This is a genomic window from Alicyclobacillus contaminans DSM 17975 (assembly GCF_000429525.1).
GTDB classification, from domain to species: domain Bacteria; phylum Bacillota; class Bacilli; order Alicyclobacillales; family Alicyclobacillaceae; genus Alicyclobacillus_A; species Alicyclobacillus_A contaminans.
On the sequence record NZ_AUCA01000004.1, the window covers coordinates 1 to 57,671 of the forward strand.

Annotated in this window: 53 protein-coding genes (1 of these 53 running past the window's edge); 38 read left to right on the forward strand and 15 right to left on the reverse strand. The window is 59.6% G+C overall.

Annotation, left to right across the window (positions count from 1 at the left end):
* The 8 genes from G463_RS18320 to G463_RS0102645 all read left to right on the forward strand — a co-directional run.
* On the forward strand, nucleotides 1-1,410 hold a 1,410-nt coding region (locus G463_RS18320), incomplete at its 5' end, for an ISLre2 family transposase (RefSeq protein WP_084171154.1).
* 138 nt (nucleotides 1,411-1,548) lie between these two features.
* Nucleotides 1,549-1,782 carry a heavy-metal-associated domain-containing protein gene (locus tag G463_RS0102615; RefSeq protein ID WP_026973950.1) on the forward strand — a complete coding sequence of 78 codons (234 nt, stop codon included), beginning with the start codon at nucleotides 1,549-1,551 and terminating at the stop codon, nucleotides 1,780-1,782.
* Between the two features lie 63 nt (nucleotides 1,783-1,845).
* Nucleotides 1,846-2,187, forward strand: a complete 342-nt coding sequence (locus G463_RS0102620) for a hypothetical protein (RefSeq protein ID WP_026973951.1) — start codon at nucleotides 1,846-1,848, stop codon at nucleotides 2,185-2,187.
* 91 nt (nucleotides 2,188-2,278) lie between these two features.
* Complete coding sequence (locus G463_RS18325; RefSeq protein WP_051321860.1) at nucleotides 2,279-3,172, forward strand: inositol monophosphatase family protein; 894 nt, start codon at nucleotides 2,279-2,281, stop codon at nucleotides 3,170-3,172.
* Nucleotides 3,173-3,231: 59 nt separating this feature from the next.
* On the forward strand, nucleotides 3,232-4,710 hold the full coding sequence (locus G463_RS0102630; RefSeq protein WP_051321861.1) for a nicotinate phosphoribosyltransferase: 1,479 nt from the start codon (nucleotides 3,232-3,234) through the stop codon (nucleotides 4,708-4,710).
* Between the two features lie 56 nt (nucleotides 4,711-4,766).
* Complete coding sequence (locus tag G463_RS0102635) at nucleotides 4,767-5,726, forward strand: 4-hydroxy-3-methylbut-2-enyl diphosphate reductase (protein ID WP_026973953.1); 960 nt, start codon at nucleotides 4,767-4,769, stop codon at nucleotides 5,724-5,726.
* 113 nt (nucleotides 5,727-5,839) lie between these two features.
* Nucleotides 5,840-6,031, forward strand: coding sequence for a hypothetical protein (locus G463_RS0102640; RefSeq protein ID WP_026973954.1), 192 nt, complete (start codon nucleotides 5,840-5,842; stop codon nucleotides 6,029-6,031).
* Between the two features lie 124 nt (nucleotides 6,032-6,155).
* Nucleotides 6,156-7,070, forward strand: coding sequence for a proline dehydrogenase family protein (locus tag G463_RS0102645; protein ID WP_026973955.1), 915 nt, complete (start codon nucleotides 6,156-6,158; stop codon nucleotides 7,068-7,070).
* A 120-nt stretch (nucleotides 7,071-7,190) separates the two neighbouring features.
* Here G463_RS0102645 and G463_RS18330 read toward each other — a convergent pair whose 3' ends face one another.
* Together G463_RS18330 and G463_RS0102655 are read right to left on the reverse strand one after the other, a co-directional pair.
* Entirely contained in the window at nucleotides 7,191-7,946 is a 756-nt protein-coding gene (locus G463_RS18330; RefSeq protein ID WP_169725408.1) for a DUF2161 family putative PD-(D/E)XK-type phosphodiesterase, read from the reverse strand.
* Between the two features lie 82 nt (nucleotides 7,947-8,028).
* Complete coding sequence (locus tag G463_RS0102655; RefSeq protein WP_026973956.1) at nucleotides 8,029-9,111, reverse strand: glycosyltransferase family 4 protein; 1,083 nt, start codon at nucleotides 9,109-9,111, stop codon at nucleotides 8,029-8,031.
* Between the two features lie 88 nt (nucleotides 9,112-9,199).
* Between G463_RS0102655 and G463_RS0102660 the strand changes: the two genes are divergently transcribed.
* Nucleotides 9,200-10,423 (forward strand): YheC/YheD family protein, encoded by a 1,224-nt coding sequence (locus G463_RS0102660; protein ID WP_084171156.1) that lies wholly within the window; start codon nucleotides 9,200-9,202, stop codon nucleotides 10,421-10,423.
* Here G463_RS0102660 and G463_RS0102665 read toward each other — a convergent pair.
* Nucleotides 10,404-11,426, reverse strand: a complete 1,023-nt coding sequence (locus G463_RS0102665) for a phosphotransferase (RefSeq protein WP_169725409.1) — start codon at nucleotides 11,424-11,426, stop codon at nucleotides 10,404-10,406. The two genes, G463_RS0102660 and G463_RS0102665, sit on opposite strands and share 20 nt — an antisense overlap.
* Nucleotides 11,375-13,081, reverse strand: coding sequence for a glycosyltransferase family 2 protein (locus G463_RS0102670; protein WP_026973959.1), 1,707 nt, complete (start codon nucleotides 13,079-13,081; stop codon nucleotides 11,375-11,377). The genes G463_RS0102665 and G463_RS0102670 overlap by 52 nt, the downstream gene beginning before the upstream one ends.
* A gap of 242 nt (nucleotides 13,082-13,323) precedes the next feature.
* On the opposite strand from G463_RS0102670, the gene G463_RS0102675 reads away from it, so the two are divergent.
* From G463_RS0102675 to G463_RS0102710, 8 genes are all read left to right on the forward strand, one after another.
* Entirely contained in the window at nucleotides 13,324-14,382 is a 1,059-nt protein-coding gene (locus tag G463_RS0102675; RefSeq protein ID WP_026973960.1) for a Gfo/Idh/MocA family protein, read from the forward strand.
* Complete coding sequence (locus G463_RS0102680; protein WP_051321841.1) at nucleotides 14,369-15,337, forward strand: NAD-dependent epimerase/dehydratase family protein; 969 nt, start codon at nucleotides 14,369-14,371, stop codon at nucleotides 15,335-15,337. Before G463_RS0102675 ends, G463_RS0102680 begins: the two co-directional genes overlap by 14 nt.
* Nucleotides 15,334-16,068 (forward strand): N-acetyltransferase, encoded by a 735-nt coding sequence (locus tag G463_RS18335; protein WP_035485331.1) that lies wholly within the window; start codon nucleotides 15,334-15,336, stop codon nucleotides 16,066-16,068. Before G463_RS0102680 ends, G463_RS18335 begins: the two co-directional genes overlap by 4 nt.
* A gap of 103 nt (nucleotides 16,069-16,171) precedes the next feature.
* Entirely contained in the window at nucleotides 16,172-17,167 is a 996-nt protein-coding gene (locus G463_RS0102690) for a CgeB family protein (RefSeq protein ID WP_051321842.1), read from the forward strand.
* Entirely contained in the window at nucleotides 17,164-18,288 is a 1,125-nt protein-coding gene (locus G463_RS0102695) for a DegT/DnrJ/EryC1/StrS family aminotransferase (protein ID WP_211227377.1), read from the forward strand. The genes G463_RS0102690 and G463_RS0102695 overlap by 4 nt, the downstream gene beginning before the upstream one ends.
* Nucleotides 18,289-18,293: 5 nt before the next feature.
* Entirely contained in the window at nucleotides 18,294-19,484 is a 1,191-nt protein-coding gene (locus G463_RS18340) for a glycosyltransferase family protein (RefSeq protein ID WP_084171166.1), read from the forward strand.
* A 53-nt stretch (nucleotides 19,485-19,537) separates the two neighbouring features.
* Nucleotides 19,538-20,521: a DUF4855 domain-containing protein gene (locus tag G463_RS0102705; protein WP_026973964.1), complete on the forward strand. Its 984-nt coding sequence runs from the start codon at nucleotides 19,538-19,540 to the stop codon at nucleotides 20,519-20,521.
* Between the two features lie 13 nt (nucleotides 20,522-20,534).
* Nucleotides 20,535-21,533: a glycosyltransferase family protein gene (locus G463_RS0102710; RefSeq protein ID WP_026973965.1), complete on the forward strand. Its 999-nt coding sequence runs from the start codon at nucleotides 20,535-20,537 to the stop codon at nucleotides 21,531-21,533.
* 63 nt (nucleotides 21,534-21,596) lie between these two features.
* Here the strand turns inward: G463_RS0102710 and G463_RS0102715 are convergent, their stop codons facing one another.
* Nucleotides 21,597-22,880: a nucleotide sugar dehydrogenase gene (locus G463_RS0102715; RefSeq protein WP_245575663.1), complete on the reverse strand. Its 1,284-nt coding sequence runs from the start codon at nucleotides 22,878-22,880 to the stop codon at nucleotides 21,597-21,599.
* A 207-nt stretch (nucleotides 22,881-23,087) separates the two neighbouring features.
* Here G463_RS0102715 and G463_RS0102720 point away from each other — a divergent pair, with 207 nt between their 5' ends.
* Entirely contained in the window at nucleotides 23,088-24,194 is a 1,107-nt protein-coding gene (locus G463_RS0102720) for a M24 family metallopeptidase (protein ID WP_245575664.1), read from the forward strand.
* A gap of 63 nt (nucleotides 24,195-24,257) precedes the next feature.
* On the opposite strand, the gene G463_RS0102725 is transcribed toward G463_RS0102720, so the two are convergent.
* From G463_RS0102725 to G463_RS0102735, 3 genes are read right to left on the reverse strand one after another with little or no spacing between them, the layout of a single operon-like run.
* Complete coding sequence (locus tag G463_RS0102725) at nucleotides 24,258-24,578, reverse strand: DUF1811 family protein (RefSeq protein WP_026973968.1); 321 nt, start codon at nucleotides 24,576-24,578, stop codon at nucleotides 24,258-24,260.
* Between the two features lie 15 nt (nucleotides 24,579-24,593).
* On the reverse strand, nucleotides 24,594-25,052 hold the full coding sequence (locus tag G463_RS0102730) for a sporulation membrane protein YtrI (protein WP_026973969.1): 459 nt from the start codon (nucleotides 25,050-25,052) through the stop codon (nucleotides 24,594-24,596).
* Nucleotides 25,049-25,396 carry a YtrH family sporulation protein gene (locus G463_RS0102735; RefSeq protein ID WP_245575665.1) on the reverse strand — a complete coding sequence of 116 codons (348 nt, stop codon included), beginning with the start codon at nucleotides 25,394-25,396 and terminating at the stop codon, nucleotides 25,049-25,051. Before G463_RS0102735 ends, G463_RS0102730 begins: the two co-directional genes overlap by 4 nt.
* 175 nt (nucleotides 25,397-25,571) lie before the next feature.
* On the opposite strand from G463_RS0102735, the gene G463_RS21525 reads away from it, so the two are divergent.
* Both G463_RS21525 and G463_RS0102745 read left to right on the forward strand, forming a co-directional pair.
* Nucleotides 25,572-28,730, forward strand: a complete 3,159-nt coding sequence (locus G463_RS21525) for a DEAD/DEAH box helicase (protein ID WP_051321843.1) — start codon at nucleotides 25,572-25,574, stop codon at nucleotides 28,728-28,730.
* Nucleotides 28,712-29,440, forward strand: coding sequence for a hypothetical protein (locus G463_RS0102745; RefSeq protein ID WP_026973971.1), 729 nt, complete (start codon nucleotides 28,712-28,714; stop codon nucleotides 29,438-29,440). Before G463_RS21525 ends, G463_RS0102745 begins: the two co-directional genes overlap by 19 nt.
* Here G463_RS0102745 and G463_RS22695 read toward each other — a convergent pair.
* Entirely contained in the window at nucleotides 29,422-29,571 is a 150-nt protein-coding gene (locus tag G463_RS22695) for a hypothetical protein (protein ID WP_156900064.1), read from the reverse strand. The genes G463_RS0102745 and G463_RS22695 overlap by 19 nt on opposite strands.
* 209 nt (nucleotides 29,572-29,780) lie before the next feature.
* Between G463_RS22695 and G463_RS0102755 the strand changes: the two genes are divergently transcribed.
* The 7 genes from G463_RS0102755 to G463_RS0102785 all read left to right on the forward strand — a co-directional run bounded on the left by G463_RS0102755 (nucleotide 29,781) and on the right by G463_RS0102785 (nucleotide 37,277).
* Nucleotides 29,781-31,043, forward strand: a complete 1,263-nt coding sequence (locus tag G463_RS0102755; RefSeq protein ID WP_026973972.1) for a DNA polymerase Y subunit UmuC family protein — start codon at nucleotides 29,781-29,783, stop codon at nucleotides 31,041-31,043.
* A 12-nt stretch (nucleotides 31,044-31,055) separates the two neighbouring features.
* The gene (locus tag G463_RS0102760; RefSeq protein WP_035485339.1) at nucleotides 31,056-31,298 is read left to right on the forward strand and encodes a hypothetical protein; all 243 of its coding nucleotides are present in this window, start codon (nucleotides 31,056-31,058) and stop codon (nucleotides 31,296-31,298) included.
* 12 nt (nucleotides 31,299-31,310) lie between these two features.
* Nucleotides 31,311-34,442, forward strand: a complete 3,132-nt coding sequence (locus tag G463_RS18355; protein WP_051321864.1) for a DNA polymerase III subunit alpha — start codon at nucleotides 31,311-31,313, stop codon at nucleotides 34,440-34,442.
* A gap of 54 nt (nucleotides 34,443-34,496) precedes the next feature.
* Complete coding sequence (locus G463_RS0102770) at nucleotides 34,497-35,573, forward strand: phospholipase D-like domain-containing protein (protein ID WP_156900065.1); 1,077 nt, start codon at nucleotides 34,497-34,499, stop codon at nucleotides 35,571-35,573.
* The gene (locus tag G463_RS21530; protein WP_051321844.1) at nucleotides 35,566-36,189 is read left to right on the forward strand and encodes a phosphatase PAP2 family protein; all 624 of its coding nucleotides are present in this window, start codon (nucleotides 35,566-35,568) and stop codon (nucleotides 36,187-36,189) included. The genes G463_RS0102770 and G463_RS21530 overlap by 8 nt, the downstream gene beginning before the upstream one ends.
* A 176-nt stretch (nucleotides 36,190-36,365) precedes the next feature.
* On the forward strand, nucleotides 36,366-36,731 hold the full coding sequence (locus tag G463_RS0102780) for a cupredoxin domain-containing protein (RefSeq protein WP_035485343.1): 366 nt from the start codon (nucleotides 36,366-36,368) through the stop codon (nucleotides 36,729-36,731).
* 96 nt (nucleotides 36,732-36,827) lie between these two features.
* Nucleotides 36,828-37,277 (forward strand): OsmC family protein, encoded by a 450-nt coding sequence (locus G463_RS0102785; RefSeq protein ID WP_035485347.1) that lies wholly within the window; start codon nucleotides 36,828-36,830, stop codon nucleotides 37,275-37,277.
* A 68-nt stretch (nucleotides 37,278-37,345) separates the two neighbouring features.
* On the opposite strand, the gene G463_RS0102790 is transcribed toward G463_RS0102785, so the two are convergent.
* Entirely contained in the window at nucleotides 37,346-37,690 is a 345-nt protein-coding gene (locus G463_RS0102790) for a histidine triad nucleotide-binding protein (RefSeq protein WP_026973977.1), read from the reverse strand.
* Nucleotides 37,691-37,785: 95 nt separating this feature from the next.
* Here G463_RS0102790 and G463_RS18365 point away from each other — a divergent pair, with 95 nt between their 5' ends.
* The 5 genes from G463_RS18365 (at nucleotide 37,786) to G463_RS0102820 (ending at nucleotide 44,985) form a co-directional block, all read left to right on the forward strand.
* Nucleotides 37,786-38,760 (forward strand): aminotransferase class IV, encoded by a 975-nt coding sequence (locus tag G463_RS18365; protein WP_051321846.1) that lies wholly within the window; start codon nucleotides 37,786-37,788, stop codon nucleotides 38,758-38,760.
* A 100-nt stretch (nucleotides 38,761-38,860) separates the two neighbouring features.
* Nucleotides 38,861-41,266, forward strand: coding sequence for a 3-hydroxyacyl-CoA dehydrogenase/enoyl-CoA hydratase family protein (locus tag G463_RS0102800; RefSeq protein ID WP_026973978.1), 2,406 nt, complete (start codon nucleotides 38,861-38,863; stop codon nucleotides 41,264-41,266).
* A 28-nt stretch (nucleotides 41,267-41,294) separates the two neighbouring features.
* Nucleotides 41,295-42,476 (forward strand): acetyl-CoA C-acetyltransferase, encoded by a 1,182-nt coding sequence (locus G463_RS0102805; protein WP_026973979.1) that lies wholly within the window; start codon nucleotides 41,295-41,297, stop codon nucleotides 42,474-42,476.
* A gap of 56 nt (nucleotides 42,477-42,532) precedes the next feature.
* Nucleotides 42,533-44,305 (forward strand): acyl-CoA dehydrogenase family protein, encoded by a 1,773-nt coding sequence (locus tag G463_RS0102810; protein WP_026973980.1) that lies wholly within the window; start codon nucleotides 42,533-42,535, stop codon nucleotides 44,303-44,305.
* 413 nt (nucleotides 44,306-44,718) lie between these two features.
* Entirely contained in the window at nucleotides 44,719-44,985 is a 267-nt protein-coding gene (locus tag G463_RS0102820) for a hypothetical protein (protein ID WP_026973982.1), read from the forward strand.
* A gap of 124 nt (nucleotides 44,986-45,109) precedes the next feature.
* On the opposite strand, the gene G463_RS0102825 is transcribed toward G463_RS0102820, so the two are convergent.
* The 3 genes from G463_RS0102825 to G463_RS0102835 form a co-directional block, all read right to left on the reverse strand.
* Entirely contained in the window at nucleotides 45,110-45,820 is a 711-nt protein-coding gene (locus G463_RS0102825; RefSeq protein ID WP_245575666.1) for an iron-containing redox enzyme family protein, read from the reverse strand.
* A gap of 155 nt (nucleotides 45,821-45,975) precedes the next feature.
* Nucleotides 45,976-46,728 carry a 3D domain-containing protein gene (locus G463_RS18370; RefSeq protein WP_169725410.1) on the reverse strand — a complete coding sequence of 251 codons (753 nt, stop codon included), beginning with the start codon at nucleotides 46,726-46,728 and terminating at the stop codon, nucleotides 45,976-45,978.
* Nucleotides 46,729-46,874: 146 nt separating this feature from the next.
* Entirely contained in the window at nucleotides 46,875-47,729 is an 855-nt protein-coding gene (locus G463_RS0102835) for a deoxyribonuclease IV (protein ID WP_026973984.1), read from the reverse strand.
* Nucleotides 47,730-47,867: 138 nt separating this feature from the next.
* Between G463_RS0102835 and G463_RS18375 the strand changes: the two genes are divergently transcribed.
* The 5 genes from G463_RS18375 to G463_RS18385 all read left to right on the forward strand — a co-directional run bounded on the left by G463_RS18375 (nucleotide 47,868) and on the right by G463_RS18385 (nucleotide 55,705).
* Nucleotides 47,868-49,937, forward strand: coding sequence for a penicillin-binding transpeptidase domain-containing protein (locus G463_RS18375; protein WP_051321848.1), 2,070 nt, complete (start codon nucleotides 47,868-47,870; stop codon nucleotides 49,935-49,937).
* A 78-nt stretch (nucleotides 49,938-50,015) separates the two neighbouring features.
* On the forward strand, nucleotides 50,016-50,684 hold the full coding sequence (locus tag G463_RS18380) for a TetR/AcrR family transcriptional regulator (RefSeq protein ID WP_245575667.1): 669 nt from the start codon (nucleotides 50,016-50,018) through the stop codon (nucleotides 50,682-50,684).
* Nucleotides 50,681-54,019 carry a fused isobutyryl-CoA mutase/GTPase IcmF gene (gene icmF, locus G463_RS0102850; protein ID WP_245575668.1) on the forward strand — a complete coding sequence of 1,113 codons (3,339 nt, stop codon included), beginning with the start codon at nucleotides 50,681-50,683 and terminating at the stop codon, nucleotides 54,017-54,019. Before G463_RS18380 ends, icmF begins: the two co-directional genes overlap by 4 nt.
* A gap of 133 nt (nucleotides 54,020-54,152) precedes the next feature.
* Nucleotides 54,153-54,434 carry a hypothetical protein gene (locus G463_RS0102855; protein WP_026973986.1) on the forward strand — a complete coding sequence of 94 codons (282 nt, stop codon included), beginning with the start codon at nucleotides 54,153-54,155 and terminating at the stop codon, nucleotides 54,432-54,434.
* 2 nt (nucleotides 54,435-54,436) lie between these two features.
* On the forward strand, nucleotides 54,437-55,705 hold the full coding sequence (locus G463_RS18385) for an MFS transporter (protein WP_051321850.1): 1,269 nt from the start codon (nucleotides 54,437-54,439) through the stop codon (nucleotides 55,703-55,705).
* 94 nt (nucleotides 55,706-55,799) lie between these two features.
* On the opposite strand, the gene G463_RS0102865 is transcribed toward G463_RS18385, so the two are convergent.
* On the reverse strand, nucleotides 55,800-56,036 hold the full coding sequence (locus tag G463_RS0102865) for a ferredoxin family protein (RefSeq protein ID WP_026973987.1): 237 nt from the start codon (nucleotides 56,034-56,036) through the stop codon (nucleotides 55,800-55,802).
* A 101-nt stretch (nucleotides 56,037-56,137) separates the two neighbouring features.
* On the reverse strand, nucleotides 56,138-57,154 hold the full coding sequence (locus G463_RS0102870) for a phosphatase PAP2 family protein (RefSeq protein ID WP_026973988.1): 1,017 nt from the start codon (nucleotides 57,152-57,154) through the stop codon (nucleotides 56,138-56,140).
* Between the two features lie 367 nt (nucleotides 57,155-57,521).
* Between G463_RS0102870 and G463_RS18390 the strand changes: the two genes are divergently transcribed.
* A protein-coding gene (locus tag G463_RS18390; protein ID WP_035485353.1) for a hypothetical protein crosses the window boundary here: on the forward strand, nucleotides 57,522-57,671 show its 5' portion. It continues 96 nt past the right edge of the window; 150 of the gene's 246 nt are visible here — the first part of the coding sequence; it begins with the start codon at nucleotides 57,522-57,524; its stop codon lies beyond the right edge, outside the window.

Genomic DNA, 57,671 nt, shown 5'->3' on the forward strand with positions numbered 1-57,671 from the left:
TTCCTGCAGCTGATGGCTGACCTTCAATCGGCAATATCTAACTCCAGGAGCTTTGCAGAGTTGGAGGAGGGCGTGGAAAAGGCCGTCAAAGTGAGCGCACGCAGTCTGCTGTCACAGGCCTTGGAGGCCGTGGATGAACAGCTCATGCACTCTCGGGACAAAAAACGCCTGGAGTTGGTCAACCGGAAACAGCGTACGATTGTGACAACTGTGGGAGAAGTGACGTTTTGGAGGCGGTACTACAGGGATCGACAAACCGGCCAGGGATGTTGTTTGCTGGACGAGCACTTAGGTCTCACGCCGCGGCAGCGAGTATCCCCTCGGTTGCGGGAGAAGGCGGTTGCGTTGGCGGTGGAGATGCCCTATCACCGGGTGGAAAAAGTCCTCCAGGAGTTCGTGCCGGGTGTTAGCGCCATGACGATTTGGCAAGAGGTACAGCAGATTGGGGCTGCCGAACGTCAGTGGGCGGAATCGTGGAGAGAGGCAGTCTTTGAGCAAGGGCAGACTCCTCCCGGTCAGCGGCGTGTGGACGAACTGCATGTAGAGGCAGACGGGATGGTGGTCCGAGCCCGGGACCCACAGGGCCGACGTCGGCATATTGAGGTCAAACTGGCGGTGGCGTATGAGGGAAAACGCGAGGTGGCAAAAGGACGGCGTGAACTGATGGGACGCCGGATTGCGGCTGGTGTGTCCGAGGGCCAAGAGTTCTGGGAACAGACCGTGGCGCAGTTTGGCCACGCCTGGGACTGGAGCGGAGTGAACGGCTGCTGGCTGGGCACGGACGGGGCTGCGTGGGCAAAACAGGGACTGGACATGTTACCCGGCGCTAAGCACCGGTTGGACCCGTATCACTTACGTAAAGCGCTGCTGCAGGCCTTAAGACCAGAGGATGCGGCTTACCGCGAGGTATGCGAGGGTCTGGAAGCTGGGGAATGGGAACGGATTGACCGAGTACTGATGAATGTGGAGCGTCGCAGCCGAGGCCCGGTGAAAGAGCGCGTGCGGCAGCTGAGAGGGTACCTATATCACAACTGGGACGGAATTGTGACATCGGAGGCTGCTGCTAGCCTCGGGACGATTGAGGGACAGGTGTTCCACCACCTTGCACGGCGGATGAAACGGCACGGAGCGCGTTGGAGCGCGTCAGGGGCTGACCATCTGGTTCGGGTCATGGCGGTGCGAGCGAACCGAGAGGCGTATCACTTGGCTGATAACGGCACCAAGAAAGAGGAACAGGCCCGGGTGCCAAAACAAGCGTTCGCCAGCGGGAATATGGCTGAGCGCAAGCGCCAGGCGGCAGAGAGTTGGCTGCAGGTACATCTGCCGGCTCTGGATGGACCGCACGCGGGCCGACCGTGGGTCAAGTACGTCCTGCGGGAGTTGGTACGGTCTCCATTCACAGTTGCATAAATGCTTGACGGTGAGGTCTTACCTACCGGAACTTGACACGGACATGCGCATCGCGTATGTGGAGCCCCGGCGTGGACTGGAGTAGAATGGAGAGAGATGGATGACGGGCAGTGCGCCGAAAGGTTGTGAGGACAGCAAATGGTTACATTTCGGTTTGGCGTAGATGGCATGACCTGTGAACACTGCGGTAAAGCCGTGGAACGGGCGTTGTCCGTGCTTCCCGGAGTGCGCTCGGTGCAGGTGGATGTGGCGTCGGGAGCGGCAACGGTGGTGGCCGAGTCGGAATGCCCCAGTCAGTGGCTGAAAGCGGCCGTCGAAGAGGCGGGATATCGGCTGGTTGGAGATTCCGCGGTGGATTCGGTAAGATGTTAGCTGATTGCCTTTGCGGCCAGCCGACTCCGGCAGGCCGAAGGAAAAGTTGAGGGAGGATTTCGCGTGACAGCCATTCACGGGGTTGTAGGCATTGTGACGTTGATTGTTTCCGTGGCGCTGCTGTTGTGGAATGCATTTCGCCTGGGGCGTCGGCTGCAGACGCCGAGCTATCGGATGGTTCTCGTCGGTTTGTTGGATCTCCAGGTGTTGCTCGGCATCATCACTTGGATCATACATCCGCGGGGCGGCGCGTGGCTGTTGCACCCGCTGTTCGCGCTGGTGGCTGCCGCGGTGGCGCATACCATGCTGAAGGAGCGGCGCAAGGGCCAAATTCAGATGATTGGGTACGTCTTGGTGTTCGCATTGTTGGTGGTGACCGTTTTGCTCAGCGGGCGTCATGGATAATGAAGGAGGCACTCGGTGGCCGGAGATGGGCATCCTCGGCTGATGCGCCAGGTGGAACCCAAACGTAAAGAAAGGATTGGAAACCCGTTTGATGACATCTTCATCACCCTATCAACAACCGTTGCGGGTGGCGCTGGCAGCGGCCTTGGACGCCGGCGACTACTTCGCTTCTCGGATTGACACTATTCACGAGGTCAAAACCAAGTCGTCGCCGTCCGACTTGGTCACCGATGTCGATCCGGAATGTGAACGGCGAATTCGAGCATGCATCCAACAGTCGTTTCCGGATCATGCCGTGCTCGGCGAGGAGTCGACGGCGCCGGGGTGGCAGGCGTCCATGGCGGCCACGGCGGAGGTGGCGTCGGCATCACATCTGTGGATTGTGGATCCATTGGACGGCACCACAAACTTCGTTCAGGGTTTGCCGTTGTCCGTCGTCTCCATCGCCTATGCCGAAGCCGGCCGCCTGTGTGCCGGTGTAGTGTACGATCCGTACCGCCAGGAGGTCTTTTACGCCATGCGCGGTGCGGGTTCGTTCGTCGCGAAGGCCGAGGAGATTCGCGCGGCGCTGCGGGGGTCTGCATCCACACTGCCCGGACGGACGCTGTCGGTACAGAAGGATAAGCCGCTCAAGGGGTGCGTCGTCGGGACCGGTGTCCCCACGCGCGGTCAGGCGCGCGACTGGACGACCGCGGCGGCGCTTCGGTTGGCTGGGAACATCAAGAGCCTTCGGGCGCTCGGTGCGGCGGCGCTGCAATTGGCGTACGTGGCAGCGGGCCGACTTGACGCATTTTGGGAATACGACCTGAACGCTTGGGATTTGGCTGCTGGCGTCCTGTTGATATGGGAAGCCGGTGGATGCGTGCAGAGCATGGATGGACAGACCTACCATTTACAGGTTCGCGATGTGGTGGCGGCCGGCACAGAAGCTACGGCGACCGCGATTCAGGAGGTTGTTTCCATCCCGGGTGAACGGAGAGGATGACAGACTCCATGTTGAATGAGACCGCGTTCTTGGATATGCAGCGTGTGGCGGGGGAGCGGATGGCCGTGGTGGAACAGCTGCCGTGCTATCGCGGTCGTCCCGTTACGCTGTTCACCGACCTGTATCAATTGACGATGATGTACGGCCAATATCAGGCAGGACAACACCGGCAGCGCGTGGTGTTCGATCTCTTTTATCGCAAGAACCCCTCCCAAAACGGATATGTCATCGCGGCCGGTTTGGAGCAGGTGGTCTGGTATCTGCAAAATCTTCGCTTTGGGTCGGAGGAAATTGATTATCTGCGGCAACTGCGGATGTTTGACGAATCGTTCCTCGACGAATTGCGGCGGTTTCGCTTTACCGGAGACCTGTTCGCCGTTCCGGAAGGCACCATCGTTTTCCCACACGAGCCATTGCTTCGCGTGGAGGGGCCGATTTTCGAAGTTCAATTGGTGGAGTCTGCGTTGATGTCGTTCATCAACCACCAGAGTCTCATTGCGACCAAGGCCCAGCGGGTGGTGGACGCCGCTCAGAGCGGTGGAAAGCGCGGGCCGGTCATCGAAATGGGATTGCGCCGCGCACAGAACATGGACGCCGCAGTGTTCGGTGCGAGGGCGGCGTACATCGGCGGTTGCGTGGCCACCAGCAACGTCTTGGCCGGGCAGAGTTTTGGCATTCCGGTGGCCGGCACTCAGGGTCACGCGTGGATACAGAGCTTCCCGTCGGAATTGGAGGCGTTTCGAGCTTACTACCGCGCGTTTCCGGACAACACCGTCCTGTTGGTGGATACGTACGATGTGCTTCGCAGCGGGGTTCCGAATGCCATCACCGTCGCCAAGGAGATGGAGAAGGACGGCCGCCAACTGCGCGGTATTCGCATCGACAGCGGCGACCTCGCCTACCTGTCCAAACGCGCCCGTGCGATGCTGGATGCGGCAGGACTGACGTATGTGGAGATTGTGGCGTCGTCCGATTTGGACGAGTGGACAATCCGCGATTTGATCATGCAGGAGGCGCGGATTGACTCCTGGGGGGTTGGAACGCATCTCATCACGAGCTACGACCACCCTGCGCTGGGATGTGTCTACAAACTCGCGGCGCAGGAAGAGAACGGCCGCCTGGTGCCGCGCATCAAAGTGTCGGAGAACGCGGAGAAAGTGACGAATCCGGGAAAGAAGAAGGTGCTGCGGCTGCTCGTCGACGGGATCGCGTCGGCGGATCTGATTGCGTTGGATGATGAACAGTTCAATCCCGCGGAACCGTTGGAATTGTTCGATCCGGTCCACACCTACAAGCGCAAGGTGATCCAGAACTACGAAATTCAGGAACTGTTGGTGCCCGTGGTGGTGGGTGGCGAGCTGGTCTATGAATTGCCGTCGTTGGCCGCCATTCGCGAACACGTCGTGATGGGATTGTCGCAGTTCTCTTCGGAGGTCAAGCGCCACGTCAATCCTCATATTTATCATGTGGATCTGTCGGACAAATTGTGGAACTTGAAGCAGCACCTGCTGCGCCAATGGCGTCCGCACGCGAGGTAGAATGAAGATGGGCGCCCTGGGCGCCCAACCCTGTGAGAAATGGAGGTGTGTTACGAATGGAGGTCATCAAGATTTCCCCCCGCGGCTACTGTTATGGCGTCGTGGACGCGATGACGCTGGCGAAACAGGCGGCGGACAATCCAACGCTGCCCCGCCCGATTTACATCCTCGGGATGATTGTCCACAACCGGCATGTGGTGGAGGCGTTCGAACGCGAGGGCGTCATCACGCTGGACGGGGCCAACCGACTGGAACTGTTGGAGCAGGTTCACGAAGGCACCGTCATCTTCACGGCTCACGGCGTATCTCCGGAAGTCAAGCGGCGTGCGCGGGAACGCGGACTCCATGTGATTGACGCCACCTGCCCCGATGTGACCCGCACGCATGATCTGATTCGGGAAAAGGTGGCCGCGGGATACGATATCATCTACATCGGCCGCAAGGGACACCCGGAACCGGAAGGTGCGGTGGGTGTCGCCCCGGATCGGGTGCATTTGATTGAAGATATGGAGGACATCGCAGCGCTGCAGTTGGACAATCCGAAAATCGCCATCACCAACCAGACGACGATGAGCCAGTGGGATACTGCCGAATTGATGCAGGCGGTGCGAGCGCGGTATCCGCAGGCGGAGATTTACAATGAAATCTGCATGGCGACGCAAACCCGCCAGCAGGCGGTGGCGGAACAGGCAAGGCACGCGGATTTGTGCATTGTGGTGGGAGATCCGCGGAGCAACAACTCGAACCGGCTGGCGCAGGTGTCGGAAGAAATCGCGGGGACGAAGGCGTATCGGGTGGCAGATGTAACGGAAATTCAGCGGGAGTGGCTGCACGGGGTCAAGAAAGTGGCGGTCACGGCCGGAGCATCCACGCCGACGCCCATCACCCGGGAGGTCATCGCGTATCTGGAGCGATATGACGAAAACGATCCCAGTACGTGGGAGCCGATTCGGACCGTGAACCCGGATCGGCTGTTGCCGACGGTCCACAGATCGGATGCTTCGAAGGCGCCCTGACACGGAGGCGGGATGAAGGGAATCCTGACCAAAGACCGGTGGGCGGGTGTGCGCCGGGCGGCAGCGTCTAGCGCCCCGATGGATTCAAGTTGGTAGTGATGGGAGAGTGGAACGTGCAAGTTGTCCTCCTGCTCGTGCTCTTGGCGATGGCCATCCTGTGCCTGTGGCTGCGCAAACGCGCGGTGCGTTGGTTGTTCACGCTGCTCGCTGTGGTGTTTTGGGTGGCGTTTCTCGTGCTGTTCGGTTTCATCATCGGATACACGGCTGGTGTAAAAGGAATTCACATAGTTAAGGCACTATTTTGATCGATTTCTTCGCATATTGGCGTGTCACGGTTCAAATTCAGTGTATAATAAATGCACGTGATCGGGAGAATCATGCTCCTGGCATTGCACCATCGCTGTGTGCAGAAAACGGAGGCGAACGAGAATGGAACAGCTGATGCGTTCCCTGCTTTTGTCGATGGCGCAAAATCGTGCGGCCAACCGTTGGGCGAAGCGGTACGGCCTGCGCTTGGGTGCGCAGAAATTCGTGGCAGGGGAGACGATTGAGGACGCGGTGGCGACCGTACGCGCGCTCAATCAACAGGGAATTAAGGTGACATTGGATCACCTGGGAGAATTCGTGAACGATGAAGCAGAAGCGAATGAATCGGCGGATTACTGCATTCGAACACTGGAGGCCATTCACGAGGCCGGTGTGGATTCTTCGCTGTCACTGAAAATGACACAAATGGGGCTCGATATCAGCCGGGATTTGTGTATGAAAAATATGCGCCGCATCCTCGATGTGGCCAAGCAGTATGATCTATTGGTCACCATTGACATGGAAGACTATGCGCACTGCCAAATTACACTGGACATTCTCGACGAACTGCGCCAGGACTACGACAACGTCGGAACCGTCATTCAGTCGTATTTGTATCGCAGTCTGGAAGATGTGCTGCGCTTGGGCGGGCAGGGCGTGCACCTGCGAATTGTCAAAGGTGCCTACAAAGAATCCCCGGAGGTGGCGTTCCCGGATAAAGCGGACGTTGACGCCAATTACCTGAAATTGATGGAAGCGCAATTGCTGAGTCCGGGATTCGCCGCGATTGCGACCCATGACGAGCGGATTATCGCACAGGCAAAGGACTTCATTCAGAAGCATAATATCGCAAAGGACAAGTACGAGTTCCAGATGCTGTACGGCATCAAGACCAGTCTGCAGCAACAGCTGGTTCGCGAAGGGTATCCGCTTCGGGTGTATGTGCCGTACGGAAACGATTGGTACGGGTATTTCATGCGTCGGCTGGCCGAGCGTCCTGCGAACGTGGCCTTTGTCCTCAAGGGAATGTTCAAGTGAAACGCCCTCGTGGGTGTTATGGCGCACAGCCGGCATGAAAGCCCTCACATTGCAGACAGCGTGGGATGGCCCCGTCATTCTTTGGATGGCGGGGCTGCTTGCATACGTTGGGCCGACGCATCAGGACGGATCCATCGGATGTGGCGGCGTCGAGAAAGACAGGTTCTCGATCCGCCGCTCGAAGTGTTCGCGCAATTCCCCGTAGCTGGTTAACGCGCTCCTTCCCTCATCTGTCAGTTGATATACGCCGCGGGCGACGCGCTCAAACCAACCGTACACATTGTCGGCGAGGATGGACTGGGTTTTCTCCGGACTGCTCCCGAGCTGCCGAAGCGTCTTCGGCGACAGGGGACCGTAGCGCGCCAGGCAGGTGGCAATCCACAGCGCTTGCTCCCGGTACGCCGTGAGCAGGGGGCGCCGCGTGCTGCCACCCACGTTCGCATGGCTGTGACGCGCCGAAGCTTCCCGCAGGAGTGCTTCCGCAGCCCGGGCGCGGTGGCGTCCGCGGTACGGGCGAGGGGTTTCCACCACCTGCACGCGGTCCGATGCCGGCAGGTGGCTGTCGAGGGCCACGAACAGGAGGCCCAGTTCCAGCCGGCGCAGGACCGTGCGGAGTCGACGCCATTCGCCGCGTGCCGGATTGGCTTTTGGCCTTGGCACCGCGATGTACACGGATGGTGTGAATTTCTGTCGATCCACGGCCTGCGCCACCACCTCCAGATTCAGCGTCCGTTTCATTTCTACAACAATCAATTCGTCCGCGCGATAGGCGACAATGTCACAATGTTTGACCTCAGCCTGCACGGTATAGCCGAGCTTGGCGAAGAACGCCTCAAGCGGTGGGTACATATCGGTCTCGCGAAACGCGCGGGTCACGTTGGTTTCCTCCATCATTCGCGTGCAGGGCACACGCTGACCATCTCCCGAGCGACGGGTATCCTCGTTCATCCCCACCATGTTAGCATGTGAGACCCAGCTCTCGGTACAGGCGCTCGAACGCACGCCCTGTCCGACGCCAGGTGAACTGCTCCGCGCGGTTCCGCGTTTGATCCGCCAAGTGCTGCAAGTGCTCTCGATGTTCCGCCAGCGTGCGAAAGACTTCGGCGAACGCTTCCGGTCGGCGATAGTCGCGGATGAGCACGCCGCACTCGGAGGTGATCACCTCTGGAATTCCGCCGACCCGACTGGCCACCACCGGTACACCGGCCGCCAGTGCCTCCACGTTGACCAGTCCAAACGCTTCGTCCCACTGCGACGGACAGACGAGCACGTCCGCGTCGGCAAACCATTCCGGCAGATCCGACGGTGAGACAAAGCCAATCCATTGAATGGGCAATCTGCGGGTGCGCTGTTCCAAGCGTTTCCGATACTGACGTTCCCACGGATGGGTGCCGCCGATGATGGTGGCCCGCACCGGGATCTTCATCTTCACCAATTGGCGCACCGCTTCCACCAGCACATGCACCCCCTTCTGTCGAATGACCCGTCCCACGAACAGGATGCGAAACGGTGGGTCAGCCTCCTTCCGGCGCTCCATTGCGGTGAACGCATCGAGAGACACCCCGGGGTGAATCACGGCTGCGCGCCAGTCCCGGTTGGATAGGTGAAATCGCCGACGAATCTCCCGCTGCAGGTAGCGGCTGTTCGTCACCACGGCATCCACTGATTTCAATACGGCGCGCGCCTGGCGCACCGAGATGTGCCGAGGTCCGAGAAACGTGGTGGAGTGCAGGTTGAGGACGATTTTCGCGTGGGGGACCATCCGTCGGATGGCGGGCACCCAACTCGGCCGATTTTCCACCTGGACGATGTCCGGTTGCTGCCGTCGCAGATGGCGCATGACCGCCCGTCGGTAGGCCTGTCCGCGCTTTGAAATCACGGTGTGATGCTGGCCAAGCGGCGTGCGCCCAGGACTGTAGAGGGCAATCCGAACGTTTCTCCGGATCAGTTCATCGGCGAGGGATTGTAGGTAAATCTGCACAGAACCACCGCGCGATGCCGGTATGGGGAGGTCATCGGGGGCAATGAGGGCAATCTGCATCTCTGCTTCGTCCTCCTTGTGTATCGGTGGGGGATGGGCGGTCACCCATGCGTACGGCGTTTTCCACACATACCATGATGCGTAGTCAATGGGCTGGAATGGGGGAGCAGCCGTGCTGATTGTGCTGACCGGATGGTTGCCTGACCAGGTGAGATTGGCGCGCCGTCAATGGACGTTTCAACAATTGGGGCATGCGGCGCTGGCTTACCAGATGCCGGTGCTGGTCGCCACGCCGCCGCATCTGAATGCCGCGCGACGACGGGTCAGCGGCCGACTGTATCAGGAACAGAGTCCACCCTTCTGGACGACCGCCCGAATGCGGCTGCCCGAACGGTGTGTCGTCTACGACGCCATGTATCTCTCCGATTTGCGGACCCATCGGTCGACCTATCGAAAACTGCAACGGGACTTCCAACAATGGGAGATCCCTTATTTCAACCCGGCACTGCCGGCCAAAGACAAACTGTACCGGTGGCTGCAGCGCGATGCGGGCGAGGAGACCTTCGCCCGGCTGCCGGAAACAGTGTATGACATCACGGTCGAGGACGTACCGCCTTTGTTTGAAGTATGCGATGCGTGGTGGCTCAAGCCGGTGTACGGTTCCGGCGGGCGAAACGTGTTGTACATGCGTCGCGTGGGCCGGAACCGGTGGTACGTTGCCGGGGACCGTTTTTTTCGCCAGACCGTTCGCACGGAAGTGGACAGATCCGGCCTGCGCAGAATCGTCGGCTATGCGCTGAGGCGTCGTCGCTATCTGGCCCAGAGACACGTGCCGCTGTTGACCTCTGTCGATGGGCGCACGCTGGATTTTCGCGTGACGGTCCAGCGCGGGCAGCGCGGCACCTGGGGAATGACCGCGCTCACAGCGAGGTTGTCCGCTGCGGGGTCCATGTTGACCAACTACCACGCGGGCGGCTCCATCCGTTCACTGACCCGGCAGTCCGTCGAGGACCTGAACTGGTTGGCTCGGCATCAACTCACGGATATCCCGCTGGCCACGGCGGTGTCCGGGGCGCTGCAGATTGCCAAGCGGATCCAACAGCACATCGCGCACTTGGGGATTCTCGGCGTGGATCTCGGCATGTCTCAGGATGGCCGGTGGTACGTCTACGACTGCAACAGCCGCCCTGGACGGGACATTCTGACGGACCCGGAGGTATCCGATTTTATGCGCGGCGTGGCAGGATTCGCAGCACACCTGCTGCGGGAGATGTCGGACCCGGACGGTTCTCCGGAGACGGCCCTGGCCGTGGACGGGCGAGAGAGCGAGACTTCCGCAGCGGATGCATGTTTCACGGAGCCGTCCCCGTAACAGCCGCTGCGTCCAGGTATGCAATGGCTGCCTGCCGCACTGCCCACGTGTCGCGGATGCCCGGCCACGTCGGGGGAAGGGTGCCGGCGGCCAATTGTCTCGCCGTTGACCAGGCTTCCCTGGGGAGGCTGAAGTACGCGGCCACGGCGCGCCGCTCCACAGTCGACAGAGGCCGAATCTGCTCGTATCCCCGCAGCAGCGCTGTCATTCGATCCGGGTTGAAATCGGCGGTGTTTGCCAGCGTTCGCGCCAATTCTTCCAGCGGATTTCCCCAGCGTAGTCGCTCCCAGTCGAGCAGAATCACACGGTGCTGGTGGACCAATACGTTGGGGCGGGTGACGTCCCCGTGAATTCGAGAAGGCTTCGTTTGCCGCCGGTGCAGCATCTCCCGTACATCCGGCGCCCCCAGCGTGCTGTGCGCGCGCTCCGTCATCTGCTGCACTTCCTCTGCATGCGCTTCCAACCATTGCGCGGCAGCCGCCAACTCCGGGTCTTTGGCGGTGGTGTGGCGGAGATTTTGGAGAAGGGCGTTCAGCTGTGGCCCCCTCGTGATGTTCGCGGTCCATTCCACCGGATGCGTCCGCTGTGTGGGTTCTCGGTGGCGGTGCAAGCGGGCCAAGGCGCGACCCAGCCGCTCGAAGTCATGCGCGTCGGTGGACAGGGGTGCGCCGTCTATCCATTCCGTCGCATAGTAGACAACCCCAGCGCGCAGCACCCAGGGATACCCTCTTCTCGTGAAGAACCACTGCGGCATATGGCGGTACCCGGAACGAAGCAGACAATCCACATGTTTCCATATACTGCGGAATCGTCGCTCAGATCTTCGATATGGCTTGAGAAGAATCTTACGTTCCCCCAGATGCACGCACCATGCGGCCGACGGCCGATACAGCGAAGGCACCGGCCGTATCTCCTGAACGGACCATCCATACTCCGACAGGACGGCGGAGATTATCGACTTTGCCGCCGCATCGTTGAGACCTGGCGTCGAACGTTTCGCCATCTCTGCCCTTGCCTCCTCATCCGTCGTTGGGGCTCCGCCACACATTGGGCCGCAGTGGATTGCAACACACCAAGGTCGCGGGTCTGCGGAAATCCAGCCCGTTCTCCCCGGTGTTCGAACAAAACCGCCAGGGCCTCCACATGATCTCCGAGGATCATTTGGGCGAGCGGCGCACCGAACCTCGGGGAATGAATGCGTGCACGGTACCGATTGGGTTGTACCACGTCGACCGCGTGAGGCGCTGTGATGGTCAGTCCCCGCAGCACAGCCGTGACCATCGCCCTCGGCGGTACGGCCAGGTCGGACTGTGGAATCTCACGCAGCGCCCGCTGGCTGAGCGCGTGGGGAATCGCCGTAAGCGACGCAATGCCCAGGTGCTTCTGGCCCAACGCCAGGTTGAGCATGCGTTTCACGGTCGAAACCGGATCGGTTTGCCGCGACAGCGGGAGGTAGGATTCGAGGCGGTTCAACGCCACATCGGCCCCGTTTGCAATGGCATCGCCAAAAGCGTGTATATCCCGAGGATGAATGGCGAAGTCGGCGTCCAGGAAGATGGCGCACGCGGCGTCGGCAACGTGCGTGACGCCGATGGCCCGACCGACATCGTGGCCGACTCGTTGCGGGTAGCATTCGACCTGCGCGCCAGCCGCGGCGGCCGCGGCGGCGGTTGCGTCTCTCGATCCGTTCTCAATCACGCAGACACACTCCGCCCCCGCGTTTCTGGCGGCGTGCACGACGTCGGCCACGGTTTGGCTCTCGTTGTGCGCGGGAATCACGATGGCGATGGACATCGCTGGGCTCGCCATCCGCGCCGCGCCATCGTCTTCTCCAGACGCGCGTTCATGCCCATCCTTCATCGCCGGTATCAGATCTCGGCGTCTATCCCCATCCGGAAAGCCTCCGCGCACGCCTCGTTGGGCAATCAGGTAGGCGATGGCCTGCAGATGGTCACCCAGGATCAACGCCTTGGTTCGCCTCGGATGTCTTCCTTGCCGAGGGTTTCGCGAGGACACGTTGATGTGGTGAGCCGCTCGCACGCGCAACCCCGCCAAGATAGCGCGTGCGTGAGCCACCGGGGGCACTGCGAGGTGTTCCCAACCGATGGCGTTCAGGGCTCTCGCGGTGATGGCGTGCGGAACGGTGGTGAATGAAGCGGCCCCGAGGTCCGGACGGTGCAGCAACAGGTTCAAGGTCCGCTTCGCCACCGCGGTGGGATGGTGAAACCACCCTCCCTGCCGGCGGGGATAGTGGTTGAGCGCCACGTCGGCGCCGTTGTGCAGCGCCAGGACAAACGGCTGCAGTTCTTCGGGGCTCCACACAATGTCGGCGTCCAAAAACAGGATGTATCTGCCGCGCGCCACACGGGCGCCGAGCGCCCGCCCCACATCGTGGCCACATGGCTGCGGAAGGGAGATGAGCCGTGCGCCGGCGCGTCTGGCGATGGCCTCCGTATCATCCGTACATCCATTGGCGACCACAATAACTTCTCGAACGGCCCTCCAACGGACGAGGCGCGGAAGCGTTCGCTTCAGTGTGTGTGCTTCGTTGTAGGCGGGCAGGACAATGCTGACGCAGCGCCGCGGCAGCCGCACAGCTCGGGCTGGCGCGGCGGACGATTGGCTGCGGATTCGTCGGTTGCGCTTGAGGGAATTCACCGTTTTCCAACCATCCTTCCTGTACCCGTTAGCTCATTCTACGTTCCACACGCACCACGGACGAGGCCATTCGCCCGGCGTGCGGATAAATTCAGGCCCGTCAATACCGTGCCCCGGGTCTTTGCCGCGGTGTGCGGAGCGAGAGCGGCCCGGAGTCCGCGAATACACGTGTCCACCTGCAGCCAGAGGGCATATGGTTGAAGGCAAGCCAAGCAGCCGCAGAGTGAGAGAGGTGAGACGCAATGCTGAACGTGGGGTTGATTGGGTGCGGGTTCATCGCGCAAAAGCACGTGCGCGCTCTGCTCTTGGAACCGGACGTGCACCTGGTGGCGGTGACCGACACCGTTCCTGAATCGATGCAATCGGTGGTTTCCCAGTGTGAGCAGTCTGGACGCCGTGCCCCCAAGGCGTTCGCCAGCCACCATGAGCTGTTGGCCTGTTCGACGGTCGATACGGTGGTGGTGGCGGTTCCCAGCGGACTGCATGCGAAGATGGCCAAGCAGGCGTTGATGCAGGGAAAGCACGTGGTCGTCGAAAAGCCGATGGCGCTGTCGACAGCAGACGCGGAAGAACTGTGCACACTGGCTGATGCGGTCGGGCGGCGGCTGGTGGTCTGTCACCAGAAGCGGTTTTACCCGCACCTTCAGCGCGTCCACGACATCGTGGCGCAGGGGAAGCTCGGCGACATTGTGTTTGCCGAGGTTTCCTTGATGTACAACCGAAATGACGCCTATTACCAGTCGGCGAACTGGCGCGGTACAAAGGCGATGGATGGCGGGTTGCTGCTCAACCAAGGCATTCACAACCTGGACCTCCTGCTGTGGTTCACGGGGGTACCCAGCGCTGTGTTGGGCGATGTATCTCGGCAATTGCGCGCGATTGAGACGGAAGATACTGCGGCGGCCATCCTGCGTTACGCCAATGGACGGTTGGCGACCGTCTCCGCCACGGTATGCGCACACCCGCGCGTGTCCGGAGAGCGCATCGCGCTGTTCGGCACGCGAGGAGGCATCGAAATGACGGGGAAACAGCTGGAGCACATGGAGCGTTGGGAGGTGGAAGGCGTGGAGCGCCCGGAATTTGTTGAGGTCAATCCGTACCGCTGTCTGTATCGCGATTTGCAGCGGGCCATCGAACGCGGCACGCGGCCGAGTGTGGACGGATGGGAAGGTTGGAAAGCGCTGCGAACCATTCTGGCCATCTACGAGGCCGAGGCCGCGCGGACCGTGGTCCATCTTCCGGATCATCCCGCCTTCCCATCCGAAAAGTCCAGGGAGATGTCGGGTGATGGCGATGTATGAAGGGCAGCGAATCCTGGTGACCGGAGGTGCGGGATTTCTCGGGAGCAACCTCGTCCGGGCGCTGTTGCCCGAAGCTTCGCACGTCTGGGTTCTGGACGATTTATTCACCGGTCAACAGTCGGCAATTCCAACTTCTCCGAAGGTCACATTCGTTCGCGGCAGCGTGACGGATGGGGCGTTGCTCCGGACGATTCTCCCGCAGGTGGATACCGTATTTCACTTCGCCGCACGGAACATCGTTTTGTCCGAGCGGCAGCCGGAGAGCGATTTCCGGGTCAACGCAGAGGGGACGGTGCAGTTGCTGCTGAACGCCCTCGCAGCGCCGAACATCCGGCGAATTGTCTACGCATCCACCGCCTCGGTGTACGGAAACAGTCGGCAGCTTCCGGCCGCCGAAGGAGAGTACGACATATCGGTTCCGTACGCGGCGAGCAAAATGACCGGGGAATTGTTTGCCGCCGCGTATTTCAAGGCGTACGGCTTGCCCGTCACGTGTCTGCGGTTTTCCAATGTGTACGGACCGGGACAGGTTCCCACCAATCCGTACTGCGGCGTGGTTTCAAAATTCATGGAGGCGGTGGCCGCCGGCGAACCGATGTCCATCTATGGAGATGGGACGCAGACGAGAGACTTCACGCACGTGGACGATGCCATCGCGGCCGCGCTGTTGGCGGGACAATCGGAGCACGTGCTGGGCGGCGTGTTCAATGTGGGCACCGGGGTAGAAACGGAGATCAACACGCTGGCCAAGTTGGTGGGAGAAGTTGTCGAACATGTGCCGTACCCCGTTCGCTATCTGCCCAAGCGAAACATTGACACGGTCTATCGAAGAGCGGTCAACGCCGAACGCCTGAAGACTCGAACGGGATGGCAGCCAAAGATCAGCCTTCGCGCAGGACTGGCGAGGACCTGGGTGTGGTTTCAACAAATCCGGAACGGGGGCGTAGAACGATGAGCGAGCCGTGGATTCACCCGTCGGCCCAAATGGGCCATGGGTGCACGCTTGGGCGCAATGCGGTGATTCACGCCGGGGCACGGTTGGGGAACAACGTGGAGATTGGCGATAACGTGGTCATCTGTGAAGGGACGGAAATTGGCGACGGGTCGCGCATTGGCCCCAATTCCGTATTGGGCAAGCAGCCAATGAGCAATCGCCGAATGAAACGGCAGGCCAGCTCGATGCCTCCCCTGCGCATGGGGCGCGAGGTGGAGATTGGCGCCAGCGTTGTTCTGTTTGCCGGCAGCACGTTCGGCGATGGGGTGTTGATTGGGGACTTGGCCACGGTGCGTGAAGAAGTGCGTGTGGGCGACGATTCGGTCATTGGACGGGCGGTGATTGTGGAACTCAAAACCGCGATTGGCAAGCGGGTGGTGGTTCAATCGGGGGCGTACATCACAGGGGATTCCATCCTGGAAGACGACGTGTTCGTGGGACCGGAAGTGTCCACCTCCAACGACAAGTACATGGGATTAAGGCCTTATGCGTATCGGGGGCCTCACATTGAGGTGAACGCTCGCATTGGAAACAACGCCACGCTGTTGCCCGGTGTGAGAATCGGCAAAAACGCCATCGTCGGCGCGGGAACGGTTGTGACCAAGGACGTGGATCCGGGAGATGTGGTCGTGGGAGTGCCGGCCAAGCGCGTACTCGCACACCGCTTTAAGGACGCGTCGGAAGAAGCGTGATGTGAGAAGTTTCACTCGGTGTGTGAAGCATCTCATCGCGCTGCCCCGCCCCGGGTAGGTGTTGCTTCCCGGACCATTGCGTCCACATAAGATCCCGTGGGTGATGACATTGAAGGTGCTGGCGCTGCTTTCGCAGGACGTGTTCAGGTTGTCCATGGGCTGGGTCCTGGAGGAACTCGGGCACCGGGTGTACTACCTGAATCAAATTCAGGAGGACACGTTGGAACAGGCCATCCGGACGTTTGCGCCGGACATTTTTTTCGACATGGGGTGGGATGCGCATTTCAAACCGGTCCGGATTCCGTTGTTGGGCGCGATTCTCAAGAAATACCGACTGTACCATGTCTATTTCGCAGAGGAAGACTGGCTGCACTTCGAGCGTTGGTCAAAGCAGTACATCACCCAGGTGACACCGCACTTCGTGCTGACGCGCAGCCGGCGCTGTCTGCCGGAGTATTGCGGAATGGGCATCCGGGCGGCGTACTTGGACGTAGGCTGCAATCCGAGCTTCCATCGGACAGTTGCCCCTCATTCAACCTATGCTTGCGATGTCTCGGTGGCGGCCAACGCGCAGTTGAGATGGGACATTTTTCGGCGCCAGAGCATCGCCAACCTGGTCCTGGCTCTGTCAGAAACCCCTCACAATTTCCAGATTTGGGGGGGAGGCTGGGACGAAATCGAATCGCATTACGGGGTTGCCAATCCTAGCGCGAAGGTTTGGAAAGGTGTGCTTCCATACGCGAAAACGCCTGTTCTCTACAACTCTTCATCCATCAACCTGAGCATTCAGTCGGTTGAAGATCAGGTCAGCAACCGCACGTACGACATTCTGGCCGCCGGGGGATTTCTGTTGACATCGGATACGCCGGGTGTGCGGGAACAACTTCAGCCAGGCGTCCATTGCGACGTCTCCGCGTCCGCAGAGGAAACGCGGGAGAAGGTGAGCTTTTATTTGGCGAACGAATCCGTGCGAAACCGGATTGCCAAGGCGGGGCAGGAATACGCCCGGCGGCAGTTTTCGTATCAGCGCACGTTGCCTGCCGTTTGGCAGTTGGTGGAGCAGGATTTGGCGCGATTCAGGGGGGCGAAACGACGGTGATTCAGGTTCCGCTGTTGGACTTGAGCTATCAGTGGCGGTCCGAAAAGGACCATTTGTTGGCCAGCGTCGAGCGGGTGCTGGAGCGTGGACAGTACATCCTCGGACCTGAGGTCCGGGCGCTCGAGCAGGAAATTGCAGCCTATTGCGGTGTCGGCCACGCGGTGGCGGTCGGCAATGGCACGGATGCGCTGATTCTGTTGTTGAAGGCCTTTGACATCGGGCCCGGAGATGAGGTCATCACGACGCCGTTCACGTTTTTTGCCACGGCCGAGGCCATCGTTCAGGTCGGTGCCACGCCCGTCTTCGCGGATGTGGATCCCGCGACGTATCTGCTGACCGCCGCTGCGGTGGAGAAGCGGATCACGGCGCGAACCAAGGCCATTCTGGTGGTTCATCTGTTCGGGCAAATGGCTGACATGACGGAATTGGGGCGCTTGGCCGAGGCACATCGCATTCATCTGTTGGAGGACGCGTGCCAGTCCATCGGCGCCGCGTGGGATGGACACGGTGTCGGGAGCCAGAGCGACGGGGCTGCCCTGTCCTTTTTCCCGACCAAGAATCTGGGCGCGTATGGCGACGGGGGCATGGTCTTGATGCGGGATGAAGACCGAGCCCTGCGGTTGAGGCGGCTGAGGGTCCACGGCAGTGTGGCGAAGTACGTTCATCAGGAGATTGGCTGGAACAGCCGACTGGATGAGCTGCAGGCGGCGATGCTCCGGGTGAAATTGCAGCGCCTTGATGCGTGGACCAACGAACGCATCGCCATTGCACAATGCTATCATGCGGCATTCGCCGATTTGCCCGTCCATCTTCCGCGGCCGGCCGCCATGGCAAGGCATGTCTATCATCTGTATACCGTGACCGTGCCGCAGCGAGATCAGGTACAGCGGGCGTTGGCGGAGGATGGCATACAGACCGGCGTCTACTATCCGATACCGTTACATCTGCAGGAGGCCCTGCGTTCGCTCGGGCATCAACCGGGGGATTTCCCGGTCTCGGAGCAATTGGCGCAGCAAGCGCTGTCGCTGCCGCTGTATCCAGGGATGGAAGGATGGCGGCAGGATGCGGTGATTCGGGCGTTTCGCAAAGCGGTTCTGACCCTCCCAAAGGTGCAGGGGTGACAGATATGAAGGTATTTCAGGCACCCATCGAGATTGCGGGACAAATGGGACTGTTGACCAAGGGATTGAAAGCTCTGGGGCACGAGGTGAAGAGTTACAACTTGTGGACGACCTATCTCGCCTATCGGAGACATATTCACAACGTGAGTTTGAGCCGATTGCAGTCGACCTTCGAACGGCATAAGGCGGAATTCGATGTCTTCCACTTCCATTACGGCCAAGGCTTCACGACGAACCACGCAGAGTTTCGCTACGCAGGCAGAAAGGGCAAAGTGGCCCTGATGCACTACTGGGGAAGCGATGTCCGTACGGAGTCGAAGGCGACGGCCAACAATCCCTATGCCAAGCTGATTGGTCAGTTCGAAGATGAACGTCGCGTCAAACGGCATTTGAAACGGCACAGTCGTTATTTTCCAGCCTGTATTGTCCAAGATTTCGAGGTGGTCCCCTACGTTGTCGAATATTTCGACCGGGTGTACGTCTTGCCGGTTGCGGTGGATCTGGCCAAATTCACGCCGCGGTACCCGAGCGGCGAAGGAGAGGAACCGGTGATTTTGCACGCGCCGACGCAGCCGTACTTCAAAGGTACCGCCTACATCGAAGAAACGCTTCAACGGCTGCGAGATGAAGGGTTCCGATTTCGCTATCAGAAGGTGGAGGGCATGTCCCACGAGGAGGCTCTGAAACAGTATAAAACGGCCGATCTCGTGATTGATCAGGTGCTCTGCGGATCGCACGGATTGTTTGCGGTGGAAGCGATGGCCTACGGAAAACCGGTGATTTCTTATATTCGCGAAGATTTGAGGATGCATTTTCCGGAGGACCTGCCCATTGTGTCCGCCAACCCGGCCACGCTCTACGACGCCGTCCGCAGGCTGCTTGTACATCCCGAGACCTGGGCGGAGATGGGCCGTAAAGGGCGGCGGTATGTGGAACGGTGTCACGCACTGCCAGCGGTGGCGAAATCCCTCGATTGGATATACAGGCGGGAACGCAGGCTGCGTGAGACAGGGGACGAGCATCCCACGCGGCCCTGCGTGATTCAGTGGCTGGGGGCGGAGCTCCGGTGTTATCCCATCCATCGCAGCACTCGGCGCGTGGATGTCCGGCAGATTCCCGTACCGAAGCCGAAACGGTCCGGTGTCCGCCGGGGATCGCGGATTGCCGCGCGCACGCAGGTGCGCGGTGTTCGTTGAACGTGGGGGTTCATCTGTTCGGTGGAAATTGATGTTTGGGAGGTTGGATGGGTGTGGCGTTTTTAACGGCTTCAGAATTGGGGTTGGCCAACCATGTGTTGCACTGCCCTTATCTCCGCTCGATGAACGGGGCCGAGGTCCGGAGATGGTCGGTGAACGAGTTGCGGCCGGCGGTGATGTACCTCCATCAGAATGAGGTGGTGGACTCGTTTTTTGGCGGGCTGCTGTTTGAAGCGGACACCGCGTGGAGCGGGGAAGGCGTCTCCTCGAAAACATTGGGTTTTGGGCGGCCGGGTTCATTGACCGCTTGGCAGCAGGCGCTGGACGATCTCTTTTTGCCGGGATTCAACATGGACGCGGCGCTGCAGGTGTCGCGGCAGCGGCCTTTTCAGAAGTTGTTGGACATCTGGGTCGCGTTGCCGTATCCTCAGCCTGCTCAACAAGCATTCGGTCTGCTGGACGGGCGGATGTTGAATTTCCGGGTGCAGGAGGACCGGATAACTGCGCTCAAATGGTGGGTGGACCAGGTCGTCACTCGGTACTATGCGCTGAGTCAGTTGGTTCCCGGTCATTTGGGCGTGCTGCGCGGGTTTGCGTGGACCAAGAGCTCGCTGTCCGACGAGGATGAAGCCCTCGCGAGCGCCATTGCGAAGCACGTGCACGCGCATGGACTGAAGTTGATGTGGATTCAGAACTACGTCTCCGGCAAGGCGCTGTCCGGCTACAATATGGGGTTCGACCTGATTCTTATGCGGCCGACGTACCTCGGAATTCCGCCAAGAGATGAGAAGTGGGTTCGATATGCCTCCATGTTGGCGGAAGCGTACCGTTTCGGCATGACGATGTGGGGGGAAGAGCGGATCAATCCGCGCCAAATACTGGATTTGATGAACATCGGTCAGGCGGATTTCATGCATGCGTACCAAACCTACGAGCTTCCGTATTCACGGATTCTTGACTGGTACGTTCGCAACGATCCCCTGTACGTCTACCTGTACGCCTATACGAAGGGCGCGTTCGCGAAAATCCCAGGATAAGGAGAATGTGCTCATGCGCGTAGTACACGGTCCGATTGAAATCGCAGGTCAGATGGGGATTTTGAGCAAGGGGCTGCAGGATCGTGGCATCACGTCCGCAGCGTACAACAACTTCCATACGTATCTGGGATACCGGGACTACATTCACAATGTGGACGCCTTTGAGATTGAATATCTGTTTCCGGATGTCCTCGAATATTTTGACGCATTCCATTTTCACTACGCTTCCACGATGCTGCCCGAGTTTCGGGATTTGCCGTACATCAAGGCGCTGGGGAAACCGATGGTCATGCACCATTGGGGAAACGATGTGCGCACGCACGCGGTGGCTTCGCGGAACAATCCGTACGTGTACACCGGAGACTCGCCGCCGCCGGAGCAGGTTCATCAAACGTTGACGGCGTTGTCGAGCATGATTGATCACGCCATCGTTCAGGACTATGAGGTGTACTCGTACGTGTCTCCGTATTACAAGCACGTCCATATCCTGCCCATCGCCATGGACGTGACGGCACGTGCCCCCAGCTATCCGTCTACGCTCGAAACGACGCCGCTCATCCTGCACGCCCCGACGAATCCCGCGTTCAAGGGGACCATCTACGTGGAAGCTGCTGTGGAACGGCTTCGGGTGGAAGGGTTTCCGATTCGATATCGGCGCATTGAGCAGATGAGCAATGCAGAGGCGCTGGCGCTGTATCGAGAAGCGGACATTGTGGTGGATCAAATTCTCTGCGGATCTTACGGCATGTTGGCCGTTGAGGCGATGAGTCTCGGGAAGCCGGTGATTGGCTTCATCCGGGAGGACTTAAAACCCTTGTATCCGGAGGTGCCGCCGATTGTCTCCGCGAATCCGGCGAACATTTACGAGGTGTTGAAGCAGCTCGTGACGTCTCCGCTGTTGCGGCACCAACTGGGAGAGCAGGGAAGAAGGTACGTGGAAAAGTACCACCATCTTCCAGTGGTGATTGAGCGGCTGCTCGACATTTACAGGGCGGCTGGCGCGGTGGTGTAGCGAAAAAAACACCCTCCATCCCCGGTGCGTCTGGGAATGGAGGGTGTTTTTATGTGAAACGGGTCAAAGCGGGGTGACCTTGGCGGCGCGGTGGTGACGAAATAGATTCTGCGTGTCCAGAATCGCTCGGGCGTGCGCCAGAATGCGCTCGTAGTTGACCACGCGATGGCCGACGAGAAGCGCCACGACATCGAAGGAGGCGATTTGTTCCGGAATCAGGTCCGGGAGTGACGCGATGTCCTGACCGTTGACGCGGACGAGGGGAACGTACGGATCGAAATAGCTCACCGCGGCTTGGCGATCCAGCAGTTCGGCGAACACTTTCAGGCCGGCGCTCTCCCGCACGTCGTTGACATCCGGTTTGTACGTCACTCCCAGCAACAGCACGCGTGGATGCGGAGACGCGCACATGCGGAGAATTCTATCCGCCACGTACGTCGGCATGCGGTCGTTGACGGCTCTGGCCAACTGAATGAAGCGGACGGGGTCTCCCTGCAGCGTGGAGAACCAGTCGAGGTAGAGCGGATCGACCGGGATGCAGTGTCCGCCTGCGCCCGGACTCGGGTAGTACGGCGTGAATCCGTACGGTTTCGTGGCGGCGGCGTCAATCGCTTCCCACAGGTCAATGCCCCATTTGTGGCAGAGAACAGCCAATTCGTTCATGGCCGAGATGTTGATGAACCGCTGTGTGTTTTCGACGAGCTTGGTGAGTTCTGCAACACGCGGTGAGGAGACGGGAACAATCCTGCGGAAAACGTGGGCATACAACGCGCTCGCCCGCTCCAGCGACAGGTGGTCGATGCCGCCGACAACCTTCGGGATGTCCCGCATGTCGTATCGGCTGCCGGGATTGATCCGTTCGGGTGAGTACGCGAGGCTGAAATCGGTGCCCGCGGACCACCCGCTCTGCTCGAGCACGGGCCTCAGATGATCCTCGGTCGTTCCCGGAAAAGTGGAGCTTTCCAGGACAACCAGCTGTCCTTGCTGCAAATGCTGAGAAATCGAGTGAGCCGCGCCGAGAACGAACCGGAGGTCCGGATGCCCTTGGTCGTCCAGCGGGGTGGGGACGCAGAGAATGATGGCGTCGGCTTGCGCCACGGCATCGAACGCGGTGGAGGAGTCGAACCGCTCCGACTGCGCGAGGGCGGCCATCGACGCATCCTCGACGTCGGTGAGATAACTTTTCCCGCTTTTCAACAAGGAAATTTTGCGACGATCCACATCAATTCCGGTGACTCGAAGCCCCTGCTTCCAAAATTCTATGGCCAACGGAAGGCCGACATATCCCAGCCCTACAATACAGACGTGCTGTGGACCCGTGGATGGTTCTCTGGCTTCCATCGCCATGCACATCGTCACCTCTTTTCGTATTCCACGACATGGTATGGACATGCGAAAAGGGATGTATCGTACAAGGGGCCAGTGGAGCGGGAAATGTGCGTCCGTACAGAACTTTTTCCAATTCACTCGATATTCCGACCGCTCGCTTCGGCGCGGCTCTGTTACAATGAGGAGGCATGGATTCATGGACAGGGTTGAGAGGAGCGGCGAGAGATGGGAATGGAATCAGTGTATCGGGAACGTTTTGCACATCTGAAAGAGGTGTTGAAACAGATTCACCTGGACGGTGTCGTCATTACTTCCCCCGCGAATCTGTACTATTTCACCGGCATTTGGCTGGAAACCGGAGAGCGCGCGGCCGCATTGATGGTTCGGCCGGACAGGGAGCCGGTTTGGGTGGTCCACGAAATGTTTGCGAACGAAGTGGCTGGAGCGGATGTGCAAAAGGTGTTTTGGAAAGATGGCACCTCACCCTATCCTCTGATGGCGCAGGCTGTCGGCGTAAATGCGCGGCTGGCAATAGACGGGCAATGGGCGGCGCGCCATCTCATCCAGTTGATGGCGGCGCGCCCCACCGCACCGAAACCAGTGGCTGCGGATGCTGTGTTGAGCGCGCTTCGGGAACGAAAGGACCCGTCGGAGCTGCAAAAGCTTCAGAGGGCTTCCGAGATGGCCGATGAGGTCATGGAGAAATTGAAAGCATGGCTGCGCCCGGGCCTGACAGAGGCCGCGGTGGCGCAGGAATTGGAGCGGCTGTGGCGCGAGGTGGGCAGTGAAGGTCTGTCGTTCCCCATCATCGTCGCTTCCGGACGCAATGGTGCCGCACCGCATCATGAACCCGACGATACGGTGCTGGTGGAGGGAACCACGGTGATTGTGGATACGGGCGGCGTTTATCAACACTATGTCTCCGACACCACGCGCACGTTTGTCCTCGGCGAACCGTCGGAGGAAGTGCGGGCGGTGTACGAGTGCGTGCTGCGGGCGCAGTTGGTCGGCATTGAGACCGCCAAGCCCGGTGTTCGCCTGACCGAAGTGGATGAAGCGGTTCGACGCACCATTGAGGAGGCGGGATACGGACCGTATTTCACGCATCGAACGGGTCACGGCGTGGGATTGGATATTCACGAAGAACCCTTTGTGGTGACGGGCAACGAGGCGGTGCTGGAGCCCGGGATGGTGATGAGCATCGAGCCGGGGGTGTACTTGCCGGGTAAGTTTGGCGTTCGGATTGAGGATCTGGTGGTGATTGAGGAGAACGGAGCGAGATCGCTGAATCAATTCTCCAAATCACTGGCGGATGTGACCATTCGCCTGTGAAGGGATGAATGGACCTGTGGCGAGCGCCGGACGAAGGATGGAAGAGCGTTGGCGCTCCATCCATCAGGCTTCGTCCGGGGCTTCCAGCATGGCGATGGGCACGGCGGCAGAAGCGGCGTTGGACGCTCGGGTGCCCCAGGCCATCACCCCTTCCAGGTGGCTAACGGTGAGGTGGTCGTCCTCTTCCGCAATTCGGTAGGACCGGCCCAATTCAATGTGGACGGTGTCCCGAATCAAGTAGGATTTGGCCAGATACCATTTTTTCATGTGCACTTCGTATTCGCTCCAACGCGCGTTGTCAAACGCCTCCTGCCCCAATTGCTGCAACGATTTCATCTCGGCCTGCAATTCCTCGGGGGTCATCTGGCTGTATCGTTTCTGCATCTGCGTCGCCTCGGTTCATGAAGTGGTTGTTGGGATGAGTGTCAGGCCAATGGTCAACGTTTCGGAGATGGCCGTGTAGTTCACCTTGACCTTGTACTGCGTCTGATCGACGGTGAATATTTTATCATTCATGAAATCTCTCGGCATGGTCGGCTGACTGTTCAGGGTGGAGACTTCGGTTCCAATCAAAAAGCCGATTTGGCTTCGGACCCATTGGGTCACATCCACTTTTGAGACGCCCGCGGGCAGCTGCGGTTCGACATCGACGACGATGTTCTGAATCAGCCGTTTGGGATTGGATTGCTCCAATTTCAAGGAAAGCAGTTCTCGTTCGTGCGTCAAATCCGTATTCTCCTGTTTGAGGCTGGCGTTCTCGTAGCGCAACAGGGTCACGTCGCGCCCTTGATAGAGGAACATGGCCGCAGCGCCAATGGCTATGCCCAGCAGTGCGGAAGCGATGTTCGGGCGGTTCATTCCTGCGTGCTCCCCCCGGCCAGCCAGTGCATGACAAGAGCACCCAACTGACATCCGATAAACGCCACGATGAAGTAAATCAGTTGTTTCCCGACGGTATCTATCTTGCGCGACCACATCCCGTCGCCAATGGCCTTCAGAGCGTCCATGGATCCACCGAGCGCCGCGACCATCGCCCAGATCTTCAATCGTTCCGCCAGACTTTCCATGAACAAAAAGGGCGGGCGGTGGGTGGTCATCATGACGGCAATGCCGCCGAAGATGGATCCTCCGACCACCATGCCAAATGCCACCAGAAAACTGACAAACAAGTTGGATAGGGTGGATGCCGAAATCGACATCATGGCTGCGCCTCCTCGGTCGCCTTGCTTGTACCATGGATACGGAGCGGATCGACGTTTTATGCCAGTGCAAGCGGAGTGGATGGATGCGGAGACGCCGGCGTCGCGGTATAATGAATGAATCGAGTTTTTTGGAAGACGTCCGGATACCTCGGGCAAGGGAGGACAGTGGATTCGCATGCGCACAGCAGCGCGGTGGAATGGAGTGTATGTGCCGAATCAACAGTTCGGAAAGCCAGGGCGCGGCATGCTGTGGCTGACCGGGGAAACGAACGCGTCGAACGTGAGGGAGAGGTTGCAGCGGGCGTTCGGAGCCATTGGGGACGTGGCACTCTGGTCAGAGAAGGACGATCCACAGATGGAGCGGTTTTCCCAGCCGGGGGCTGTGGTGGTGGATGAAGATACATACTTTCGCGCGGTGGCGGAAATGGCGGCGCGAGACGATGGGAAGCCGGCGCGGTCTCTGGAGTTCTCGCTGCTTTCGGCGGCGCCTTCTCTGGCGTGGCAATGCCACCTGTTTCGACTGGCGGTGGATCTGGTTGCCCGTGGTGACGTGTTGGCTTGTGCGGCGCCCGCCGGCAGCCGGTGGACCGACATGTACGCAGCGTGTTTCGAATTGGCGCAGAGCGGCGATGAGTCGCTCGGATTGTGGCGCAGCGCCGTGGGGGAGTACGCTGCGGCATGGGTGCCCGCGTGGTGCACACCGCGTCTGCGCGCGCTGCGCAATCTGTGGCTGAACCAAGCCGAAGAGATGGTGCCGGTGACGCCGGAGGGGTGGACGGCGCGGCATGCGGGAGAACAGTGGCTGTGGCGGGCTGTGGATTGGGTGATGCGGCGATGGGGCCGGCCGAAGTTGACCGATGGGGGGCAGGGCGGCACGTCCTATCGGGTGATGTATCGCGGGGAGGAAGACATGCTGCGGCAGTTCGCCGAAGCGCTGCACTCGAGCGAAAATCGTTTTTTTGCCGATGGGTGGTTGATCTGGCGGACGCTGCGGCAGGGCTTTGCGACGAGCGGCTGGCGCCGGGAATGGTTGGAAGATGCGTCGGGGAAGTCGTACTACCATGTGGAATTGGAATTGACGCCGCCCAAAGAGCACGTTCAGGCAGAGTGGACAGTTCAGATTTACATTGCCCACAATGAATGGAATGCGCGGAGACCGCTGGCGGACTGGTGGACAACACCCAGTCGTCACTGGCGCGTGGGGCGGGAGATGCTATTTGCGCCGGACACGTGGTTTCTTCCGCAGCTGTTGGCTGCGGCCGCCGTCTGGCCGGAATTGGCGGAGGCGTTGGCGCGGCCGGGGGTGTCCTTTGTCGTCCTGTCGCCGGACGATGTGTACTCGTTCTTGACGGAGCGACTCCCCGCGCTCGAGGAACTGGGAATTCCCGTTCGCTACCCGGACATTTCCACACACCCGCTGTCGGACATCCGAATCAAGGTGCGAGTCCAAAGAACGCACCGCAGGCAGCAGAGAACGTCGTCCGCGGTGCGAGAGCGCTGGTTTTCTGCGGAACAGCTCGTGGATTTTGACTGGACGGTGGCGCTTGGCGACGTGGAACTGCCGGCGGAAACGTTTGAGCAGATGGTGGCGCGAGGAACGCCGTTCGTGCAGGTGGGCGGATCGTGGAAATTGATCCCGATGCAGGCCATTCTCAAACAATTGGAGCAGCTTCGGGCGGGCCGCGGCGCCAAGTCGCTGAACGCCGTGCAATTTACGCGCGCGGTGCTCTTGGCGGAAGGGGAGACGGAAGGGGCCGCGGTCGATGTGGAATTTGACCAGACGGCCACCGACGCGAGGCAGGTGCTGCGGGCGCTGCTCCGTGCGCATACGCCGGTGCTGTTGGAGCCCCCCAGCGGATTTCGCGGCACGCTGCGCGCCTATCAACGGCTCGGTTACGCGTGGTTGGCCCATCTCCGATCCGCCGGCTGCGGCGCTGTCCTGGCCGATGATATGGGGCTGGGAAAAACCATTCAGGTGCTGGCGTATCTGTTGCATTTGAAGGAGACCCGCGCCGCGGAGGGCGTGCATCTGCTGATTTGCCCCACGTCTCTGGTCGCCAACTGGCGTACGGAAATCCAGCGGTTTGCGCCGGAGCTGCGCGTGTATGTGCATCACGGAGCACATCGGCACGTTCCCGCGGCGGATGGGCGCTCACCACTCGAAGTGGCGAGGGAAAACTGCGACGTGGTGCTGACGACGTACGCCACGGTCGTGCGCGACGCGGAACTGCTGCAGGCGCTTGCATGGGATGCGGTGATTGCGGACGAGGCGCAGAATATCAAGAATCCGGAGACCAAACAGGCGCGGGCGGTCCACGGTTTGCACGCGATTCACCGCATCGCGCTGACGGGGACTCCCATGGAGAATCGCCTGGAGGAATTGTGGTCGATTGTCCAATTTGTCAATCCCGGCTATCTCGGGAGCTTGACGTGGTTTCGCCAGACATTCGCCATTCCGATTGCCCAGAGGGAGCAAGCGGCCGCGCGCCGGCTGCAGCGGCTTTTGCATCCGCTGTTGTTGCGGCGCAGCAAGTCCGATCCGGCGATTCAACTGGAGCTTCCGGAGAAATGGGAATTCACTCAGTATGCGGCGTTGACGGCGGAACAGGCGGCGCTCTATCAGTCGGTGGTGGATCAACTGTTCACGGGACTGCCTCATGGGCGGAGCATGTCCCGCAGGGGGCAGATTCTGGCCTCTCTGGTGCGGCTGAAGCAGGTGTGTGATCATCCGTGTCTGCTTCAGGGGGGAAGGGCGACAGAGGAACAATCGGGAAAGCTGCGGCTGCTGCTCGATCTGCTGGAAACGGTGCTGGCGGAAGGGGAAGCGGCACTGGTGTTCACCCAATTTCGGGAAATGGGCTGGATTTTGTGCGACGCGATGGCGCAGCGGTTTGGCTGGCGGCCGCAGTTTTTGCACGGCGGTCTCGGGGCCGTGGAACGAGGGCAGATGGTGGATCGCTTTCAGCGTTCCGAAGATCCGGCACCGGTGCTCGTGCTGTCGCTGAAGGCCGGTGGCGTGGGATTGAATCTGACGCGGGCAAACCACGTTTTTCACTACGACCGCTGGTGGAATCCGGCGGTGGAGGACCAGGCCACAGATCGGGCGTATCGCATTGGCCAGGTGCGGGATGTGCAGGTGCACAAACTGATTTGTCCGGGGACCTTGGAAGAGCGGATTGACACCTTGATTCAGTCCAAACGCACGCTGTCATCCGCGATTGTGGGACAATCAGAGCAGTGGTTGACGGAATTGGACAACGAGACCTTGCGGTCGTTGTTTGAGCTGGACGTCAAGGCGGCCATGGAGGCGGAAGCATGGGCAAGCGATCTGTAGGAAAGACGGGATTTGTGGAAGGGCGCTGGAAACCGTTGTTGGAACGGGCGGAAAGCAGCCGCTTGCGTCGCGCGCGCGCGTTGGTGAAACAAGGAGCGGTTCGCATGGTGACGGTCGCGGAGGGCTGGGTGTCCGGTCGCGTACGCTCGACGCAGTCGCATCAGGAGCTCGTGCAGGTGCGAACGGTGGACTGGTGGGTGCCGTACACGGACAAGTTGGCGCTGTGGCTGGCTCGCCGCCCGGATTGGCTGGCTGCGCTGTATGCGCGGGTATGGAATTTGGAGTTTGTTGCTTTCGTGGAACAGGCTGGACTGACGCTGTTTCCCCAGCCGTCGATGGTGGATGATTGGCTGGCGGAAGCTCGGTGCTCCTGTTCGGATCCGAACGCGCTGTGTCCACACGTATTGGCGTTGGTATGGTACATGATTGGCGAAATGCAGAACAGCCCATGGATTGCTCTTCGATACGTCGGCGTGGATATGGAACCGTTGATGTCCGTGGTGAAGATGCACAGCACCGTGCCCGAACTGCCTTCACAGTCTGAGGTGCGCTCGGGAGACGAATGGATGATGGCGGAAACCGAAGAGGAGAAAGTCAGTTTTCAGTCGTCGGATAGCGCAGCGGACTATGGATTGCGGCAACGCATCGCGCCCGCGGTGGACGCCGCCACATTTGCCGAGTGGAGGCGTCGCTACATCACGTGGGACTGAGTGTCTGTCACCTCGGGTTCTTCCTGGCCACTGAATGCGCGGGTTTGCCCCGGACCCGAAAGCACTTGTCGGGCGGCCATGCCAATCAGCGCACTCAGGACAATGATGGTCAACACAAAGCCGAACCCCATGATCATCCTCTCCTTCGTCTGAATTTCTTATCAATATAGACGAAACAACAGCGAGAAATGTTTCACAGAGGAATACTGAAAGGAAAACAAACTGCTGACAGCGAGGCCAGATTTTACATGAGAACACATGTTTGCACCGGTCGGCCGTGCGCATATAATGAATACCGTGAATGAGAACATATGTTCCCGTTTGGCGAGGGTGAAGACCGATGCGATTTACGTTGTTCGGATTCGCGGAAGGGGTATTGGGACAGCGAACACACGGGCCATGGGCGGTGCTGAGAGACGGGGTGGTGCTGGACGCCTCCATCTCCGCCCGCAAGCGGGGGGTAGGGCCGGGGGTGTCCGCCACCGCCGCAAAGGCGCTGCTGCCAGAGCTGGAATTCGAGGAGGAACCTGTTTCTTCGCCGCCGGTGATGGAGTGGTTATGGCGTCGGCTGTGGGCGATTTCCCCTTGGCTGGAGACCTGCGGCGAGACGGCGTTTTGGCTGCAAATCCCGGGAACCCAACCGCCGTTTCGAGAAGTTCGCCAATTGCTGTTGGATGTGGAGCGAGCCTTTCATGGGGAGCAGCGGGTGCGCGTGGGGCTGGCGGAATCGCCGTTTTTGGCGAGAGCGCTGGTGGAATGGGGACGATGGGAGCGGGTGCCGCAGGCTCGGTGTTTTCGGATTGGACGACAATTGTGGCTCGTGTCCCCCGGATTGGCGAACGGACCGCTGGGCCGCCCGGATGTAAGGACCGGTGCGGCCGCGGACGGGCGGTGGGCCAAACCGCTTCCCATCCGCGCGCTGTGGACGCTGGCCGAGGATAAACGGGAAGCGCTGGAGAGGCTCGGGATCTTCCGGTTGGGGCAATTGGAGCGGGTGCCGGCGACGCGGCTGCGCCGTCATTTTGGCAAGGAGGCGCTGGAGTGGTTCCGTTGGTTGGAGCCGACGACGGGCGGAATCCGGGTCAACTATCCGCGCCCTCAACATGGCCGGAGTTGGCAGGCGGTGTTGGGGGAGGAGGCAGCGTTGGAACAGCGCTGGGAGATTGTTCAAAGTCTGATTCGAGATTTGACGGCGACGTTGGAGCAGGCGATGTGCGGAGCGCTTCGCGCGCGTCTGGAGTGGGAGAGCGACGCGGGAGAAGGGCGATACGAGCGCGCCGTCCAGCGTCCGCTGCATACCCCGGAAGCCTGGTTGGCGGCTGTAGAACCCGGAATGAATGCGTGCCGCGGCCGAATTTTGCGGCGGCTGGCGGTGTATGCGGAGGAATTGCGCCCATTGCAAACGGTCCAGACATCGTGGCTGGATTGTCGCGGGATGGCTTGGGAACAGACGCGGCGAAAACGGTCCTTGGAGCGCTGGATGGAACAGATAAACAGAAGGTATCCCAGGATGCTGCAGTGGGGAATCAAGCCCACTTTTCGCGAACAGCGGCTGCAGGCGTTGCATCGCGCACTGGAGGAGGCAGCGCCACAGCGGAATTAAGGAGGCGTCAGCGTGTCCAGGATTGTTCAGAGGCCCATTCGAATTCATCGTTGGCGGAATGGGAAACCCCTGTGCTTTTCGGATGGTCCGGTTGTTCATCGGGTGCGCGAGGTGATTGACAGCTGGTCGGAGATGGGCAACTGGTGGGATGGAGAAGGGGGGCGAACGATGCTGCGCGTGTGGACCGATGCCGAGGCGGCCTTTGATTTGGAATGCGTTGAGGAGCGGTGGTTCATCTACCGGATCTGGGATTGAGGGATGTTCGACATGTTCATTCACCTGCATTGCCATTCTCCATTCTCATTTCTGGACGGTGCTTCATCTATTGAACAGTTGGTGGCGCAAGCGCATCTGCAGAAGATGCCCGCCCTTGCGCTGACGGATCACAATACGGTCGCGGGGCTGCCGGCGTTTCATCGCTGGGCGGCGGTGTACGGTGTCAAGCCGATTTCCGGGGCGGAGGTGACGCTGATGGACGGCGCCCACCTGACGCTTTTAGCTGCCACGGCCTCGGGATACGCCAACCTTTGCAAGCTGTTGACCCAAGCGCACGCCGGAGCGGGGAGGCGGCTTGATCCGCGCCTCTCGGAAGCGGCCCTGTTCCATCATCGGGAAGGGTTGCTGGTGTTGTCCGGCTGTTGGCGGGGGCCCGTTGCGCGGGCGTTGCTGCGCGGAGACAGAGCGGCGGCGGAAGCGGTGGCGCGCCGTTATCGGGAAAACTTCGCGGACGCGTTTTATCTCGAAGTGCATGCGGACGACTATCCGTTTTCGCGGCGGCTGATGAGGGCGCTGGCGGATTTGGGCGAACATCTTCGGATCCCGTTGGTGGCCACGGGCAATGTCCATTATCACCAGCCGGATCGATTTCCGGTGCACGATATTTTGACCTGCGTCCGCCTCGGGTGCGACGTGCGCGTTCCCCATGCGGATCGGCCGCTGAACGACAAGCGCTGGTTGTTCGACGAAGCGGAGGCAAAGCGGCGGTTTGCGCAGCTGCCCGCATCCGCCATCGCGAATACGATGAAGATTGCGGAGCAATGCGAGGTGGTGCTGCGCCTGCACGACGCGCTGTTTCCAGCGTTCCCGCTGCCAAGCGGGGTGTCCAGCGCCTCGGCATTCTTGCGGACGCTGGTGTTTCGCGGCGCCAGGGATCGCTTTGGACGCGTGGATCGACATTTACAAAATCGGTTGGAACACGAACTGAACATCATTGAACAGCTGGGCTATGTGGACTATTTTTTAGTGGTCTGGGACATCGTCCGCCACGCGCGCAGCCGGGGCATTCGCTGTGTGGGCAGAGGCTCCGCCGCAGATTCCGCCGTGGCCTTCTGTCTCTATCTCACAGATGTGGATGCGGCGGGACGAGGCCTGTTATTCGAGCGGTTCATGAGCTTGGAGCGCGCGGAGAAACCGGATATTGACATCGACTTTGACAGCCGTCGCCGAGATGAGGTGATCTCATACGTCTATGAGAAGTATGGCGCCGAACATGTGGCTCGCGTCGCAACGTACCAGACTTTTCGCGGAAGATCCGCCATTCGGGACATCGGCGCGGCGCTGGGATTGCCGGCTGACCTGCTCGACGCGTTGGCAAAACGGGTGCCTTGGATGACGCATGCGGATCGGCTGGAACACGCACTCGCAGAGGTTCCGGAATTGAAGGGATTCTCCGATTTTCAGTCGGCGTTTCGCTGGTTGCATCGATTGGCCGCGGCAGTGGCCGGGTTTCCGAGGCACTTTGGAATGCACCTCGGCGGTCTCGTCATCAGCCGGCGGCCACTGCTGGAGACGACCCCGTTGCAGCCGTCCGCCAAAGGAGAATGGATGACGCCGTTTGACAAGGAAGGCGTGGAGGACGTGGGCCTGGTGAAGCTGGATCTGTTGTCTCTGCGCACGCTGTCGGCGGTGGAAAACACGCTGGTGTTGCGAAAACAGCAGGGGAAGGCGGTGAATTACGACAGCATTCCACTGGATGACACGGAGACCTTTGACCTGTTGAGCCGTGGAGACACCATCGGTGTGTTTCAATTGGAGAGTCCCGCGCAGCGGGTGCTGCAATCGCGGTTGAAGCCAAAGAGCTTGGAGGACATTGTGGCGAGCGTTGCCCTGATTCGTCCAGGCCCCATCCAGGGCAACATGGTGGATCCCTTTCTTCTGCGCCGGCGCGGCGAAGTCCCCATCACCTACCTGCATCCGAAGTTGGAACCGATTCTTGGCAAGACATACGGCGTTGTGCTGTTTCAGGAACAGGTGATTGAGATTGCGACGGCGATTGCCCATTTCACGCCGGGTGAAGCGGATCAACTGCGGCGGGTCATGAGCAGGGCCAGGTCTCACGCGGAAATGGAGAAAATCGGCCAGCACTTTTTGAAAAAGGCGAAGGCGGCGGGGGTGTCGCCCGACGTCGCGGAAATCATTTTTTCCTACATTCAGGGATATGCGAGTTACGGCTTCTGCGAAGCGCACGCCGCCGCGTTCGCGACCACCGCGTACAAAACGGCTTATTTGGCGCGCCATTATCCGGCGGAGTTTTTTGCTTCCATTCTTAATCAGTATCCCATGGGCTACTATCCGGTTCACGTCATTTGCGCCGAAGCGCGGCGGCGGGGAATTGACATTCGAGGGGTGGACATTCAGCGCAGTACCTGGATGTGCACGGTGGAATCCCCAGGCGCCATCCGGTTGGGTTTCTGCCGCATTAAAGGGTTTCGCGAGTCGTTGGCCGACACGCTCTGCCGAGAGCGGGAATTGCGTGGCCCCTACACATCGGTCCTCGACTGTCTGCGGCGCGTACCGGCATTGGATGGGTTGACTGCGGAGCGGCTGATTCGCGTAGGTGCGTTCGATGGCGTGATGGATTCCCGGCGGCAGGCGCTCTGGCAGCTTCCGGATTGGCTCGGGATGCGCTCCGCGCTGCCGCTGCCGGTGGACGAAGAACGGGTTGCGACGGCGGGGGAGGTGGGGGAATTCTCGCTTGCGGCCAAGCTGACGGATGAATACAATTTACTCGGCGTTGGGGTTTCCGGTCATTGGGCCGCTCTCTTGCGACCACATCTTGAAAAACTGGCGTACAAAACCGCTGCGGCGATGGACGAGCTGCCGGACAACACGTTGGTCAAAGCCGCTGGTTTGGTTGTGCGGCCGCACCGGCCGCCAACACGCAGTGGGAAGACGGTCGTATTTTTTACATTGGAAGATGAGACGGGCTTCGTGGATGCAGTCATGTTTGAGCCGGTATATCGCAGCGGCGGCGGTGCGGTGGTGTTCACACCGTTGGGGCGCTGGGTTGGAATGGAAGGCACCGTGCAGCGACGGGACAAAGGACGCGCGCAAGTGGTGGTGTCCAGGGTCTGGCCGCTGCAACATCTGCTGACTCAACCGGCATGGGGTGATTGTTGAAAGGGGCATGCATAAAGCGCATGTGCTTTGGGCCCGCATGAAGGGGGGAAGCCATTGCGAAAGCGTTGGAAAGGAATCTGGTATCCGCTGCTTGCGGTGGCGTTCGTCATCGCCACGGGATGTGGTGTCGATGACGGCGGCAATCGGATGGCCAAGGAAACCTCGGTTCGGCCATTGCCGCCGCCGGTATCGGATCACGGAATGACCCTTGTGTGGGGCAACGACGTGAAAACGCAAGCGCTGGCCATGATTCGCGGCAGCCAGAAGTACTGTTATCTGGATATGTACGAATTGTCCGATCCGGACATCATTCAGGCGCTCATCGCCGCTCATGAACGGGGGACCGACGTCCGCGTGGTGTTGGATGCCACGGAGTCCAACAGCCAACACGTGGGCCTGCCCATGCTGAAGCGGGCGGGGGTTCCGGTCGAGTCGCAGCGAATCCACCGCGGCATCTCCCATATTAAAATGCTGTTGGCCGATGGGGCGGATGGCGGCGTTCTGATAGGCGGAATGAATTTTGGCGAGCACAGTTGGGACAACAACGACGCATCGGTGCACATGCCGATGGCGAATCCATCCTTCCTCGCCGTGTTCCATTGGGATTGGCAGCGCGCACAGGGAGAACCGGCCGAAGCGCCTTCCGCACAAATGCCGCTGCTCAACGAACGGACGGTGGAGCGGCACGTGGTGGACGCCATCAATGAAGCACAGTCCACCGTCTATCTGGAAGCCTTCAACTTGTCGGACTGGGCGGTGCTCAACGCGCTCACTGCGGCCAGCCGGCGGGGGGTCGCCGTGGAGGTGTTGTTAGATCCCGGACAGCATCAAAACCTTTCGGCGGCCGATCAATTGCGCGACGCCGGTGCGACGGTTCGCTTTTACAAACCGTACGATGCTGAGTCGATGCATGCGAAAATTCTCGATGTGGATCACGGACGCACGTTTATCATTGGCAGCGCCAATTTCAGTCACCAGGCGTACACCTACAACCATGAAGGGGATATTGAGCTGCACGGGTTTTCGACATTCGATCAATCGCTCACCAAGAATCTGACCCTGCAGATTGAACGCGGGACCGACTATCCGGTTCACCGCAGGGCATCGTCGGGAGGAGCCGACCATGACTAAGGAGGTGCTCCTGGCCAGGCACGAAGCCGTCACGGAAGAACGGGAGTGGTTCCGCCGCTGGATCCATCGGCTTCATTACCCGTTCGGCTGGGAACTGCGCATATCGGAGTTCTGTCACGTACGCTGGGATAGAATCCCGTTGCTCACGGGAGCGATGGCGGTGGCGGCGACGTATACTCCCATTTCCATGATGGGGTTGATTGTCCTGACCTCCCTCTGGTCACAGTGGACGGGTGCTTGGCCCGGCGCCATTCAGCACGGGTTGATTGCGGTGCTGGCAGCGGTGTTGGCCCGCGGGTTGAACGAACCGCTGTCTCGCGTCGTGGCCCGGCCGCGGCCATTTGAAATCCTCGGCTTTCGACCCCTGGTCGACCACGATGGCGGGGAAGCGTTTCCGAGCAACCATGCGACGGGCGCATTTGCCCTGGCGCTCAGCATGAGTGGCGTCCCGGGCCTGAGCGGCATTTTTGTGACTTTGGCCATTGTGCTGTGTTTGTCCAGGGTGTACGCAGGAGTGCACACCGTCACCGATGTCTGCGCCGGCGCTTTGCACGGAAGTGCGGTCGCGCTGCTGGTGAACGGGCTGGTGTCCGCCACCGGTCTTCCGCTGCACTGAGAGTTGCGGCCGTGAACGGACTGTCTGCCTATCTATCCGTGGACCTCTGCCTTCGCTGGCAGTTCACCACATGAAACGGAAAACATGGGATATGGTAAGAGCGTACGACGGCATGCACAGAGCGGACGGCAGACTCCGGAGAATGTCGCAGGCAAAGGCGCAGGTGGTGTGTGGATATGATATGGCCCCGAATCTTTTTCACGGCCGGCGTGGCCCTGTTGGCTGCGGGCATGGTGCCTATCCCGGCGTGGGCGCAGACACACGTGGAGATGCAGCTGCGGGACGGGGGCATTCAGCCCGCGCAAATCACGGTGCGGCGCGGTGAGAACGTGACCATTCACGCGGTGAACACGGGTCAACAGGTGCACAATCTGGTCATTCCGGACTTTTACGTTTTCTCCAACAACCTGCGGGCGGGGGAAGGTGTTACGGTACAGTTTCGGCCGGATAAAGTAGGGCGGTTCAGGTATTACTCCGACAGGTCGGTGAACGGAGGGAGAGCTCCTGAACCGGGTATGACGGGGACGCTGGTGGTTCAATGAGGGGGGGAGGTGAGTCCGGACCCCCTCGAATGAGAATGCGGCCGTGGTAGAATGGATATGACAGATGTCCACATCACTCGACGGGGGGATTGGCCGATGGAGATGCAGATACAGGCCAACTGGCAGGGCAAGCGTCACTTTATTGCGGAAGGCGCATCCGGACACTCGGTGAGCATCGACGCCAAAGCGGACGTTGGCGGCGAGGACAAAGGAGTTCGTCCGATGGAATTGCTGTTGATGGGGCTCGCGGGATGCACCGGGATTGATGTCACGATGATTCTCGAGAAGATGCGACAACCACTGGACGGGTTCCGCATGGAAGTGCGCGGCATACGCCGAGAGGAACATCCCCAGGCATTTACAGAGATTCACATCTACTATTACATCGACGGACAGGTGGACGAGCAGAAAGCTTGGCGGGCGATTCGGCTGAGCGAGGAAACGTACTGCTCCGCCTCCGCATCGCTGAAGGCGGACATTGTGCCGCACCTGATTCTCAACGGTGTGGAAGTGGCGCAAACCGGAGCACACGGTGGTCAAGCGTAATCCCCGTGTGCTCCGGTCGCATTGTGCCGCGTTTTCAGGAAAACCTGCGGCCCACAAGCCTCACCGCATCAACCGGGCGGCCACTGCAACTGCCGTCCGCCAATCAGGTGGTAGTGAAGGTGCGGGACGGTCTGTTGGCCATGCCAGCCGATGTTGGTCACCAGGCGATAGCCATCTTTGGCGATGCCCAACTCTTCCGCCACATGTTGCGCGGCCATGTGGAGCCTGCCGACCAATTCCGCGTCTTCCGGTGCCACGTGATGCGCCGATTGGATGTGTTTCTTCGGGATGACCAGCACATGCACCGGCGCCTGCGGACGGATGTCGCGGAACGCCAAGACATCGTCCGTTTCATACACATTTTCACTCGGGAGTTCGCCTGCAACGATTTTGCAGAAAATACAGTCAGACACCGTGACCACTCCTTTTTCTTCTTGTAGTGTATCACGTATCGGGCGTAAACTCATGTCAAACCGGTTGTGTTGAGGTAGAAGGGGAGGAGCATGGAATGCCGGATATCTTTTACTACCAGGGTCGCTTTTTGAATCATGATGAACATCCCGTGCCTATAGAAGATCGCGGGCATCAATTCGGTGATGGCGTGTACGAAGTGGTTCGGGTGTACGGAGGAGCGCCCTTTCTGTTGGACTGGCATCTCGAACGCATGGAGCGGAGTCTCCGGGCTTTGGACATGGAGAACCCCATGGCGCGGGCGGAATGGGAAGCTCTCATTGCGGAGGCCATTCGCCGGAGCGGCTATGCCGAAGCGCAGGTGTACTGGCAGGTCACCCGCGGCAGCGCCCCGCGTGTCCACACCTTTCCCACCGGCGCCGTCCATGTCAGTCTGACCGTTCGCGCCACGGCCGCAAAAGCGACGCAGCAGCGGGCTCGGTTGCTGGCGTTGCCAGATGAGCGCTGGGCGAACGTGTGGATCAAGTCCATCAACCTGCTGCCCAATGTGGTCGCGAAGGAAAATGCCAAGCGCGCGTCTGCCGTCGAAGCGCTCTATGTCCGCAACGGGATGATCACAGAGGGCGCCGGGAGCAACGCGTTCTTTGTCCGTGCCGGAGTGCTCTACACGGCGCCGGCGAACCGCTACATACTGGGAGGAATCACGCGTCGCTTCGTCCTGTCGCTGGCGGAATCCTTGGGCATTCCGGTGGTGGAACGCTCACTCCTGCTGGATGAATTGGATTCTGTCGACGAAGTGTTTATGACCAGCAGCACGCAGGATATCCTCCCCATCGATGAAGTTGTGACAACACCGACCTACCTTCGCCAGTTGCAAGCTCTGCCGGAGACGGCGTCGGACAGCTTGCTCTTGGGGAAGGATGTGGACGTTGTACCTCTCTGGCAATCGATGGTGGAAGCGGAGATGACGCACCGCCTGCAGGCAGCCTTCCAACAAATCCTCGAGGATGTTCGGAACCATGGGATTGGCGCGAACGGCGCGGACCTGTTGACCCATTTCAGTCAAATTTAAAAATGAAGGGCTATTCAGTATCGGGAGAATCTGATAAGATAGTACCTGAGAATCTACCGACCGGTCGGTAACAATGGCCGTGTACGAGGAGGATTGACCAGTGGCGCGACAAATCCGCAAAGCGGGCGTGATTGGCGCTGGCGTGATGGGAGCGGCCATCGCGGCGCACTTGGCAAACGTCGGCATCCCCGTGGTTCTGTTGGACATTGTCCCGAAGGAACTGATGCCCGAGGAAGCCAAGAAAGGCCTGACGTTGGAATCGAGAGCGGTTCGCAATCGTTTGGCCCTGCAAGGTTTGGAAGCTGCAAAACGGGCGAAGCCCGCGTCATTTTTCTCGCCGGATGACGCTCTGTTGATTGAAGTGGGAAACTTGGAGGACGACCTGCAACGGCTCGGGGAATGTGACTGGGTGATTGAGGTCGTGGTGGAAAACCTGGCAGTCAAACAGCAGTTGCTTGCGAAGCTGGAGGGCGTCGTGCGTCCGGACGCCATTGTGAGCTCCAACACGTCTGGGATTTCCATCGCGGAGATGGTCAAAGACCGCTCGGAGTCATTTCGAAAGCGGTTCCTCGGCACCCACTTTTTCAACCCACCGCGCTACATGAAATTATTAGAAATCATTCCTGGACCGGACACGGATCCGGAAATCTGTACGTTCATGAAAGCGTTTGGCGAACGCGTATTGGGCAAAGGCGTGGTGTTCGCCAAGGACACGCCGAACTTCATCGCCAATCGCATCGGCACCTACGGTTTGTTGGTGACGTTGCAAGCGATGGAAAAATTCGGGCTCGGCGTCGACGAGGTGGACGCCATCACGGGACCGGTGATGGGACGGCCGAAAAGCGCCACCTTCCGCACACTGGACCTGGTTGGACTGGATACGTTCGTCCACGTGGCCAAGAACGTGCAGGCCTCCGTTTCCGATGAAGCGGAGAAGGCCGCCTTTGCCATACCTGACTACATTGAAAAGATGGTGCAGAACCGGTGGCTCGGAGAAAAAACCGGCCAAGGATTCTTCCGTCGCGTGCAGGGGGAGGGTGGAAAGGAAATTCATGCCCTGGACCTTGCCACGCTTGAGTACCGTCCGCGCAGGAAATTGAAATCCGCCGCACTGGACGCGGCCAAAAACGCGCCCGGCACTGGGCGTAAAATCCGTACATTGATTCAGGGAAAGGACCCCGCGGCCCAGTTCGCTTGGGAAGTGCTCAAAAAGGTGTTGCTGTACACCGCTGAAAAGCAAACGGAGATTGCGGACGACATCGTGGCCGTGGACAACGCGATGAAGTGGGGATTCAGTTGGGAACTGGGGCCCTACGAAACGTGGGACGCGATTGGCCTGGTGGAGTCTGTGGAACGGATGCGCACAGAAAGAGAGACCATTCCTTCCTTTGTCGAAGACCTGTTGGCCTCGGGGAAGACATCGTTCTATGATCGGAAACCCGGAGAAGTCCCCGGTTTCTACGTGGGCCGCGGTGAGTATCGCCAGGTGGAGGAACCCAAGGAACGAATTTCGCTGGCGCGCCTCAAAGAACAGGGCAAGGTGATTCGCAAGAACAACGGAGCCAGCCTGATTGACCTCGGTGACGGGGTGGCCTGTTTGGAAGTTCACTCTTTGAAACAGGCCCTCGGTGTGGATGTTTTGCAGATGGCCAACTTCGCTGCGGAAGAGGTGTCCGCCAACTGGGATGCTTTGGTGATTGCCGCAGAGGCCAAAAACTTCTGCGTCGGCGCGAACCTGGCGCTGATGCTGATGGAAGCCCAGGACGAAAACTGGGATGAGATTGAGCAGGCGGTTCGCTATACGCAGCAAACGTTCTTCAAACTGAAGTACCTGGATAAACCGGTTGTGACGGCACCGTACGCGATGGCGCTCGGCGGCGGGCTCGAATTGACGTATGCGGGCACACACGTGCAGGCTGCGGCGGAGAGCTACCTGGGACTGGTCGAGGTCGGTGTGGGCCTCATCCCCGGCGGCGGCGGCAACAAAGAACTGTTGATCCGCCTGACGGAAGGCGTGCCCAACCAGGTCAACGAGCGGTTGGACCAATTCGTCGCCAAAGCGTTTGAAACCATCGGCACCGCGAAGGTTTCGACGAGTGCGAAGGACGCCAAGAACCTGGGCTACCTGCGGGCGTCGGACGGCATCAGCGTCAACCGCGACTATCAACTCTACGACGCCAAGCAGGCGGCGCTGGGGCTGGCCAAGTCGGGATTCCTGCGCAAACACCCGCAGAAGATTCCGGTCATCGGCGAATCGGGTGCTGCGTTGCTCAAAATGGGCGTTTACACCATGAAGATGAGCGGATACATTTCCGAGCACGACGAAAAGATTGCGAAACAATTGATCCGCGTGCTCACCGGTGGCTCCGTTCCGCGCGGCACGCTGGTCACCGAGGAATACCTGCTGGATTTGGAGCGCGAAGCGTTCCTCAGTTTGATTGGCGAACCGAAAACGCAGCAGCGCATGCAGTACATGCTCACAAACGGGAAGCCGCTTCGCAACTGATGCGAGGGTGAATAGGAGGGAAATTCCTGTGAGAGAAGCAGTGATTGTCGCGGGTGCGCGCACAGCCATTGGTAAGGCTCCCAAAGGCACTCTCCGCAACACGCGTCCGGACGACCTGGGTGCGCTGGTGGTGTCCGATTTGCTCAAACGGGCGCCGCAGGTGGCTCCCGAAGACATTGAGGACATTATCATGGGATGCGCCATCCCGGAAGCGGAACAGGGCATGAATGTGGCTCGCATCATCGCAATGCGCGCTGGATTGCCAACCGCGGTGCCCGGCGTGACGGTGAATCGGTTTTGTTCCTCCGGTTTGCAAACCATCGCCATGGCTGCCCAACAAATCATGAGCGGCATGGCCGACGTGGTGATTGCCGGCGGGGTGGAGACCATGAGCTTGATTCCCATGGGCGGCTACAATCTGTCTCCGAACCCGGAACTCGTTGAGCACTTTCCGGAAGTGTACATGTCGATGGGCCATACCGCTGAGCAGGTGGCCTCGCGGTTTGGAATTTCTCGCGAAGACCAGGATGCCTTTGCTCTGCGCAGCCATCAACGGGCAGCGGCCGCCATTCAGGCCGGCAAGTTCAAGGATGAAATTGTCCCTGTGACCGTCAAACAGACGGTGATGGACCCGGACGGCAAGCCGGTGCAGAAAGAGGTTGTCTTCGACACCGACGAGGGCGTGCGCCTGGACACATCTTTGGAAGCTTTGGCGAAACTTCGCCCCGCGTTCAGCCTGAAAGGAACTGTGACCGCCGGCAATTCGTCTCAGACCAGCGATGGTGCAGCCGCCGTGCTCGTCATGTCGGCGGATCGGGCGCGCGAGTACGGCCTAAAACCGCTCGCGGCATTTCGCGCCTTCGCTGTGGCGGGGGTTGATCCGGACATCATGGGGGTCGGGCCGGTGGCGGCTGTGCCGAAGGCGCTCAAACTGGCGGGTTTGACACTGGCGGACATCGACCTGATTGAGCTGAATGAAGCGTTTGCGTCGCAGGCGCTGCATGTCATTCGAACGCTGGAGATGGATGAATCCAAAGTGAACGTGAACGGCGGCGCGATTGCGCTCGGCCATCCGCTCGGCTGCACGGGCGCGCGGTTGACCGTGTCGATTCTGAATGAACTCCAGCGTACCGGCGGCCGCTACGGCCTTGTCACCATGTGCATCGGCGGCGGCATGGGCGCTGCGGGCATTGTGGAGCGCATCTCTTAACGCCTGGCGAATCACGGGAGCGACCGTCGAATGGCGGTCCAAAGGAGGAATCTCGCATGAGCACGAAGGAACAGGAACTGACGAAAGGTGCTGCGTTTCTGATTGAGGACATCGCGCCGGAAAAAGTGTTCACCCCGGAAGATTTCAGCAAGGAACACCAGATGATTGCGGAGACCACGCGCCAGTTTGTCGAAGGTGAAGTGGTGCCGAACGCGGAACGACTCGAGCACCAGGATTGGGAACTGACCGTTCAATTGCTGCACAAGGCCGGGGAGTTGGGGCTGCTTGCGGCGGACATTCCGGAAGAGTACGACGGGCTTGGCGTGGACAAAGTGTCGTCGGCCCTGATCACGGAGTATATGACCCGCGGCGGATCGTTCGCACTCAGTCACGGCGCTCACGTGGGCATTGGAACATTGCCCATCGTTTACTTCGGCAATGAGGAACAGCGGAAGAAGTACCTGCCGAAACTGGCGACCGGTGAATGGATTGCCGCGTATGCACTGACGGAACCCGGGTCCGGTTCCGATGCACTCGGCGCGAAGACGGTGGCGAAACTGTCGGAAGACGGAAAGTACTGGATTCTGAACGGCACCAAGCAGTTCATCACCAACTCGGCCTTCGCCGATGTGTTCGTGGTGTATGCGAAGATTGACGGCGAGAAGTTCTCGGCCTTCATCGTGGAGCGGACTTTCCCCGGTGTTTCCACAGGCGTCGAAGAAAAGAAGATGGGCATCAAGGCGTCATCCACCCGGCAGTTGATTTTGGAAGACGCCAAGGTGCCGGTGGAGAACCTGCTCGGAGAGCCCGGCAAAGGCCACGTGATTGCGTTCAACATCCTCAACATCGGCCGCTATAAACTGGCCGTTGGCTGCGTCGGCGGGATGAAGGGCGCACTGGAAGTGGCGGTGAAGTATGCGAAGGAACGCAAGCAGTTCAAACAACCGATTGCGAATTTCCCGCTGATTCAGCAAAAGATTGCCAACATGAACATCAAGGCGTTCGTCACCGAGAGCATGGTCTATCGGTCCACGGGAGATATCGACAAGCAATTGGACTCGCTCGGCGACCACATTGACGGTCGCACGGCGGCGAAAGCCATTGAGGAGTACGCGCTGGAATGCTCGGTGGGCAAAGTCTACGCGTCCGAGGCGCTCGACTACGTGGTGGACGAAACGGTGCAGATCTTCGGCGGTGCGGGGTTCATTCAGGATTATCCGGCGGAACGGATGTATCGCGACGCGCGGATCAACCGGATTTTCGAAGGAACCAACGAAATCAACCGCCTGATCATTCCGGCGACGCTGCTGCGCAAGGCGATGAAGGGTGAGCTTGCGCTGCTGCAGGCGGCGCAAGGCCTGCAGCAGGAGTTGCTGGGCGCGTTGCCGATGGTGGACGAATCGGAACTGCTTGGCGCGGAAAAGCACATGCTCGCGATGGCGAAGAAGATCTTCCTGTTCGTCGGCGGCAGCGCCGTGCAGAAGTACATGCAGAAACTTGAAGAGGAGCAGGAAATTCTCGCGAACCTGGCGGACATCGTGATTGAAATCTACGCGATGGAAAGCGCCATTGCACGGACGCTGAAGGCGATGGAAGCGGGCAAAGACGCCGAGAACAAAGTGGACATGGTGAAGGTCTATGTCCCGGAGGCGTTCGTTCGGATTGAGGGATATGCGCGTGAAATTCTGGCGGCCATGGAGGAAGGCGATGCCCTTCGGACACAGCTGGCGGTTCTGCGCAAGCTGACCCGATTCCAGCCGGTGAATTCCAAGGAACTGAAGCGCCGCATTGCGGCACGCGTCATCGAGGCGGAAAAGTACCAGGCCTAATACGAGGCGGGGTGCCATGCCGCAGAGGATGTGAAGGCTGGTACGTGGAAAGACGGGGCTGCCCTGAACCTTACGAAGAGGGGACGGGGTGGCCCCACGTTCTTTTTCAGCACCTGCGACGGGTAACTCGCCACGTATTTCCCGATGGGAATCGATGATAAAGAGAAGAAGAAATGGTCGATGAGACATCCTACGGCGACCACCGCGGCGAATACCACGCAAAGCCCGAGCGCCTTGGTCCATGGTTTCTTGCGCATCTCTACCTCCCATGGACGAACTGTCTATTGGGAATTGTACAACCATTTTGTCAATCATCAGTCGAGATTCGTGGACGGGAGAACGGGAGGCGTTTTACACTGAAACCAGGGGAACTCCGCTGGCGGTCAGCGGAGGGAAGGGAGGTCGCTTTCTCGATGGTGCCGGATCATGCGATGGTATGGATTGCAGGTGTGATTCCACTATTGTCCCTCGTGATTCCGTTTGGGTTGTACTGGTGGCTCCAGCGCGTCTGGATTCCCACGCTGGTGGTGGCCGTTGGGACGGTGGCGGCGATGGCAACCGTGTTCACCTTCCATTTCTGGCCATGGCTGCTCCTGTACCTGTTTCTCTGCTGGTTCGCGTGTTGGGCCGCCCGGATGACCAAAGATCGACAGTGGTTTCCGGAATCTCCGCAGTCGTGAACAGCGGGATATGCACAGCGCCAGCCGGTCGAAACACCCCAAGCGGGGAGGATGTGTGAAACATGATGCCGCGAGTGGATGCGGCCATGTTATGACGCATCCACTCCGCGTTGGCACAATACGCTTACAGTTGCATCATTTCCTCGTGCAGCCGGGTATACATCAAGGCTTCCGACTTCGCGATGGAAGCGCCCACCTCGTACATGGTCGCGAGCTCTTCCGGTTTGGTGTAATTCACCAGGACGTCTTTGCACAGCTGATAGTGGTGAGGTTCGTGCTCGTCCGCGTGGGCATCCCAGAACAACAGGTTGAGAGGACCTTCGGCCTGATACGTCGGATGCCGCAATCCGTCCGCGATGGCCTTCATCACCGTGCCGGCGAACATTTCCGATCCGAAGCCCACCGCAGCCATCGCCTCCAGGGGCGTCGCCTGTCGGAAGAATGAGATGAACGTCTCAATCGCGTCCGACACGGCGGAAGACATCGGAATCAACGGTATTCCGCGTTCATCCAGTTCGACCGTGGGATACACGGAGAGCAAAAACGTCTTGTACAGTTGTTCATGCGACCGACCCGGCGCTCCTCGGCCCGCCTCGTCCCAGAGATTGTCCGCGAGCGGAACCCACCAGGTGTCCAACGGCGCCATCGCGGAAATCGCCGCGCCGAGCACGCGCGGGAAATGCCGACTGTAGTATGAATACTGGACAGCAAAGTGGCGAATTTGCGCCATGGAGTAGCGGCCTTCGCGAAGATGGGTGAGAAATGGCGCGCTCAGAAACTCCTCTTCCACCAGTTGATCCATGGCGCGCTCCACATCGGAATACGTTTGCAGCACGAACGTTCCTCCTTGCAAGACTTTCAGCATTTTTCCCGACCGGAGAGAATGTCGGTCGGGGCATCCAGCCCCTAGTCTAGCATGTTCGGACACCAACGCCCAATTCCGTGCTGGAAACCGCGCGCATCTGGCGAGGGAGGCTTTTCCATTCAGCTTTACGCCGCGCTCGGCGGCGTGTACCAGTCGGGCAGGATATAGACCGGGACATCTGTTTGCACGCCGAATTGCCGCGCAAAGGCTACACTGCTGCAATACACGTCGATGTGCGCGCCCACAATGGCGCCTCCCGTGTCCTCGGCCACGCGGAAGCCGACACCGGGAATGTACAATTTGGTGCCGTACGGAATGATGCGCGGATCGACTGCGACGGTCACGCCCTGCAAGGCACGGGTTCCCGTGGAGGTGATGCCGAACAGCGGATCCGCCGGCGTCTTCCCTGTGGATTCATAGCCAGCCGTGTACGCCGTAACCGTGCAGAATAGAATCTTGGTCCCAACGGGCATGACTTTCGGCCGTTCGGAACGAGACGCCATCACCTGCTGGCGCGCCACCGCAATGTCTCGCAGTTCATTGTTGGCTGCTCCGGGCTTGCTGGCGCCGCCCCCGGATGTCGTGTAGTGCAGAGATTGTCCAATTTGCAGACGCTCTGGCGCGGTGACGTGGTTCTGATGCATCAGTTCCCCGACACTGACGCCCAATTTCTTTGCGACTTCCCACAGCGTATCTCCGGGGTGCACCGTGTAGACATGGGTGGTCGCCTGTTCGACGCGTTCCGCCACCCCTGCCAGACGGGCGACCAGTGTGTCCGACTCCTGCGGAATGGGATGGGCAGCGTCGGCGAAACAAATCCACGGCGTCAACAACAGCAGGGTTAGAACGGTCCACCACAGCCGCTTTGAACTCAACATGTCCATCCTCTCTCCTTCTCCTAGCGTGCCTAGCAAAGCTTGATCTTCCCTATCAGCATCGTCCGGAACTTGAGAGGATAAACCTGCCAGAATAGAAAAAGACACCGCACCAGGCGGTGCGGTGTCCCGAATGTCTGCGGGAGGCATCAACGGCCGAGCAGCAAATCGATTTCAGAGCGGTACTTTCCGCCCGGCGTCTCGAGAATTTGCGGGATTCCGCGAAGCACATCGTGGTGGACAATCCGGCGGAGCGCCTCCAGCCCGAGCGATCCCTCTCCGATGTTGGCGTGCCGATCTTTTCTCGATCCAAACGGCGTTTTCGAATCGTTGATATGGGCGACCTTCAGCTTGTCCAGTCCAATGATGTCGTCAAACTTCTGCAGGAATCCGTCGAAGTCGTTGACGATGTCGTAGCCGTAGCTGTAGTTGTGGCAGGTGTCTATGCACACGCCGAGCTTCTCCTTGTGCGTCACCAACGCCATGATTTCAGCAATTTGCTCCAGCGAATTCCCCACTTTCGATCCGTCCCCGGCCATGGTCTCCAGGCACAGCGTCAGCGATTCGTCCCCGGTCAAGATGCCGTTGAGCGCTTCCGCAATGCGGCGGATGGCGTAGGTCTCGCCTTCGCCCACGTGACTGCCCGGGTGCATGACAATGTAGCGGAAACCGAGGTATTCCACACGTTGGATTTCCTCGGTGAGGACGTTCACGCCGTACTCCCAGGTGTCTTCTTTCGGACTGGCGAGATTGACCAGGTAGGAGAGGTGCACCACCGGGTCTTCAATGCCGTGCTCCGCCATGATGGCGAACGCTTCATCCCGGTTGAATTCCGTGATGGGACGGGCTTTTCCGCCTCGGTTGCTGCGTGTATAAATCATGTACGTATTTGCATCATAAGACAGAGTTTCTTCCACCGCAGCCAACAGGCCGGTCTTTGCAATCGACACGTTGGCGCCGAGGAAGATGCCCTTCTCCGTATCATAGGTTCGCGGTGACGTCATCGCGGCTTCTGCCTCCTCACGTGGGATACGTGTTCAGCATAACAACTTTCCAATCCGCTGCCAAATGGAACACGGCTTTGCTGCAACCGCCGCGGCGCTCACGTTTGGTGTAGGTGAGTGAGAAAGGAGGGGACGTGGTTGGAAGAACAGGATGACGCACGCACCCGGCGACTTCCCGTGCTCTACGGCATGGTGTTCCTCGCGCTGTCCAGTCTCATCACCCGGTTGGGTTATCTGCAAATTGCACATGGCGCCGACTTTCGGGCCAGAGCCACCGCCACACGCATCAGCAAAGTCCCGGAACTGCCGTCCCGCGGCTGGATCTACGACGCCAACGGCGTCCTGTTGGCGTATGATCAGCCTTCGTTCATCATTCTGTACAATCAGAGGGCTGCGTCTTCGGAATCGCCGGAACACCTGGCCCGGAGGCTGGCATCGGGAATCGGCGTTGCCGAGAAAGACCTGCGGGTCTTGCTTGAACAGGCTTCGAAAGGTCCCGCGGCGACGGTCGATCTGGTCCAGAACGCGAACATCCGGCAGGTCTCATTCATACACGAACATCAATCGGAGTTTCCCGGGATTCAGGTGCAGGTGGTTCCTACCCGCGTCTATCCGTACGGCGACCTGGCCGGTCACGTGCTGGGGTATGTCGGACGTCAGTCCGGTCAGGAGCGCCCGCTGTATGCAAGAAAGAACTACAACATTCGTCAATGGGTGGGGAAGGACGGTGTGGAGAAGCAGTACGAGGCGGAGCTGCAGGGCCAACTCGGCTACCGCGTGCAACAGACGAGCAGCGCAGGCGTGCCGCTCGAGACTTTTGGCTGGCAGCCCGCGCCCGTCGCCGGTCGCACGCTGCAATTGACGCTGAATGCGGCACTGCAGGCGAGGGCCCAGCAGATTGTCCAGGACACCCTTCGCGAGGTGGCGCATGAGCACCACTATCATCCCACCGAAGCGGGGGTTGTCTTGCTCAAGCCGAACGATGGCTCCATTCTGGCCTTGGTCAGTTATCCTTATTACAATCCCGCGTGGTTTCTCAGCCCGCAGGAACTGCGTCGGCACTGGAACTACCTGTGGGACCCCAAACTCACGCCTACGGTGAACCACGTGATTCAGAGCCGCCATCCACCCGGTTCCACGGTCAAGCCGGTCAATCTGCTCGCCGCTCTGCACGAAGGGGTGGTGACGCCGCATACCACAATTGCCGATCCGGGATTCGCCATGGTGGGCACCTACCGCGCCAACGATGACGTCCGAAGCGGTCACGGGCGGGTGGGGCCGGTGGAAGCTCTGAAAGTTTCCTGTGACACATTTTTTTATTACGTCGGCATGTGGCTGGCGAATTGGCACGACGGTCCACCCGCCGGACAGACGGTGGCCCACTGGCTGTGGCGGGATCATGTGCGCGGGTTGAACGCGTTGTACCTGTGGGAAATGCGATTTGGATTGGGACGGCGAACGGGTGTGGATTTGCCCGGCGAGTTGGAGGGCCTGTTCTTTCACGACGACGCCGTCAAACAGCGCGCCGTACCCTATTCGGTGCAGGCGGCGGTGGCGGCGCTGCGCGCGCGCGGCTATTTCCCGAACCGCTCTTTGCTGTATGACAACGCGGCGGCCGCGATTGGGCAGATGCAGCAGTTCACCGTCATAGAACTCGCGCAGTACGTCGCCGCGCTGGCCAACGGCGGCCGCCGGGTGCAGCCGCACGTGGTGCGCGCCATCTATCCACCGGGGGCGCGGCCAGGCCAAGCTCAGCCATTGCGGCAGATTCAGGGCAGGGTGATGGACGAGGTTCGGCTGCCGGCGGCCCACTGGGCCGTGCTTCGAAAAGGGATGTATGAAGTGGTGAATGCGCCCGGAGGAACGGCCTACGCCGCCTTCCGCGGGGCACCGTACGCGGCGGCGGGCAAGACGGGGACGGCCCAGGTCGGTCCGGGGCGGGACGATACGTCGGTGTTCATCGCATACGCGCCGGCAGAGAAGCCCGAAGTTGCGGTGGCGGTGGTGGTGCCGGGGGGAGGCAGCAGCTATGATACCGCGGTGCCGATGGCGAGACGGCTGCTCGACACGTACTTTCAACTGTCGCACGCTCCATTTTTTCCACCGTCTCAGTGGTTGGATGACGCGGATGTCCTGCGCCGCTGGCCGGGTTCGTCCGGCGGCACCCCACCGGTCGGCATCAGATCCGCAGGGATTCCGCAGCCCTGAGGGGCTCGCGCCTCTTGACGATGCGCGGCCCATTCCCTAGACTGAAATTGAGCGAGCGCTCGGTCAGGAGGGGTGTGCGTGGGCGTTCAAATCGGCAGCAATGTGAAAGACCCGGAACGGATTCGAGAACGCCGTCGGCAGATTGTGGAAGCTGCCGTGCAACTGTTTTCGGAGAAAGGGTTTCACAAGACCACCACACGCGAAATTGCTCGCGCCAGCGGTTTGTCCAACGGTGCGCTGTACGAGTACGTCACGTCCAAGGAGGACATTCTCTTTCTGGTCTGTCAACACATCCACCAGGAGATCTTCAGCCGGCTCGCCCAAACGGTGACCACGGCGACCCATGGTGCGGAGAGACTCAAAACGGCCATCGAGGGCCTGTTTGACGTCATGCACGACATGCAGGCGGACGTTCTGTTGATTTACCAGGAGGCGAAGTCTCTGCCAAAGCTGTACCTGACGGAAGTGCTGCGGCACGAGCAGGAGATTGTCGCTTGGTTTGAACAGCAGCTTCGTCATGGCGTCGCGGATGGGACGCTCGGGATATCAGAGGAGCAGATTCCTCTCCTGGCACAGGATATTGTGGTGATGGGACAGATGTGGGCGTTTCGACGTTGGGCCTTGAAAGGGATTTCATTTTCGCAATTTCGCGAACTGCAAATTCGCATGCTGATGGCGGCAGCCAGCGGATCCACCGCTTCGGCCGAGGTGTCGGCACAGTCTGGGAGAAGGGGGACTTTGCAATGACGAGTTCCATGGAACAAATGGACAGGGTGTCGCAGGTCGCGGACCTCTCATCGGAGAGGGCCGCAGAACCGTGGGGGCAAACGCAGGAGCGACAGCCGTACCGGCCCAAGCATCCGGTTCGGTTTGTGACGGCGTCCAGTCTGTTTGACGGGCACGACGCGTCCATCAACATCATGCGCCGGATTCTGCAGGCAACCGGCGCTGAAGTGATTCACCTGGGACACAACCGCTCTGTCGACGAAATTGTAAGCGCTGCCATTCAAGAGGACGCGCAGGGGATTGCGGTCAGTTCGTATCAGGGCGGGCACGTCGAGTTCTTCAAGTACATGTACGACCTTCTTCAAGAGCGCGGGGCATCGCACATCCGGATATTCGGGGGCGGAGGCGGCGTCATCGTTCCCGAAGAAATTGCGGAGCTTGAGGCGTACGGCATCGCCAAGATCTTTTCTCCCGACGATGGCCGCCGGCTTGGTCTGCAGGGGATGATCAACCACATGATCCGCGTCTGCGACGAGGCCCTGCCCTGCGACCCTGACTCGTTGCTCAGGGAATTGTCGACAGCGGCGCCGCATGCGATGGCGCGATTGGTTACGTATGTCGAACAGACGGCGGAGGACAACCCTGCTCTGCATGCGCTGCGGACTCAGCTGGACGCGAAGGCTCGGGCGGTTCCGGTGGTGGGCATCACGGGCACCGGCGGCGCCGGGAAATCCTCCCTCACCGATGAGCTGGTGCGGCGGTTCCTGCGCGATTTTCCCGACAAGACCATCGCCATCTTTTCTATCGATCCTTCCAAACAAAAGACGGGCGGTGCGTTGCTCGGGGATAGGATTCGCATGAATGCCATTCACCACCCGAACGTCTACATGCGCAGCTTGGCGACCCGCTCCGCAAAAGGGGAGTTGTCCGCCGCCACCAGAGACGCCATTCGCTTGGCCAGGGCGGCCGGATTCGACCTGGTGCTGGTGGAAACCAGCGGGATTGGTCAGGGCGACGCGGACGTGGTGGATGTGGCGGACGTCTCGCTCTACGTGATGACCGCAGAGTACGGGGCGCCCTCCCAGTTGGAGAAGATTGATATGTTGGACTACGCCGATCTGGTGGCCATCAACAAGTTCGACCGGCGCGGTTCGGAGGATGCCCTGCGCTATGTGAAAAAGCAGGTCCAGCGCAACCGCAACGCATTTGCGCAGCCGGTCGAGGCAATGCCGGTGTACGGAACAGTGGCGAGTCAGTTCAACGATCCTGGGGCGAACGTGCTCTACCGGGCTCTGATAGACACCATCAATCGCAAGTGCGGTACCGACTGGCAGAGCCAGCTCGAGGTGGGGCAGGCGTCGGATCGCAAGCGAGCCATCATTCCTGGAGAGCGTTCGCAATACTTGCTGGACATTGTCAACACGGTGCGCAAATACCGGGAGCGCACGGAGAAACAGGTAACATGGGCGCGGCGCGCGTACCAGCTTAAAGGTGCACTGCAGGTGATGCGGGAGCGTTCGACGCCGGAGTCGGTGACTCATGCGCTGGAAGCGGCCTATGAAGAGACGTGGCGGGTGTTGGAGCGGGACGTGCAGGAAATCATCCAGGGCTGGCAGGAGAAGAAGGCGCGGTACAAGGCGGACGAGTTGGTGACGTCCGTGCGCGGCCGTGAAATCCGCAGTCCGTTGTACACCACGTCGCTGTCCGGCACGCGGATTCCGAAAGTCTGCTTGCCGGACTACGAGGACTGGGGAGACATCGTCAAGTGGTCGCTCAAGGAGAACGTGCCGGGCGAGTTTCCGTACACCGCTGGCGTGTTTCCACTCAAGCGGACGGAAGAAGAGCCGAAGCGTCAATTCGCTGGGGAAGGCACGCCGGAGCGGACCAATCGACGCTTCCACTACCTCTCCCAAAACGATACGGCCAAGCGTTTGTCGACTGCGTTTGACAGCGTGACGCTCTACGGCGAGGATCCGGATGTACGGCCTGACATTTACGGAAAAATCGGAGAAAGCGGCGTCAGCATCTGCACCCTGGACGACATGAAGAAGCTGTACGCGGGCTTTGACCTGTGCGCACCCAACACCAGCGTGTCCATGACCATCAACGGCCCGGCACCCATCCTGCTGGCGATGTACATGAACACGGCAATCGATCAACAGGTGGAGAAGTTCGTGGCGGACACCGGCCGTCAGCCGACCGCCAGCGAGTACGAGGAGATTCGTGAACGGACCCTGCAGACGGTACGGGGCACGGTCCAGGCCGATATACTCAAGGAGGATCAGGGGCAGAACACGTGCATCTTCTCGACCGAATTCGCTTTGCGGATGATGGGCGACATCCAACAGTACTTCATTGACCACAAGGTGCGCAATTACTACTCGGTCAGCATCAGCGGCTACCACATTGCGGAAGCGGGCGCCAATCCCATCACCCAATTGGCGTTCACGCTGGCGAACGCGTTCACGTATGTGGAGTACTATGTCAGCCGGGGCATGCACATCGACGACTTTGCGCCGAATCTCTCCTTCTTTTTCAGCAATGGGATGGATCCGGAGTATACGGTGATTGGCCGCGTGGCGCGGCGCATTTGGGCGACGGTGATGCGCGATCGGTACGGTGCGAACGAACGCAGTCAAAAGCTGAAGTATCACATCCAGACGTCCGGCCGCTCCCTGCACGCACAGGAAATCGACTTCAACGACATTCGGACCACGCTGCAGGCGTTGATTGCCATCTACGACAACTGCAACTCGCTGCACACCAACGCCTACGACGAAGCCATCACCACTCCGACGGAGGAATCGGTGCGGCGGGCGATGGCCATCCAGATGATCATCAATCGCGAGTTTGGTTTGGCCAAGAATGAAAATCCTCTGCAGGGAAGTTTCATTGTTGAGGAACTGACCGACCTGGTGGAGGAAGCTGTGATGCAGGAATTCCTTCGCCTGAACGACCGAGGCGGTGTGCTCGGCGCAATGGAAACACAATACCAACGCAGTAGGATACAGGAAGAATCATTGTACTATGAGGAACTGAAACATTCTGGCCAATTGCCCATCATCGGGGTCAACACGTTCATCAATCCGAAGACGCTCGCCCCCGACTACCAGCCTCCGAAGGTGGAACTGGCCCGCGCTTCACAGGAGGAGAAACAGCAGCAGATTGAAAATCTGCGGCGTTTCCACGAGGCGCATCGGGACGAAGCTCCTGCGGCGCTGCGGCGATTGCAGGAGGTGGCGCAGCGGGGAGACAATATCTTCGCAGAACTGATGGAGACGGTAAAGGTGGCGAGTCTGGGGCAGATCACGCACGCGCTGTACGCGGTGGGCGGAAAATATCGCCGAAACATGTGAATCCACGTCAGAGGAACAGGCGGCGGCCGATTGCCGCCGCCTGTTCTAGGATGGCTGCCAGCGGGGTACACTAACGCCTGCACAAGGGACCGCAGACCTTCACACACGCTCTGCGGCACAGGAGGGTGGCGAGGTGACAGCAAAAGAGCGAGCGCAAAACGGGTTGCTGCTGGCGGCGATGATCTTCTGCTTCACATCCGCGGGAGCCGGCGTATCGCATGCCGTGCATGCGCGGACAGTGCCACCGGCGGCCAAACTGACATCGGCGCCCCGTTCCAACCCATCTCTGCACGAGACAAATCCCTCTCGAGGAGACGAACCCGCGGGGAATGACGCAGCAGTGAAGCGGTACGGCGCACCGAGACTGCCGACATCGGAAGGGGCAGACAAAGCTGCCGAACAGAAGGGGAGGTGAACGTGCTGAAGCGCAAGCCACTCGCCGGCCATGCCTGGTGGCTGCTGGGGATTAGTGGGATTTTCTCGATTTCCGTCGGATTGTCGAATACGTTTGTCAACGTATACCTGTGGAAAGTGGACCATCGATACACCAGCATCGGCTGGTACAATTTTGCGATCTACTGCATGATTCCTCTCACGTTTCTCGTTGCCGGTTGGTTGGCGAAACGTTGGCACAGTGTGGCCACCCTGCGCATGGGCATTGTGCTGCATGGTTTGTTTTACCTGATAGCTCTGTTGGGGGGAACGGCCGCGGGCCGCCTGCCGGTGTTGCTCGGCGTCATGATGGGATTGGCCGCCGGATTCTATTGGTGTTCGTTCAACGCACTCAGTCTTCAGTTCACCGCATTGGGAACCCGGGATTGGTTTTACAGTCTGAATGGCGTGATGGGCGCCATCGCGGGCGTGGTGGCACCGCCGGTGGCTGGATGGCTGATTTCAGCGGAAGATCGATGGGGCGGCTTGAGCGGCTATCACTGGATTTTCACGCTTTCTCTCATACTGTTTGGGTGCGCGGCGCTGTGTACGTTGAAGCTGCACGCCAATGCCCGACGCGGACAGTTGAAGATGTGGAGCGCTCTGCAATCGCTCGCGCGCCGTCCATGGCGCATGATCCTGTTCGGATGTCTGATTTACGGGCTGCGGGAAGGCGTGTTTTTGTTTCTCATTGGCCTGCTGATGTACATCGCCACAGGCAGTGAATTGAAACTGGGGGAATTTTTCCTCTTGCAGGGTGTGCTGTCGTTTGCTTCGTTTTTTATCGTCGGCAGACTCGTTAAACCGCCGACCCGGCTGCGCTATCTCGGCGCGGGAGCCATTTGCATGGCCGCAACCGCTTTGCTGTTTCTGCTTCCCATCAGCGCGCGCTTGTTGATGGTTTACGGGGCTGTCATCTCGTTGGTGCTGCCGATGTTTCTGGTGCCGCTTCAGGGATTCGTGTTCGATACCATCAGCCAGTTGCCGGACGCGACGACGTACCGGATGGAGTACATCATTCTCCGGGAAATTTTTGAAAACATCGGCCGAGTGACTGGCATCGGTGTGTTCATTGGGTTGATGACGATGTCACCGACTGCCCTCGCCATCAGCAGGTTCGCCGCAGCCCTCGGATTTGTTCAACTGTTCACCTGGATGCTGATTGCCGTCGGTCAACGCAGGGTGGGGCGAACGCCCAGCGGACCAGCGGGAAAACCGTTGCTTCAGCGGGCGACAGCGCGAGTCGGTCGCTGAATGAACAAAGACCGGGAACGCTGGCCGTCCCGGTCTTTCTCCTTGCGCCCATCTTCCCGGCCAGATGACTGACAAGTTGAAAAGATGAGAGAAATTACTTTTGAAAGAAGTCCCGATTCTTTTGGATGAACTCCTTCTCCTCTTCCGGGACGAAGTCCTCCATGTAGATTGCAGACACTGGGCAAACCGCTTCGCAAGCACCGCAGTCAATACAGAGGTCAGGATCAATGTAGTATTGATCTTCGCCCTCATGGATGGCATCAACGGGGCAGGTTTCTACACAGTCAGCGGCTTTTTCGCCGATGCAAGGCGACGTAATGACAAATGCCACGAAGGACTCCTCCTCAAGACCAGGTAAGTTGGTGAAAATGCTAGCTCCATGATATATCAGCGACCTGTCCATTTCAACAGTTGGTCCCCTGGATGCCTGCGTCACGCCAATTCGGAACAGGCGTCCGGCTGTCTTGGGCCTGCCGCCGCGTCCGAGGCGACCATCCGCGCCGCTTCCTGCTTGGCAGCCCACCACTCCACAGCGATGGGGCACAGTTGTGTCATGGCCACGCCGAGGGCCGCGCCCGCAATGACGTCGATGCCATAATGAAACCGCAGGTACAGTGTGGAAAAAACAATCAAAAATGTCATCGGTGCATACAACCACAACCAGCGGCGCCGATAGCGGCCAATGAGCACCACCATGACCACGCTGATGCCGGTGTGCAGGCTTGGGAAGCAATCGCGCGCAACCAGGGTTTGATCATGTAGAAACACATTGGTGAGCCCTCCCACCGGATGTGGAAACGGTACGGTGAAGAGCGGCCCGATGGCCGGAACCATGATGTAGGTCAGGTAGCCCACGTAAAACGTGGCGAGGGCCGTGAAAACGAATTCCAAAACGGCCCGGCGGCTGTGCGTCAAGAGCACCAAAATGGTGGAGTAGGTCAAGACGAACCAGGACATGTACGCAAAACTGAGCACGTCCGTCAGGGGCTTGCAAATGAGATGGCTCAACCACTCGGACGGCAATTTCCCGAAGAACAGCGTGCGGTCTATGTGTTGCAGGGCCATGTCCCGATCAAACGGATTAAACACGGAGATGTAAAAGTTGACGATTTTATAGATGGCGAGCATGGTACAGAACGCGAGCAGCACGCGAATCAAAAAGGCCAATTGCCGAAGCATCCGATGGTTCTTCCGGTGCAGCAGTGCGAGCAACAAGAACAACAGGGCAAATGCACCGGTGAACCACCACGTGAGGGCGTTCTGGTAAGCGCCCGCCACCGCGCTCGCTACCTTCCAATGATAGCCGCTGATGCCAATAATGTCGTCCAGTTTTCTCGCGGCGCCGAAGAATACAGCAATGGCCGCCGCGGACACCACGGCGCCGAGCAATTCGTACAGTTCGAGTTGAAAGAGGGCTCGCATCATGAGGCGGCGCGTCTTCTGAGACATAGGAACTCCTCTCGATACACAAAATGGTTCCGCAGGTCTATCTTGCAACATTGTAGATGGTTTTGCAGTGCAGAGAAAGTGGACAGATGTCGGTGTTTGGCGGACGCTGCCGGAAACGATGGAACACGTTTTGACTGTGATTCATACACTGATGTGTTGACACGACAGCACGACCACCTTCCCGAGAGGGTGTTCATATAGGGGACCGGGGATTTTCCGCCTGGACTCGGGGATGGGCGGAGTCCCCAGTTTCTCCCCACTGGCGAAACATGAGGCTGAATGGATTTGAAATCGCTTTCAAAGGTGTGGGCATACGGCATAGAAGGTGACCATAAGAATGCTATAAAAAACGAAGGAAGGGATTCGGTTGTTTCAATGCCCGGTTTGCGGAGAGTTGATGGAGGCCCTCACCAATGTGCACTGCACCGTTCGTCACCGGATGACCAAAAACGAATTTCTGGCGCGTCACGGATCGCCGAAGTATGTGACACCCCGCATGGACAGCGAGGTGCAGCGG

Excerpts from the sequence above, each read along its gene's own strand:
- G463_RS0102755 (WP_026973972.1), top strand. The coding sequence starts at position 29,781 with ATGCGATTTACGTTGTTCGGATTCGCGGAAGGGGTATTGGGACAGCGA.
- G463_RS0102835 (WP_026973984.1), bottom strand. The coding sequence starts at position 47,729 with ATGACGTCACCGCGAACCTATGATACGGAGAAGGGCATCTTCCTCGGC.
- G463_RS0102710 (WP_026973965.1), top strand. The coding sequence starts at position 20,535 with ATGCGCGTAGTACACGGTCCGATTGAAATCGCAGGTCAGATGGGGATT.
- G463_RS0102655 (WP_026973956.1), bottom strand. The coding sequence starts at position 9,111 with ATGCAGATTGCCCTCATTGCCCCCGATGACCTCCCCATACCGGCATCG.
- G463_RS0102720 (WP_245575664.1), top strand. The coding sequence starts at position 23,088 with ATGGGAATGGAATCAGTGTATCGGGAACGTTTTGCACATCTGAAAGAG.
- G463_RS0102715 (WP_245575663.1), bottom strand. The coding sequence starts at position 22,880 with ATGGCGATGGAAGCCAGAGAACCATCCACGGGTCCACAGCACGTCTGT.
- G463_RS0102630 (WP_051321861.1), top strand. The coding sequence starts at position 3,232 with ATGGCCGTGGTGGAACAGCTGCCGTGCTATCGCGGTCGTCCCGTTACG.
- G463_RS0102735 (WP_245575665.1), bottom strand. The coding sequence starts at position 25,396 with ATGATGTCGATTTCGGCATCCACCCTATCCAACTTGTTTGTCAGTTTT.
- icmF (WP_245575668.1), top strand. The coding sequence starts at position 50,681 with ATGACGAGTTCCATGGAACAAATGGACAGGGTGTCGCAGGTCGCGGAC.
- G463_RS0102615 (WP_026973950.1), top strand. The coding sequence starts at position 1,549 with ATGGTTACATTTCGGTTTGGCGTAGATGGCATGACCTGTGAACACTGC.
- G463_RS18370 (WP_169725410.1), bottom strand. The coding sequence starts at position 46,728 with ATGTTGAGTTCAAAGCGGCTGTGGTGGACCGTTCTAACCCTGCTGTTG.
- G463_RS18335 (WP_035485331.1), top strand. The coding sequence starts at position 15,334 with ATGAGCGAGCCGTGGATTCACCCGTCGGCCCAAATGGGCCATGGGTGC.
- G463_RS0102675 (WP_026973960.1), top strand. The coding sequence starts at position 13,324 with ATGCTGAACGTGGGGTTGATTGGGTGCGGGTTCATCGCGCAAAAGCAC.
- G463_RS0102665 (WP_169725409.1), bottom strand. The coding sequence starts at position 11,426 with ATGGCGAAACGTTCGACGCCAGGTCTCAACGATGCGGCGGCAAAGTCG.
- G463_RS0102820 (WP_026973982.1), top strand. The coding sequence starts at position 44,719 with ATGGTGCCGGATCATGCGATGGTATGGATTGCAGGTGTGATTCCACTA.
- G463_RS0102690 (WP_051321842.1), top strand. The coding sequence starts at position 16,172 with ATGACATTGAAGGTGCTGGCGCTGCTTTCGCAGGACGTGTTCAGGTTG.
- G463_RS0102870 (WP_026973988.1), bottom strand. The coding sequence starts at position 57,154 with ATGTCTCAGAAGACGCGCCGCCTCATGATGCGAGCCCTCTTTCAACTC.
- G463_RS18325 (WP_051321860.1), top strand. The coding sequence starts at position 2,279 with ATGACATCTTCATCACCCTATCAACAACCGTTGCGGGTGGCGCTGGCA.
- G463_RS21530 (WP_051321844.1), top strand. The coding sequence starts at position 35,566 with ATGACTAAGGAGGTGCTCCTGGCCAGGCACGAAGCCGTCACGGAAGAA.
- G463_RS0102660 (WP_084171156.1), top strand. The coding sequence starts at position 9,200 with ATGGGCTGGAATGGGGGAGCAGCCGTGCTGATTGTGCTGACCGGATGG.
- G463_RS18355 (WP_051321864.1), top strand. The coding sequence starts at position 31,311 with ATGTTCATTCACCTGCATTGCCATTCTCCATTCTCATTTCTGGACGGT.
- G463_RS0102635 (WP_026973953.1), top strand. The coding sequence starts at position 4,767 with ATGGAGGTCATCAAGATTTCCCCCCGCGGCTACTGTTATGGCGTCGTG.
- G463_RS22695 (WP_156900064.1), bottom strand. The coding sequence starts at position 29,571 with ATGGGGTTCGGCTTTGTGTTGACCATCATTGTCCTGAGTGCGCTGATT.
- G463_RS0102725 (WP_026973968.1), bottom strand. The coding sequence starts at position 24,578 with ATGCAGAAACGATACAGCCAGATGACCCCCGAGGAATTGCAGGCCGAG.
- G463_RS0102745 (WP_026973971.1), top strand. The coding sequence starts at position 28,712 with ATGGGCAAGCGATCTGTAGGAAAGACGGGATTTGTGGAAGGGCGCTGG.
- G463_RS0102810 (WP_026973980.1), top strand. The coding sequence starts at position 42,533 with ATGAGCACGAAGGAACAGGAACTGACGAAAGGTGCTGCGTTTCTGATT.
- G463_RS0102680 (WP_051321841.1), top strand. The coding sequence starts at position 14,369 with ATGGCGATGTATGAAGGGCAGCGAATCCTGGTGACCGGAGGTGCGGGA.
- G463_RS18340 (WP_084171166.1), top strand. The coding sequence starts at position 18,294 with ATGAAGGTATTTCAGGCACCCATCGAGATTGCGGGACAAATGGGACTG.
- G463_RS18365 (WP_051321846.1), top strand. The coding sequence starts at position 37,786 with ATGCCGGATATCTTTTACTACCAGGGTCGCTTTTTGAATCATGATGAA.
- G463_RS0102730 (WP_026973969.1), bottom strand. The coding sequence starts at position 25,052 with ATGAACCGCCCGAACATCGCTTCCGCACTGCTGGGCATAGCCATTGGC.
- G463_RS21525 (WP_051321843.1), top strand. The coding sequence starts at position 25,572 with ATGCGCACAGCAGCGCGGTGGAATGGAGTGTATGTGCCGAATCAACAG.
- G463_RS0102645 (WP_026973955.1), top strand. The coding sequence starts at position 6,156 with ATGGAACAGCTGATGCGTTCCCTGCTTTTGTCGATGGCGCAAAATCGT.
- G463_RS0102780 (WP_035485343.1), top strand. The coding sequence starts at position 36,366 with ATGATATGGCCCCGAATCTTTTTCACGGCCGGCGTGGCCCTGTTGGCT.
- G463_RS0102785 (WP_035485347.1), top strand. The coding sequence starts at position 36,828 with ATGGAGATGCAGATACAGGCCAACTGGCAGGGCAAGCGTCACTTTATT.